38 protein-coding genes are annotated in these 46,859 nt (G+C 60.4%); 21 read left to right on the top strand and 17 right to left on the bottom strand.

Annotation, left to right across the window (positions count from 1 at the left end; all coding sequences use genetic code 11):
- Nucleotides 1-117: 117 nt before the first annotated feature.
- Nucleotides 118-1,635, bottom strand: coding sequence for an MDR family MFS transporter (locus PMI22_RS15770; RefSeq protein WP_007945667.1), 1,518 nt, complete (start codon nucleotides 1,633-1,635; stop codon nucleotides 118-120).
- A gap of 77 nt (nucleotides 1,636-1,712) precedes the next feature.
- Nucleotides 1,713-2,906: a 4-hydroxybenzoate 3-monooxygenase gene (gene pobA / locus PMI22_RS15775; RefSeq protein ID WP_007945666.1), complete on the bottom strand. Its 1,194-nt coding sequence runs from the start codon at nucleotides 2,904-2,906 to the stop codon at nucleotides 1,713-1,715.
- A 168-nt stretch (nucleotides 2,907-3,074) separates the two neighbouring features.
- Here pobA and PMI22_RS15780 point away from each other — a divergent pair, with 168 nt between their 5' ends.
- Nucleotides 3,075-3,971, top strand: coding sequence for a helix-turn-helix domain-containing protein (locus PMI22_RS15780; protein WP_007945665.1), 897 nt, complete (start codon nucleotides 3,075-3,077; stop codon nucleotides 3,969-3,971).
- A gap of 9 nt (nucleotides 3,972-3,980) precedes the next feature.
- Here the strand turns inward: PMI22_RS15780 and PMI22_RS31605 are convergent, their stop codons facing one another.
- Together PMI22_RS31605 and PMI22_RS15785 are read right to left on the bottom strand one after the other, a co-directional pair.
- On the bottom strand, nucleotides 3,981-4,157 hold the full coding sequence (locus tag PMI22_RS31605) for a hypothetical protein (RefSeq protein WP_007945664.1): 177 nt from the start codon (nucleotides 4,155-4,157) through the stop codon (nucleotides 3,981-3,983).
- Nucleotides 4,158-4,319: 162 nt separating this feature from the next.
- Nucleotides 4,320-5,201: a LysR substrate-binding domain-containing protein gene (locus PMI22_RS15785; RefSeq protein ID WP_007945663.1), complete on the bottom strand. Its 882-nt coding sequence runs from the start codon at nucleotides 5,199-5,201 to the stop codon at nucleotides 4,320-4,322.
- Nucleotides 5,202-5,362: 161 nt separating this feature from the next.
- Here PMI22_RS15785 and PMI22_RS15790 point away from each other — a divergent pair, with 161 nt between their 5' ends.
- The 6 genes from PMI22_RS15790 to PMI22_RS15815 all read left to right on the top strand — a co-directional run bounded on the left by PMI22_RS15790 (nucleotide 5,363) and on the right by PMI22_RS15815 (nucleotide 12,792).
- Nucleotides 5,363-7,000 carry a 5-guanidino-2-oxopentanoate decarboxylase gene (locus PMI22_RS15790; protein WP_007945662.1) on the top strand — a complete coding sequence of 546 codons (1,638 nt, stop codon included), beginning with the start codon at nucleotides 5,363-5,365 and terminating at the stop codon, nucleotides 6,998-7,000.
- Nucleotides 6,997-8,445 carry an aldehyde dehydrogenase family protein gene (locus tag PMI22_RS15795; protein WP_007945661.1) on the top strand — a complete coding sequence of 483 codons (1,449 nt, stop codon included), beginning with the start codon at nucleotides 6,997-6,999 and terminating at the stop codon, nucleotides 8,443-8,445. Before PMI22_RS15790 ends, PMI22_RS15795 begins: the two co-directional genes overlap by 4 nt.
- Nucleotides 8,446-8,662: 217 nt before the next feature.
- On the top strand, nucleotides 8,663-9,766 hold the full coding sequence (locus PMI22_RS15800) for an extracellular solute-binding protein (protein WP_007945660.1): 1,104 nt from the start codon (nucleotides 8,663-8,665) through the stop codon (nucleotides 9,764-9,766).
- A gap of 195 nt (nucleotides 9,767-9,961) precedes the next feature.
- Complete coding sequence (locus PMI22_RS15805) at nucleotides 9,962-10,873, top strand: ABC transporter permease (RefSeq protein ID WP_007945659.1); 912 nt, start codon at nucleotides 9,962-9,964, stop codon at nucleotides 10,871-10,873.
- Nucleotides 10,870-11,718, top strand: a complete 849-nt coding sequence (locus tag PMI22_RS15810) for an ABC transporter permease (RefSeq protein WP_007945658.1) — start codon at nucleotides 10,870-10,872, stop codon at nucleotides 11,716-11,718. Before PMI22_RS15805 ends, PMI22_RS15810 begins: the two co-directional genes overlap by 4 nt.
- Before the next feature lie 18 nt (nucleotides 11,719-11,736).
- The gene (locus PMI22_RS15815) at nucleotides 11,737-12,792 is read left to right on the top strand and encodes an ABC transporter ATP-binding protein (RefSeq protein WP_007945657.1); all 1,056 of its coding nucleotides are present in this window, start codon (nucleotides 11,737-11,739) and stop codon (nucleotides 12,790-12,792) included.
- 127 nt (nucleotides 12,793-12,919) lie between these two features.
- On the opposite strand, the gene PMI22_RS15820 is transcribed toward PMI22_RS15815, so the two are convergent.
- Nucleotides 12,920-13,849 carry an AraC family transcriptional regulator gene (locus tag PMI22_RS15820; RefSeq protein ID WP_007945654.1) on the bottom strand — a complete coding sequence of 310 codons (930 nt, stop codon included), beginning with the start codon at nucleotides 13,847-13,849 and terminating at the stop codon, nucleotides 12,920-12,922.
- A gap of 335 nt (nucleotides 13,850-14,184) precedes the next feature.
- On the opposite strand from PMI22_RS15820, the gene PMI22_RS15825 reads away from it, so the two are divergent.
- Both PMI22_RS15825 and PMI22_RS15830 read left to right on the top strand, forming a co-directional pair.
- Nucleotides 14,185-14,538, top strand: coding sequence for an antibiotic biosynthesis monooxygenase family protein (locus tag PMI22_RS15825; protein WP_007945653.1), 354 nt, complete (start codon nucleotides 14,185-14,187; stop codon nucleotides 14,536-14,538).
- A 41-nt stretch (nucleotides 14,539-14,579) separates the two neighbouring features.
- On the top strand, nucleotides 14,580-14,810 hold the full coding sequence (locus PMI22_RS15830) for a hypothetical protein (protein WP_007945652.1): 231 nt from the start codon (nucleotides 14,580-14,582) through the stop codon (nucleotides 14,808-14,810).
- Here the strand turns inward: PMI22_RS15830 and PMI22_RS15835 are convergent, their stop codons facing one another.
- From PMI22_RS15835 to olsB, 3 genes are all read right to left on the bottom strand, one after another.
- Nucleotides 14,811-15,440 (bottom strand): flavin reductase family protein, encoded by a 630-nt coding sequence (locus PMI22_RS15835; RefSeq protein WP_007945650.1) that lies wholly within the window; start codon nucleotides 15,438-15,440, stop codon nucleotides 14,811-14,813.
- Between the two features lie 118 nt (nucleotides 15,441-15,558).
- Nucleotides 15,559-16,350, bottom strand: coding sequence for a lysophospholipid acyltransferase family protein (locus PMI22_RS15840; protein WP_007945648.1), 792 nt, complete (start codon nucleotides 16,348-16,350; stop codon nucleotides 15,559-15,561).
- Nucleotides 16,350-17,105 carry an L-ornithine N(alpha)-acyltransferase gene (gene olsB / locus PMI22_RS15845; protein ID WP_007945647.1) on the bottom strand — a complete coding sequence of 252 codons (756 nt, stop codon included), beginning with the start codon at nucleotides 17,103-17,105 and terminating at the stop codon, nucleotides 16,350-16,352. The genes PMI22_RS15840 and olsB overlap by 1 nt, the downstream gene beginning before the upstream one ends.
- Nucleotides 17,106-17,259: 154 nt before the next feature.
- Between olsB and PMI22_RS15850 the strand changes: the two genes are divergently transcribed.
- From PMI22_RS15850 to PMI22_RS15870, 5 genes are all read left to right on the top strand, one after another.
- Nucleotides 17,260-18,138 (top strand): acyl-CoA dehydrogenase family protein, encoded by an 879-nt coding sequence (locus PMI22_RS15850; RefSeq protein WP_007945646.1) that lies wholly within the window; start codon nucleotides 17,260-17,262, stop codon nucleotides 18,136-18,138.
- A 171-nt stretch (nucleotides 18,139-18,309) separates the two neighbouring features.
- Nucleotides 18,310-19,404, top strand: coding sequence for a serine hydrolase domain-containing protein (locus PMI22_RS15855; protein WP_007945644.1), 1,095 nt, complete (start codon nucleotides 18,310-18,312; stop codon nucleotides 19,402-19,404).
- The gene (locus PMI22_RS15860) at nucleotides 19,401-19,730 is read left to right on the top strand and encodes a hypothetical protein (RefSeq protein ID WP_007945643.1); all 330 of its coding nucleotides are present in this window, start codon (nucleotides 19,401-19,403) and stop codon (nucleotides 19,728-19,730) included. Before PMI22_RS15855 ends, PMI22_RS15860 begins: the two co-directional genes overlap by 4 nt.
- Nucleotides 19,731-19,921: 191 nt before the next feature.
- Nucleotides 19,922-20,512, top strand: a complete 591-nt coding sequence (locus tag PMI22_RS15865; RefSeq protein ID WP_007945642.1) for a YceI family protein — start codon at nucleotides 19,922-19,924, stop codon at nucleotides 20,510-20,512.
- A gap of 1 nt (nucleotide 20,513) precedes the next feature.
- Nucleotides 20,514-21,671 (top strand): phospholipase D-like domain-containing protein, encoded by a 1,158-nt coding sequence (locus PMI22_RS15870; protein ID WP_007945641.1) that lies wholly within the window; start codon nucleotides 20,514-20,516, stop codon nucleotides 21,669-21,671.
- Nucleotides 21,672-21,798: 127 nt separating this feature from the next.
- On the opposite strand, the gene bglX is transcribed toward PMI22_RS15870, so the two are convergent.
- Entirely contained in the window at nucleotides 21,799-24,090 is a 2,292-nt protein-coding gene (bglX, locus tag PMI22_RS15875; RefSeq protein ID WP_007945640.1) for a beta-glucosidase BglX, read from the bottom strand.
- A 236-nt stretch (nucleotides 24,091-24,326) separates the two neighbouring features.
- On the opposite strand from bglX, the gene PMI22_RS15880 reads away from it, so the two are divergent.
- The 4 genes from PMI22_RS15880 (at nucleotide 24,327) to PMI22_RS15895 (ending at nucleotide 27,831) form a co-directional block, all read left to right on the top strand.
- Nucleotides 24,327-24,935, top strand: coding sequence for a LemA family protein (locus PMI22_RS15880; protein WP_007945639.1), 609 nt, complete (start codon nucleotides 24,327-24,329; stop codon nucleotides 24,933-24,935).
- 33 nt (nucleotides 24,936-24,968) lie between these two features.
- The gene (locus tag PMI22_RS15885) at nucleotides 24,969-25,724 is read left to right on the top strand and encodes a TPM domain-containing protein (RefSeq protein ID WP_007945638.1); all 756 of its coding nucleotides are present in this window, start codon (nucleotides 24,969-24,971) and stop codon (nucleotides 25,722-25,724) included.
- A 28-nt stretch (nucleotides 25,725-25,752) separates the two neighbouring features.
- Nucleotides 25,753-26,370: a TPM domain-containing protein gene (locus PMI22_RS15890; RefSeq protein WP_007945637.1), complete on the top strand. Its 618-nt coding sequence runs from the start codon at nucleotides 25,753-25,755 to the stop codon at nucleotides 26,368-26,370.
- Between the two features lie 246 nt (nucleotides 26,371-26,616).
- The gene (locus PMI22_RS15895) at nucleotides 26,617-27,831 is read left to right on the top strand and encodes a class I SAM-dependent methyltransferase (protein ID WP_007945636.1); all 1,215 of its coding nucleotides are present in this window, start codon (nucleotides 26,617-26,619) and stop codon (nucleotides 27,829-27,831) included.
- 58 nt (nucleotides 27,832-27,889) lie between these two features.
- On the opposite strand, the gene PMI22_RS15900 is transcribed toward PMI22_RS15895, so the two are convergent.
- Nucleotides 27,890-28,807 (bottom strand): DMT family transporter, encoded by a 918-nt coding sequence (locus PMI22_RS15900; protein ID WP_007945635.1) that lies wholly within the window; start codon nucleotides 28,805-28,807, stop codon nucleotides 27,890-27,892.
- Nucleotides 28,808-29,013: 206 nt separating this feature from the next.
- Between PMI22_RS15900 and PMI22_RS15905 the strand changes: the two genes are divergently transcribed.
- Nucleotides 29,014-29,595, top strand: a complete 582-nt coding sequence (locus PMI22_RS15905; protein WP_007945634.1) for a DJ-1/PfpI family protein — start codon at nucleotides 29,014-29,016, stop codon at nucleotides 29,593-29,595.
- Between the two features lie 14 nt (nucleotides 29,596-29,609).
- Nucleotides 29,610-29,915, top strand: a complete 306-nt coding sequence (locus tag PMI22_RS15910) for a ribbon-helix-helix domain-containing protein (RefSeq protein ID WP_007945633.1) — start codon at nucleotides 29,610-29,612, stop codon at nucleotides 29,913-29,915.
- A gap of 127 nt (nucleotides 29,916-30,042) precedes the next feature.
- Here the strand turns inward: PMI22_RS15910 and PMI22_RS15915 are convergent, their stop codons facing one another.
- The 6 genes from PMI22_RS15915 to PMI22_RS15940 all read right to left on the bottom strand — a co-directional run bounded on the left by PMI22_RS15915 (nucleotide 30,043) and on the right by PMI22_RS15940 (nucleotide 44,799).
- A complete protein-coding gene (locus PMI22_RS15915) occupies nucleotides 30,043-31,362 on the bottom strand; it encodes an MFS transporter (RefSeq protein WP_007945632.1) in 1,320 nt (439 codons plus the stop codon).
- Between the two features lie 280 nt (nucleotides 31,363-31,642).
- Entirely contained in the window at nucleotides 31,643-32,974 is a 1,332-nt protein-coding gene (locus PMI22_RS15920) for a sigma-54-dependent transcriptional regulator (protein WP_007945631.1), read from the bottom strand.
- Nucleotides 32,968-34,776, bottom strand: coding sequence for a sensor histidine kinase (locus PMI22_RS15925; RefSeq protein WP_007945630.1), 1,809 nt, complete (start codon nucleotides 34,774-34,776; stop codon nucleotides 32,968-32,970). Before PMI22_RS15925 ends, PMI22_RS15920 begins: the two co-directional genes overlap by 7 nt.
- Nucleotides 34,777-34,821: 45 nt before the next feature.
- The gene (locus tag PMI22_RS15930; protein WP_007945627.1) at nucleotides 34,822-37,560 is read right to left on the bottom strand and encodes an RHS repeat-associated core domain-containing protein; all 2,739 of its coding nucleotides are present in this window, start codon (nucleotides 37,558-37,560) and stop codon (nucleotides 34,822-34,824) included.
- Between the two features lie 25 nt (nucleotides 37,561-37,585).
- Complete coding sequence (locus PMI22_RS15935; RefSeq protein ID WP_007945626.1) at nucleotides 37,586-40,249, bottom strand: RHS repeat-associated core domain-containing protein; 2,664 nt, start codon at nucleotides 40,247-40,249, stop codon at nucleotides 37,586-37,588.
- A complete protein-coding gene (locus PMI22_RS15940) occupies nucleotides 40,246-44,799 on the bottom strand; it encodes a SpvB/TcaC N-terminal domain-containing protein (protein WP_007945625.1) in 4,554 nt (1,517 codons plus the stop codon). Before PMI22_RS15940 ends, PMI22_RS15935 begins: the two co-directional genes overlap by 4 nt.
- Here PMI22_RS15940 and PMI22_RS0129390 point away from each other — a divergent pair.
- Nucleotides 44,798-45,025, top strand: a complete 228-nt coding sequence (locus tag PMI22_RS0129390; protein ID WP_033049213.1) for a hypothetical protein — start codon at nucleotides 44,798-44,800, stop codon at nucleotides 45,023-45,025. The two genes, PMI22_RS15940 and PMI22_RS0129390, sit on opposite strands and share 2 nt — an antisense overlap.
- 12 nt (nucleotides 45,026-45,037) lie before the next feature.
- On the opposite strand, the gene PMI22_RS15945 is transcribed toward PMI22_RS0129390, so the two are convergent.
- A complete protein-coding gene (locus PMI22_RS15945) occupies nucleotides 45,038-46,561 on the bottom strand; it encodes a fumarate hydratase (protein WP_007945624.1) in 1,524 nt (507 codons plus the stop codon).
- Nucleotides 46,562-46,859 lie beyond the last annotated feature (298 nt).

Below are 46,859 nucleotides of genomic sequence, written 5' to 3'. Positions count from 1 at the left end.
GTTCCCACGCTCCGCGTGGGAATGCCTCAATGGACGCTCCGCGTCCGCTTCGGCAGGGACGCGGAGCGTCTCGGGCTGCATTCCCACGCAGAGCGTGGGAACGATCGGGCGGTGGAGCTACCGAACCTTATCCTCCCGCCCCCGCAACAACTTGTTCGGCATGGCAACCGCCGCCGCCAACCCCAGCAGCGACACCGCCGCGCTCACCATCAGCAAATGCCTGAACGTCAGCAACAACTCGGCGCGCAAAGCGTTTTGTGCATCCCCCGGTGCAGCGTTCAAGCCGTCGAGCAGGACATTGCCCGAACTGCCCTCGGCGATCAGCGACGAACCGGCCATGTGGGCAAAGTTCGAGTCCTGCAGCAACGCCAGCAACAGCGCCGACATCAACGCCACTCCCACCGCGCCGCCCAGCGAGCGAAACAGGTTGGTGGTGCTGGTCGCTACGCCGATATCACGCTGTTCCACCGCGTTCTGCGTGCCGACCAATGACGTCGGGAATTGCATGCCGCCAGCGATCCCGCACAACAACATGAACAGGCTACTGAGCCAAAAAGCCTGCGGCGGGCTGAACGCCATGCCCAGAATCGAGATCGGCATCAACGCCGCCCCGGTCAGGATCATCGGCTTGTAGCGACCGGTCACCGAAGTCCGACGGCCGGCAAAGTACGCACCGATCGGCAACCCCATGGCCAGTGGCAACAAGTGCAGCGCGGCGCTGTCGGCCCCGGCGCCGGTGACGCTCTGGAAGCGCAGCGGCATCAGCACGATCAGCGAGATCGCCTGGAAGCTGGTGAAGAAAATCGTGCACCAGCACAGGATCGCGTTGCGGTTGGCGAACAGATGCATCGGCAGCAACGGTTCCCGTGCCCGGCGTTCATGCCAGACGAACACCCCAAGCACCAGTACCGCACAGGCAAACAGTCCCAGCACCTCAGGGCCGCGCCACGAATGACCCTGGCCGACCTGAGTGATGCCCAGCAACAACGCGGTCAATCCGATGATCATCAGTAACGTGCCGAGGTAGTCGATGATCGGTTTGCGCTGCGGCACCGGCAGCCCGACCAGGGTGCGATTGGCCACTAGCCAGGCACCGACGCCCAGCGGCAGATTGATCAAAAACACCCAGCGCCAGGACAAGTACTCGGTCATGTAGCCGCCGAGCACCGGGCCGGCCACGCTGGCAACAGCGTACATGCTGCTGAAATAACCCTGATAACGCCCGCGTTCCCGGGGCGGGACGATGTCACCGATGATCGCCTGGCTGACCGAAATCATCCCGCCTGCACCGATGCCTTGAAGGATCCGCGCCAGGACCAATTGCTCCATGCTCTGGGCCATGCCGCAGAACAACGAGGCCAGGGTGAACAGCCCCATGCCGAACAGCATCAGCTTGCGCCGACCATACAAATCGCCGAGCTTGCCGTAGATCGGCACCGCCACCGTCATCGCCACCATGTACCCGGAAATCACCCAGGCCAGCAGGCTGACGTCCTTGAACTGAGCGGAAATCGCCGGCATCGAAACCGCGACGATGGTCTGGTCCAGCGCTCCAAGAAAGATCGCCAGCATCAGGGCGATCAGTACGCTGCGAATCGCTGGTTTGGGTAGGTCAGGCTGGTGGAGAGTGGTCACGGTAAAACCTGCGGGCAAAGATAGGCTCGCAGAAGCAAGGCGAGCAGGGATGCTCGCCAGTGTAAGTCGGTAGCTAGCTATTCGATAGCCTCATACGGAAGCCCGACGTAATTTTCTGCAATGGTTTTTCGACCGGCTTCAGAGCTGACAAAGTAGTCCAGCTCCGACTCGCTGATGCGCTGACTGAACGCGTCATGGTCATCGAAGCGGTGCAGCATCGAGGTCATCCACCAGGAAAACCGCTCGGCTTTCCACACGCGGCGCAGACAGATTTCGGAGTATTTCTCCAGCAAGTCCACGCGTCCTTCCCGGTAAACCTTCAACAGAATATTGAACAGTGTGCTGACATCACTGGCGGCCAGGTTCAGGCCTTTGGCGCCAGTGGGGGGGACGATGTGCGCCGCGTCGCCAACCAGGAACATCCGCCCGAATTGCATCGGTTCCACCACAAAGCTGCGCAACGGCGCGATGCTTTTTTCGATGGACGGGCCGGTCACCAGGTTATCGGCCATGGCTTGCGGCAGGCGCAATTTCAGTTCATCCCAGAAGCGCTCATCAGACCACTCCTGCACCTGATCCTCGGCGGGTACTTGAATGTAGTAACGGGTACGGGTTGCCGAGCGCATGCTGCACAGGGCAAAACCTCGCTCATGGCGGGCATACACCAGCTCTTCGTGCACCGGAGGCGTGTCGGCGAGAATGCCAAGCCAGCCAAACGGGTAGACCCGCTCGAAGACCTTCAGGCAGTCGTCCGGGATCGATTGGCGCGCCACCCCATGGAAGCCATCGCACCCGGCGATGTAGTCGCAATCGAGGCGGTACGTCTCGCCATCTTTCTCAAATGTGATGAAAGGTTCTGCGGTTTTCATCCCGTGCGGCATGACGTTGACGGCGCGGTAAATCGTCTGCGCTCCAGCCTCCCGACGAGCGGCCATCAGGTCGCGTGTGACCTCGGTCTGGCCATAGACCATCACGGTTTTGCCACCGGTCAATGCGTGCAGGTCAATGTGCACCTGGCGGCCATCGAGCGCCAGTTCGAAGCCGGTGTGCACCAGCCCTTCGGCATCCATGCGCCGCCCCACCCCGGCCTGACGCAACAGCTCTACCATGCCTTGCTCAAGGACGCCGGCACGGATGCGCCCGAGTACGTACTCCGGGGTCTGGCGTTCTAGAATGAGGGTGTCGATGCCGGCGTTGTGCAGCAATTGGCCGAGCAGTAAACCGGAGGGGCCGGCGCCAATGATGGCGATTTGGGTCTTCAGTGTTTTCATTGTTTTTTTAACTCGCAAGCTCCACGCGACAACGGCCGGTGAATTATTTTTATGGATCGAGTGCTTGCATTTTTCTCTTGCGAGTCTGTCAATTGAAGGGGAAAACTGAGCCGATACCTGTACATTCTGCCAATCAGTGCGATTATCGCCCGCAACCTCGAGGCCTTGATGAACAAGCCTGACCTGCCTTCGATTCCAGTGTTCAAGCTGTACGGTGAAAGCCTGGACTGGCCGACCCCGGACTTGCTGCACTGCGAAACCATTTCCAAACGCAGCCGCGAACACCAGTGGGAAATAAAACCCCACCGTCACGCCGATTTGTGCCAGTTACTCTTCGTCTTCAAAGGTCAGGCAGAGCTTGAAATCGAAGGTAAGCGCACGCAGCTGACTGAGCCGACGATTCTGATCCTGCCGCCGTTGTCGGTGCATGGTTATCGGTTTTCCGAGGACGTCGAAGGGTTTGTATTGACCCTGGCCGCGCCGCTGGTTGCCCATCTTCAGGCGCAACTGGGCAACTCGGTGAATGCGCTGGCCCAGGCCGAAAGCTACCCGGCGGGCAAGGACGGCGGCTACCTCAACAGCCTGTTTTCAGCGCTGCAAGACGAATACACCGGTCACCAGCCGGCGCGTGAAATGCTCATGCATTCCCTGGTCAGCGTGATCATGGTCTGGGTCAGCCGACAGGTGATCACGCGCCGTAATGCCAGCCAGCGACCGCAGCGCGCCCGGGAATACCTCAACGGCTTTATTCAACTGGTGGAAGAAACGTACCGCCAGCACGTCAAGGTCGAAGACCTGGCGCACCGGCTGGGGATTTCCGTGTCCCACCTCAACGGCACCTGCCGTGAACTGGCGGGACAACCGGCGTTACAGATCATGCACGAACGGCAATTGCTGGAGGCCAAGCGCTTGCTGACCTACACCAGCATGACCATTTACGAAATGTCCGACGTGTTGGGGTTTTCCGATCCGACCAACTTCACGCGCCTGTTCCGGCGTCGAGTGGGGATATCGCCCAAGGCGTTTCGCGACCGCTTGAAGGCCGATCAGGACAACGAGGCCTGATCCCCTTCGTTACTTCAGGGCATTGAGCGTTGCGTTGTGGGGGATGCAGCGCTCGAAGTTGCAGCTCGCAAATTCGCGGGGCAGAAGACGCGCCTGCTCGACCCTCCAGGCCGCGGTGCCATACAGCGCCAGCGTCACCGCGCAGGTGATGAAGATGGTGAGGTACCTTCTTGTTTTGATGTTCATGGCGTGGACCTCTGAACGAATACCCTTGGGTATTACCTTGAGCATAGGTCAGCGCCAGTGAGTTGCCACTAAAGCGGCATTGCATGTACCCCGATATTCAAAACGCTGATGAACCGCTGTGGGAGCGAGCTCCCACAGGGGAAACTTCAAGGTTTTCGGGATTCAGCGCGACTGCGCCTGCTCCACCAACCATCCCAACAATTCCTGCAACTTCGACGAAGGTGCGGGCTTTTGTGGCAATACCAGGTAATACGCCAACCCCGTCTTCACCTTCAGTTCAAACGGCATGACCAGCCGTCCGGCGCTCAAGTCATCGCCAATCAACGACCAGTCCCCAATCGCGACACCCGTCCCCTGAGACGCCATCGACATCGCCAGGTCCAGGGTTTCGAAGTGCTGACCTTTGGCGACGTTGCTCAAGCGAACATTGGCCGTGGCCAGCCAGGCTTTCCAGTCCCGTTCATCCCGGGTGGGATGCAGCAGCATGTGCCGCTCAAGGTCTTCAGGTGTCTGCAACGGCACCGGACCGTCGAGCAACGGTTTGGAACAGACCGGCGTCAACTGTTCATCAAACAGGCGTTGAGACACCAGCGCGCTGTCCGGCGGCGCGCCATACATCACTGCCGCATCGAACTGTTCGCGATGAAAATCCACGCCGTGCTTGACCGTCGTGGTCAGTTCCACCGGCACGTCCGGACGCTCTCTCTGCCATTGCAAAAGACGCGGCAACAGCCAGCGCATGACGCAGGTCGGCGCCTTGAGTTGCAGGGTTTCGCGCTTCTCGCCGATCTGCTCCACCGCCTCGTCGATCAAGCCGAAAATCTGCTGCACCCGTGGCAGCCATTCGCGTCCTTCAGCCGTCAGGGCGAGGCCGCGAGCCTGGCGGATAAACAGCTCATAACCCAGATGATCTTCCAGCCCGGCGATCTGTCGGCTGACCGCGCCTTGGGTGATGTGCAGCTGTTCGGCGGCCCGGGTGAAATTGCAGCACTGCGCGGTAATCAGAAAAGTGTGCAGCGCCGGCAGGGGAGGCAGTCGTTTCATTGGGATCCAAGGTATGACGTGAGGACATGGCTAGTATGACTTTTTATCCATTGTTGCGGCTACGTGTCGCCCGTTCCAATGAGGCCATCCCTGGACCTGCCCACCCATCATAAACACTGCGCAGGCCCGGCGTCTCAAACGAACAAGAAGGGCAAAATCAGATGGCGACGTGCGGCGAAGTATTGGTCAAGTTACTCGAAGATTACGGGGTCGAGCAGGTGTTCGGCATCCCTGGGGTTCACACCGTGGAGCTGTATCGCGGGCTGGCCCGTTCGAGCATCAACCACGTCACTCCGCGTCACGAACAGGGCGCCGGTTTCATGGCCGACGGTTATGCGCGCACCAGCGGCAAACCGGGTGTGTGCTTCATCATCACCGGCCCTGGCATGACCAACATCACCACGGCGATGGGCCAGGCTTACGCCGATTCGATCCCGATGCTGGTGATCTCCAGCGTGCAATCGCGCAGCCAGTTGGGCGGCGGTCGCGGCAAGTTGCATGAGCTGCCGAACCAGGGTGCATTGGTTGCCGGCGTGTCGGCGTTCTCCCATACCTTGATGTCGGCGTCCGAATTACCGGGTATTCTGGCCCGCGCTTTCGCACTGTTTCAGGCGGGCCGTCCGCGCCCCGTGCACATCGAAATTCCGTTGGACGTGCTGGTTGAAGAAGCCGATGACCTGCTCAGCAGCGTACCGGTGAACATCGACCGCGCTGGCGCATCGCCGAGCGCCGTTTCACGCATGACCGAATTGCTGGCCAATGCGAAGCGTCCATTGATTCTCGCCGGTGGCGGCGCCATCGATGCCGCCGCCGAGCTGACGAAACTGGCCGAGCTGCTGGACGCGCCGGTGGCGCTGACGATCAATGCCAAAGGCATGCTCGAATCCAGCCATCCGTTGCTGATCGGTTCCACCCAAAGCCTGGTCGCGACCCGTGCACTGGTGGCTGAGGCGGACGTGGTATTGGCGATCGGCACCGAGCTGGCCGAGACCGACTACGACGTCACCTTCGCCGGTGGTTTCGAAATTCCTGGCCAATTGCTGCGCGTGGACATCGACCCGGACCAGACCGTGCGCAACTATCCGCCGCACGTGGCGTTGGTGTCCGACTCGCGCAATGCCGCCCAGGCTTTGCTGAGTGCGCTGTCCCAGCAGTCGCTGGCCGAGCGTCGCAACGATTGGGGGCAGGCCCGTGCCGCCCGTTTGCGTGAAGAGCTCGCCCAGACCTGGGATGCCCCGACGCTGGCCCAGACCCTCTTCCTTGACACGGTATTGAACGTGTTGCCGGACGCTGTGTTCGTCGGCGATTCGACCCAGCCTGTCTACACCGGCAACCTGACGTTCAACCCCGAGCGCCCACGTCGCTGGTTCAACTCGTCCACCGGTTACGGCACCCTCGGTTACGCCTTGCCGGCCGCTATCGGCGCCTGGCTGGGCGGTCGCGTTGAAGGCGGTTCGCGTCCACCAGTGGTGTGCCTGATCGGTGACGGTGGCCTGCAATTCACCCTGCCGGAACTGGCCAGTGCCGTTGAAGCGCGCACCCCGGTGATCGTGCTGCTGTGGAATAACCAGGGCTACGAAGAGATCAAGAAGTACATGGTCAATCGCGCCATCGAGCCGGTTGGCGTGGACATCTACACCCCGGACTTCATCGGTGTGGCCAAGGCACTGGGTTGCGCCGCGGAAGCGATCAGCGGCGTCGAGCAACTGCGCACTGCGCTGCGTGCCGCGGCCGATCGTCAAGGCCCGACCCTGATTGAAATCGATCAGACCCAGTGGATGAAGGCGGTGTCGAAATGACGTTCCCTACGACGCTGGACGGTCTGTTCATCGACGGGCAATGGTCGGCCGGCAACGAACACCTGCGCGTGATCAACCCGGCGACCGAGGCCTTGTTGACCACCGTCAATGGCGGCGATGCACAGGCCGTCGATCACGCGGTGAGTGCGGCGACCAAGGCCTTCGCCGAGTGGTCGAAAACAACCGGCGCCGAGCGTGGCGCGATCCTGCGAAAAATCGCGGCGGGCGTGCAGGCAGGTCGTGAGCAACTGATGCATTTGCAGTCGAGCAACAACGGCAAGCCGCTGTTCGAAGCGGCCATCGACGTCGACGACGTGATCGCTACCTTCGAGTATTACGCCGCTCTGGCCGAAGGCCTCGACGCTAAACAAGACAGCGCTGTTGAATTACCAAGCGACGATTTCAGCGCGCGCCTGCGCCGTGAGCCGGCCGGTGTGGTCGGCCTGATCGTGCCGTGGAATTTCCCGATGGTCACCACCGCCTGGAAACTCGCCCCGGCCCTGGCCGCCGGTTGCTGCGTGGTGCTCAAACCTTCGGAAGTGACGCCACTGCCAGAGATGGAATTGGCGGCGATCATCGCTGAGGCCGGTTTGCCAGCCGGCGTGTTCAACCTGGTGTGCGGCACTGGCCTGGCGGTCGGCGCGCCATTGTCGGCGGATCCGCGCATCGCCAAGATTTCCTTCACCGGCAGTAACGCGGTGGGTGTGCAGGTCATGCAGCGGGCGGCGGAAACCGTTAAAGGCGTGAGCCTGGAACTGGGCGGTAAATCCTCGCTGCTGGTGCTCGCTGATGCCGACCTCGACCTCGCCGTGGAAGTGGCCTGTGGCGGTGGATTCTTCAACGCCGGGCAAATGTGTTCCGCCACCAGTCGCGTGCTGGTCGCCGATGAACTGGCTGAAGAATTCCTGTTGCGGCTGAAGGCGCGCACCGAAGCCATTCGCGTGGCCGACCCGTTCGACCCGGCCGTGGAAATGGGCGCTCTGGTCAATCAGGCGCAATACCAGCGTGTGCTTGGCCACATCGATCGTGGTTTGAGTGCGGGCGCCAAGCTGATATGCGGTGGCAATCGTCCGGCTGACCTGCCGCGCGGCTATTTTTTGCAGCCGACAATCTTCACCGACGTGCCCCTCGACAGTGCGCTGTGGGGTGAAGAGATTTTCGGCCCGGTGATCTGCGTACGCCGTTTTGCCTCTGAAGCCGAGGCGATTGCCTTGGCCAACGACAGCCAGTTCGGTCTGGTGGCCAGCATTGTCACGCGCAATGCCGAGGCGGCTGATCGGGTCGCCAACGCCTTGCAGGCCGGGCTGGTGTGGATCAACGCGCCGCAAGTGATCTTCCCGCAGACCGCCTGGGGTGGTTACAAACAGAGCAGCATCGGCCGCGAGTTGGGGCCATGGGGTTTGCAGGCGTTCCAGGAAATCAAACACGTGATTCGCGCTATCTGACAGCACGGAAAAGGTGAGTGCATGCCTCTTGTTGAGGCATGCGCTGGCGTCATGGCTTCAATGAGTTTTTATCGATAGTCAGGTGTTTTACACGACCTCAGGATGAACTCGCTGGCTCAGCCAAGCCCCCGAAAATACGAGGGATAGCGCTGGTCCGGTCGCGCGGATGCAACAGTTTCGACCTGCCTTATACCTACAAAAACAAAGGGAGTCCGTAATGGGCGAACATGATCTGAACAGACGTCAATTCATCAAGACCGTGGGCGTAGCTTCGGTTGCAGCAGCGGCCATGAGCATGCCGTTCATCAAGGCCAATGCCAGCGACACACGTTTTGCAGGCAAAACCCTGCGTTTACTGACCTGGTCCGATGACACTGGCCTGGCAGCCCTGCGCAACATCGCAGCGACCTTCGAAGACAAGTACGGTTGCAAGGTCATCGCTGACCGCACCGGCAGCACCTCGGAAATGGTCGCCAAACTCAAGGCCGGCGGTGATCGTCCACAGTACGACATCATCACCCTGGCCGGCGTCGGCGCCGAAGGTCTGGCCGCCGCCAACCTGCTGGAAAAACCCGACCTCAACCGTATTCCCAACCTGGTCGACGTACCGGAAAAATACCGCACCGGCGCCAACGGCCACGGTATCGGTTACCTGCTGTGGTGCAACAGCCTGGTCTACAGCACTCGCACCCAGAAAGAAGCACCAACCAGCTACGCCGCCCTGTGGGATGCCGAGCAGTCGCCGAACATTTTCCTGCCGCCGCCAAACTGGACCGAGGCCATGGACCTGATCATCATCGCCGCCAAACTGGCCGGTGGTGACGAGCACAACATTGAGCCGGGCTTCAAGAAACTCGCCGAGCTGAAAGATCGTGTGGTGACCCTGGGTGAAAACCCGAACCAGATTGCCGAGCTGTTCCGCACCGGCTCCCTGGACATGGGCGGCTTGTACGCGCCGGCGTTCTTCCCGAAACAGATTCGTGATCCGGCCTACGGCCTCGGCGCTTCCTTCGGCATGAAGGAAGGTTTCTACACCGACCTGATGCTCTCGGTAATGCCGAAGAACCGTCCGGGCGACACCGACATGGCGTACGCCTTCATCAACCACTCTCTGGACCCGGTGGTGCAGGGCAAGATGGCTGAAGACATCTACAACGGCCCGGTCAACGCCAAGGCGATCATCTCCGCCGAAGCGCGCAAGAGCCCGTACATCCTCACGCCAGAGCAGATTGCCGAGAAGGCGATCATGCACGACAACGCCTTCCTGGCCACCGTGCATGACCAATGGATTCGTCGCTACACGGAAATCTTTTCTTCCTGATCGAGTGACAACCACAGGGTCTTCAGCCACTGAAGATCCCCTGTGGGAGCGAGCCTGCTCGCGATTGCGGACTGACATTCACCGATGATGTTGGCTGACACACCGCTATCGCGAGCAGGCTCGCTCCCACAAGGGGTCGATGTGGTTTCAAGGACTGTGTTTGTCAGCTGCTTTCCATTGACGAGACCCTTTGCTATGGAACACCAACCTCTGACTCATCCGGTAAGTGCCGCCGCCCCCGTGCGCGCGCAACGGGGTGTTTCGCCGACGACCCGCGCCTGGATTTTCCTGACGCCGTCGATGCTGTTTCTGGGTGTACTGATCGCCGCCAGCCTGCTGGTCCTGCGCATGAGCGTGGGCACCAAAGGCGCGGAATGGACCGGGTTCAGCCTGGCCAGTTACGCCCAATTGCTGGAACCGTATTACCTCAAATCCTTGCTGCTGACCCTGCGCCTGGCGCTGATCAGCGCGGTGATCGCCGTGGTGCTGGCGATCCCGGTGGCCTACACCATGTCGCGCCTGACCTCACCGTTCGTGCGCCGGGTTTTCCTCGCAGCGGTGCTGTTGCCATTGCTGGTCAACCTGCTGCTGCAAAGCTACGGCTGGCTGGTGATTCTCGGACCTGGCGGCATGCTCAATCAGGCATTGATAGGCCTCGGTCTGATCAAGCGCCCGATCATGTTGCTGTACAACCAGAACGGCGTATTGATGGGCCTGGTGCAAACCGCGTTCCCGTTGGCCGTGTTGCCGATTGCCAGCGCCATGCGCGGTGTCGCCCGTACCTACGAAGAAGCCGCCGCGACCCTGGGCGCCAGTCGCTTTCAGGTGTTCCGTCAGGTGGTGCTGCCGATGAGCATGCCGGGGATTATCACCGGCGCAACATTGGTATTTGCCTACAACGCCAGCAGTTTCGTGGTGCCTTTGCTGCTCGGTGGCCGACGCGTGCCGATGCTGGCGGTGATGGTCCATGACCAGATCGCCCCGCTGATGAACTGGCCCGCCGCGTCCGCGGCCGGTGTGGTGCTGATTGTCACTACGCTGGCGATCATGACCTTGTCCGAATACATCACTGGCCGCCGTCGGCGCATGCTGGAGGCTTCGCAATGAGCACCCTGACCAAGAAGCGTTATGGCCTGCTGCCGGGCGAAACCGGCAAGTTTGCCGGCATCCTTTCCGGCTTCATCCTGTTGTTGGCGGTGTTGCCGATCCTGACCATGATCGTGATGTCGTTCAGCGGTGCGTCGAACCTCGACTTCCCGCCGAGCAGTTACAGCCTGCAATGGTACAAGGCCGCCTGGCACACCTTCGTGTCGCCAGACGCCAGCGACGTGCTGAGCCTGGGCAAAGCCATGACCACCAGTTTGATGGTGGCGTGCCTGACCATGGTCTTCGCCACGATCATCGCGGTGCCGGCGTCTTATGCGCTGACTCGTTGCGAGTTCCGTGGCAAAGCCGTGGCGCTGCAACTGATGTCGCTGCCGCTGGTGTTTCCGATGGTGGTGTTGGGGCTGGCGTTGCTGCTGGTGTTCGACAGCCTGCCGTTCCAGATCACCACCTCGCGGTTGGTGATTGCCCACGTGATCCTGGCCTTGCCGTTCGTGGTGAAAAACTGCACCGCGGCGATGCTGTCCATCGGCAGCGAAGTCGAGGAGGCCGCGCAAATGCTCGGTGCTTCGCCGACCCGGGCGATTGTCGATGTGGTGGTGCCGCTGATGAAGTCGGGGATTCTGGCGGGCATGCTGCTGGCGTTCATCGTCTCGTTCAATGAATTCACCGTGACCTATTTCCTCTACACCATCGACGTCATGACCGTGCCGATCTGGATGTACAGCCGCACCGTGTCTTCGCTCGACCCTACCGTTTTCTCGTTTGCCGTGCTGATCGTGCTGATCGACTTCGTCCTGATCTGGGCGTTGGAGAAGCTGGTCGGTGAAGGTGGCGTTTCGTTCTGATTTCTTGAGGTGATTCATATGTCTGGTCTGATTCTGGAAAACGTCGAGAAACATTACGGCTCGGCCTGCGCGGTAAAGGATGTAAACCTGCATTTGCCGGAAGGCAAACTGGTGTGTTTCCTCGGCCCGTCGGGCTGCGGCAAAACCACCTTGCTGCGGATGATCGCAGGTCTCGAAACACTGACCGGTGGCGAGATTCGCCTGGACGGTGAAGACATCGGCCACACCCCGGCGCATCAGCGTAATTTCGGCATGGTGTTTCAATCGCTGGCACTGTTCCCGCACATGACGGTGGGGGAGAACATCGCCTATCCGCTGAAACTGCGTGGCGTCAGCAAGGCTGATCAACAGGCGCGGGTGGTAGAGTTGCTGGAGCTGATTCAGCTGCAGGAAATGATTGATCGCCCGGTGGCAAAACTCTCTGGCGGTCAACGTCAGCGTGTAGCGATTGCCCGGGCGATTGCTTCGCGGCCGAAAATTCTCCTGCTGGATGAGCCGCTGTCGGCGCTGGACGCCAAGCTGCGCGAGTCGATGCAAGTGGAAATCCGCCAGCTGCAACAACGCCTGAACATCACCACGATCATGGTGACCCACGACCAGCGTGAGGCCATGACCATGGCCGATATCGTCGTGGTGTTGGGCGAACACCGCGTGCAACAAGTCGGCACACCGATTGAAATCTACCGGCACCCGGCCAACGAATTCGTCGCGGACTTCATCGGCTCGGGCAACATCTTCCCGGCTACGGCGTTGGGCAATGGCAAAGTCGGTTTGCCCGGTGGCGATGCACTGCAAGTGCCAATTTGCAGCAGCATCGTGGTTGGCGAAAAAGTGAAGATGCTGATTCGTCCGGAAGACCTGCAACTGTCGCACCCACAGGCGACGGCGGGGAATCGCTTGCTGGGCAAGGTGACGTTCGTGCGTGATATCGGCGCGACGATTGAAACCACCGTGGAGTGTTCCGGGGTGACGTTTACCGCACTGAGCACGCCGTGTCAGGGCTTTGGGTTGAACATCGGCAACCCGGTGTCAGTGACGTTGCCGGCTGAGGCTTGCCGCGTACTCGGTGCCTGACTGACTGGCCCCATCGCGAGCAGGCTCGCTCGATCTCCTGTGAACACAGAACTTGTGTACACCAAAGATCCAAAGTGGGAGCGAGCCTGCTCGCGATGAGGCCGGCAAAACCAGCACAAAAATAGGATCAGACCGACAACCGCAACCGCGCCAAATCCCGCAACGGCGGAGCCCCGAACAACCTGCTGTACTCCCGGCTGAATTGCGAAGGGCTTTCATACCCCACCCGATACCCCGCCGCCGAAGCCTCCAATCCTTCGGCCAGCATCAACCGCCGCGCTTCCTGCAACCGCAGTTGCTTCTGATACTGCAACGGACTCATCGCCGTCATCGCCTTGAACCGGTGATGCAAGGTCGACACGCTCAGGTTCACTTCCTTCGCCAAATCATCGATACGCAACGGCTGCTCGTAGTTGCCGTTGAGCCACTTGATCGCCTGACTGATGCGATGGCTCTGGCTGTTGGCAATCGCAATTTCATACAGACGATGCCCCTGTGGGCTGCGCAATAACCGATAAAGAATCTCCCGACGAATCAGCGGCGCGAGCATGGCGATGTCTTTCGGGGTGTCCAGCAACCGCGCCAGACGCAACACCGCATCGAGCATCGCCGTGTCAATCCGTTCGACGTACAGGCCACGACCGGTGGGGCGGGTGGGTACGCCCAAGGGGCCGGCGTCGGCAATCAGTGCGCTGATTTCCGCCGGGTCGATGTCCAGGCGCACCGCAAGGATCGGCGCTTCGGGCGAGACATCCACCACCCGCCCGCTCAGCGGCATCGAGACCGACACCACCAGGTAATTCAGCGGATCGTAGTTGAAATGCTCATCGGCCAGCCGGACCTCTTTGCGCCCCTGCGCCATGATGCACAGCGCCGGTTGGGCGAGCACCGGGGCAAATTCATGGGACTGGCTATGGCGTGACATGAAGAGCGAACCGACGGCCGTCGCATAATTGCCATCCTCCTGCGTATTGCGGCGGATGATCGCGGCCAGTTCTGCGCGCTGTTTCTCCATGTCGGCGTCCAGCGGGGCTTGAAAATGATCGAGCGACGACATGCAAGGCATCCTCGGTGGGGCGTGGGTAATGAGCCGAGCTTATGTTTGTGCAAGATGATGCGGTAGACACATCCTGCCTGAACCTTGCCTGATTCTGCACGGAGTGAATTAACGGTGCCTCTACGCCGGGGCCGTTCAACGATAACTTGCTTGAATGCCCAGTTTCATTGGCTTGAATGCATTGGCCGGCGGTTACCGGGTTTTTGAGAAGCCGCGCAGGATTGTGCAACACACGGGCAGGAATCGACTAACCGCGCTGGAGCCTGTGCACTTAACCTTGGATCCTGTCGCAGCCCGTCCCACGGCTGCCACTCGAGTACCTGGGAGGGTTGAACATGACTACGCAGATCCCCGTCAGCCATATGGCTTTTGTCCGTGCCCACGCCGGGCGTTCGATGGAACTCGGTGTGCGCCTGAGTGCCCTGATCGAGCCGTCGCGCAATGCACCGGGATGCCTGAGCTTTGCCCTGCAACAGTCGCAATGCGACCCCGAGTTGTGGTTGGTGTCCGGTTTCTGGGTGAACCAGCAGGCCATGACTGCGTACTTCAGCACCCCGGCAATGGAAGTGTTTGCCGAGTTGGTGCAAGACCTGGTGGTCAACAGCCTGGATTTTCATACCTTCAAGGAGGTATCGGCTGCCCAGGCGTTGGGTCAGACCCAGTCGTGGCTACACAAAATGGCGGGTTGAGGGTTTAATGAGGCCATTCTCAACCAACCAGGATTCGCGACATGGCACGTAAAGCCTTTGAACAGTTCGAAGCCGTTTCCGCAGTAGTACCGGGTGAAGGCGGTTACCACGCTGCCATTGCCGTCAAAGCCCTGGGTGGCGCGGGCGCACCGCGATTCCACAAAGTCCTTGAAGACCGTACTTTCAAGACGGCACATGAAGCCGATGAAGCCGCCGCCAAAGAGCTGACCCGCCTCAAGGACGTCAAGGAAAATACCGATCTGCTTTGGTAATTACCTGACCGCGCCGGGGCGATACATCTTGAACAACGCCTCCGGCCCCAGCTGAAAATAGTCCGCTGGCCCACCGCCGCGCAGAATCGGCTCTGCCGCGGCGGTGTCGTACACCCCATCCTTCAACAACCATTTGGCAATATGCACGGCGACCACTTCGCCGAGAATCAGCCAGCTCGGCACCACATTTCCGTCCGCGCGCTGCAATTGAATAATCTGCGTGACCCTGCACTCAAAGGACACCGGGCTTTCGACGACCCGTGGCACCTGGATGATTTTCGAAGGGGCGGGCGTCAGTCCCGACAACTCGAACTCGTTGACCTCAGGCCCGACCATCGCACAGCTCTGGTTCATCTGCTCGGCCAGTGGGCGAGTGGCGAGGTTCCAGGCAAATTCGCCGGTTTGCTCGATGTTGTTCAGGCTGTCTTTGCGCCCGACGCTTGCAAAACCAATGATCGGCGGAATGTAATTGAACGCGTTGAAGAAGCTGTACGGCGCCAGGTTCAGGCGGCCATTGGCATCCTGAGAGGAAATCCAGCCAATGGGACGCGGGCCGACGATGGCATTGAACGGGTCATGCGGCAGGCCGTGGCCGTTGGCGGGTTCGTAGAAGTGGATGTCGTCAGGCATGAGGTGCAATCCAGGAGCTTTCGTAAGACGCCCATGGTGCAAGGACGAGCCAATAATTTCCAGCGATGAGATCCAAATGTGGGAGCGGCGGTGCGGCGATCCCACAGGGGATTTTTGTTTATGCAGCGATTGCGGGACGCATCGGGGTTTTCCGGGTCTGCGCAATCGCCCCAAACAACGCTGTCTGCACCGCTTGCTGTGCTTCGAATGCCAGCGCCGCACGCTCGCGGCCTTCGCAAGCAATCGGCTTGAGCAGATGAATCTCCACATTCCCCCGATCATTGGCAAACAAGCGCATCAAGTGCGACAGCAGATCATCGTCACCAATAAACGGTGCCAGCGAATCAGGTTCGCCATCGCGCAGGTAACGAATCGCCACCGGTTGCAACTGCACCTCTGAATCGATCGCAGCCGACAGTAAGCGCCCATGAAACGTGCGCAACGAACGACCGTCGGTGGTGGTGCCTTCCGGGAACATCAGCAGCGGATGGGCCTGTTCCAGGTGGCGGGTCATTTGTTTGCGGATCAACTGACTGTCGCCCGACCCACGACGGATAAACAGACTGCCGGCCTTGGCCGCCAACCAGCCCGCCACCGGCCAGGTGCGCACTTCGGCCTTGGACAGAAACGACAGCGGCGTGAGCATGCCCAGCAGCGGGATGTCGGTCCACGACACATGATTGCTGACCCAGAGCATCGGTTGCTTGGGCAACTCGCCATGCACGCAGACGTGGAAAGGCAGGGCATTGCTCAACCGCGCCATGAAAAATCGCGACCAGCGCTGGCGGCGGACCATCGAGTGGGCAATGCCCATCCGCTCGAACAGCCCGAACACGCTGGCCATGCTCAAACCCAGTGAGACTACCACCAGCACCCGCGCAATCCGCGCGTACACCCGAAAGCGGCTCATCACATGGCCGCCTTGAAGTGCTTGGCGTAGCGCGGGCAGAGTTCGTCGCGCTTGAGCAGAATAAACACGTCGGCCACCTGGAAGTCTTCGTCCCAGCACGGCTCGCCGCAGATCTTCGCGCCGAGGCGCATGTAGGCCTTGAGCAGCGGCGGCATTTCGGCGATGACGTTGGAGGGGATCGCCAGCGTCGGCAACGGTTTTTTTGGCTCGGCGCGCAGGTGTTCGGTGCACAGGTAGCGTTCGCGCAGGCGCTGCATGATCGCGTGGGCCTGAATGCCGCCGTCCTGCATCGGAATGCTCGCGCACCCCATCAAATAGCTGTAGCCGCCCTGGTTCAACACGTCGGCCAGTTCACTCCAAAGCACGGCGATGGTACCGCCGTTACGGTAGGCCGGGTCGACACAGGTACGGCCAATTTCCAGAATCGGGCCTTTGAGTTGCACTAGGCCGTGCAGGCTGAATTCTTCTTCACTGTAGAACTTGCCCAGGCTGCTGGCCGCCGCATGGTCGAGCAAACGGGTGGTCGCCACCAGACGGCCGGTGTTCAAGTCACGCACACCGATATGGGCGCAGTGAACATCATAATCATCCATGTCCAGACCCCGTTCGGCGCCTTTGAGCCTGGCGTTGAACTCGCCGCTGAACACGTTGAAGCGCAAGGCCTGGGCTTCCTGCAAGGCAGTGCTGCCGATCAGTCGTTCGGCTTGCAGGCGGCGGTCGTTGCCGGTGTCGCTGATGCGGGCGATCTGAGTCATTGCAAATCTCCTTGCGGGCTGCTCACCTGACGTGGGTTACAGCGGATCGACTTTCTTTATGCAGCCGTTTTGTGCAAGGTCAGGCTATGTAGCCCCGGTGTCATCGCCATTAAGCTTTGGTGATGCTTATATGACAGCCTTTGAGGAGCCTCTTATGCCCTGGCAAACCCTGTTGAAGCGCCGCGAACGCCTGCCCGCCAACCCGGACCTGGCAGAAGGATTCGCGAACTTGCTGGATCAATTGGGCCCGGTGACACCGTTCGAGTTGGCGGTGGCGGGCGCACGCCTGATGGCCACGCCGGGGCTGGCGTTTCTGGTGGGGTATCAGGCGGCGTTGCGCATGCTCTGGCCGAGTGCACCGCTGAGCCTCGGCGCGTTGTGCGCGACCGAGCAGCGCAGCCTGCGACCGGCGGACATGCAAACCCGCCTCACCGATTTGCACCTGAGCGGGCGCAAGGATTTCGTCACCGCCGGCGATGCCGCCGAGTGGCTGTTGATCGCCGCCCGCAGTGAAGCGCCCGGCGAAGAGGCGCGCCTGAGTCTGGCGGTGGTCTACCCCGATGAACCGGGCGTGCGCCTGGAAAAACTCCCGGACATCGCGTTGATACCGGACATCAGCCACGGCCGATTGTTTCTCGACAATGCCCTGTGCGAGTTGTTGGCGGGGGACGGTTGGGATGCCTACGTCAAACCGTTCCGCACCCTTGAAGATGTTTACGTATTGAGCGCCATGACGGCGTGGCTGTATGGCATTGGCCAGGACAGTGACTGGCCGCAAGCCTTGCAACTGCGGTTGCTGGCGCTGCTGGCCGGGTGCGCGGAAGTCAGCCGCCAGGCACCGAACAACCCGGCCGGGCATGTGTTGCTGGGTGGGTTGTTTGCCCAGTTCGAGGGGCTCAAGGCCGAGATTGATCAGGCGCTGGCCGATGGGCCGCCGGATTGGGCGGCGATGTGGCAGCGCGATCGCATGGTGATGGATCTGGCGTCGGGGGCCAGGGGTAAGCGGTTGGTCAAAGCGTTGGCAGCGATCTGACTGGCCCCTTCGCGAGCAGGCTCGCTCCCACATGTTGAAATGCATTCCCCTGTGGGAGCGAGCCGGCTCCGGGCGGCGTTCCGACGATGGCGGCCTCAAGGGCAACACAAACTCCAAAACTGTCATCAACCTCAACTAGGCTCAGCGAGTTAATCCTCCCGAGCCCACGCCATGTTCAAAGGCTTGTCCCTGATCGTCATGCTACTGCTCGGCCTCACGGCCCACGCCGAAAACTGGCCAGCCGAACAATGGTCCATCGGCCCGCCAAGCTCCGGGCCTGCGCTTCAAACCCTGGAAACCTACGCCTTCCCACCTCGCGACGACAGCACCCGAAAAGGCATCCGCACCGACGCCTTGCTGGTGATTCGCGACGGCCAGTTGATCTACGAACGCTACGCCGGACCGACCACCGCCGACACGCCACACCTGACGTGGTCCATCAGCAAAAGCCTCATGGCCACGGTGATGGGGGTGGCCTATGGCGAAGGCCTGTTCAAACGCCAGGATTCGGTGCAGACATTTTATCCACCGATGCAAAAACACCCCGGTGTCACCCTGGCCGACCTGTTGCACTGGGCCTCGGGCCTGGACTGGCAGGAAGACTACGAATATGCCCCGTTAAAGTCCTCGGTGGTGGCCATGCTCTACACCCGTGGACATCAGGACATGGCCGCTTTTACCGCCGATCATGCTGAGTACGCCAAACCCGGTCAGGCCTTTCGGTACTCCAGCGGTGACAGCAATGTGCTGTCCGCCGCGCTGAAAAACATCGTCGGTCCGGCACGTTATCCGGACTATCCATGGACCGCGTTGTTTGAGCCATTGGGCATCCGTCATGCCGTTTGGGAAAGCGATGCCACGGGCACCTTCGTCGCTTCCTCTTACGCCTGCCTCACGGCTCGGGATCTGGCGCGAGTCGGTTTGTTGATGGCCCGCGAGGGGCGCTGGCAGGATCGCCAATTGCTGCCCAAGGACTGGGTCGCCTTCAATCGCGAACCGTTTGCCCACTATCAAGCCCACCAGGACGAAGCCGTGCCCGGCGGCCACTGGTGGCTCAACCGCCCGGTGGAAGGGGCGGCACAACCCTGGCCCGATGCCCCCGCCGATACTTTCGCGGCGCTGGGCCATTGGGGGCAGGCGATGTATGTGATCCCCAGTGAACACCTGGTGATCGTGCGCTATGGCGATGATCGCGACGGCAGCTACCAGCACAACGATTTGCTCAAACTCGTGCTCAAGGCTTTTGCGCAACAGGTGCAGCCATGAAACGCCGCGGTTTCATTCGTCGCCGACCGTTCAGCACGTTGCTGTTGATCCTGCTCATCGCCTTGCTTGGCTGGGGCTGGCTGGAGCGGGTGGCGCTGCGGGCCTTCCCCGACATCATCAGCGCCTACACCGCCAAGGAGTATTGCTCGTGCCGGTATGTGATGAACAATGATGCCGGGTATTGCCACAGCTATGTAACGCAGTGGCTCCCCACCAGCCGCTTTGTCGATGACGCCACCCACAAACGCGTGACCGTCAGTGGCATGGGCCGCAGCAACAGCGCGGCGTGGCTCGGCGAACGCCAAGGATGCCGTCTGATTCCGTAGCAGCTGGCGAAGCCTGCGTTCGGCGGCGAAGCCGTCGTGAAATCAGGCGCCGCGGTGTTTCAGATTGTCCCGGTAGGCAGGATTTGACGACGGCTTCGCCGCCGAACGCAGGCTTTGCCAGCTGCTACAGGTTTGCATCTTGCTCACGGACGGTTAAGGTTCAGCACCGGATCATCTGTCCACGAGTCTCTATGTTCAACCGCTCCCTCTGCAAAACGCTCACATTCCTGCTGTTGGCCGGCGTCACGCTGTCGGCCCATGCCGATTGGTATCTGGACGGTGAGTCCTCGCGGCTGTCGTTCATCAGCACCAAAAACGCCAACATTTCCGAAGTGCAGCGCTTTCTGGTGCTGCACGGCAAAGTCGACGCCAATGGCCTGGCCGAGGTGGAAGTCGAGCTGGAGTCGGTCAACAGCGGCATCCCGTTGCGCGATGAACGCATGCGCAAGGAGCTGTTCGAGATCCAGACCTTCCCCGAAGCATTGATCACCGCGCAGATTGACCTGCGTCCCATCAACGACCTCGCGCCTGGCGCGCAGTTGGAGTTGCGCTTGCCGCTGACCGTCAACCTGCATGGAAAGCAACGCGCCTACAACGCCGAATTGCTGGCGACGCGTCTCGACGATCGACGTTTTCAGGTGGTAACGCTCCAACCGCTGGTCATTAATGCCGAGGACTTCGATTTGGCGCCCGGACTGGAAGCGTTGCGCAAGATCGCCGGTTTGTCGGTCATCAGTCTGTCGGTACCGGTCAGTGCGGTACTGATTTTCACGGCGCGCTGACATGGCCGGTGCAATTTTTCCCTGGCGTGAAGGCAACCACTTTGAGCTGCTGATCGACGGTCCGCAGTTCTTCCCGCGCATGCTGGTCGCGATTGCTCGTGCCGAAGAACAGGTCGAGCTGGAGCTGTATCTGGTGGAGGCGGGCGCCTGCGCCGAGGCCATGGTGCAAGCATTGGTTTCGGCGGCCGAGCGCGGTGTGCGCGTGCGCTGCCTGTTCGATGATTATGGAAGCCTGGCATTTACCCTGACCTTGCGTCAGCGCCTGATGGCGGCCGGGGTCGAGCTGCGTTTCTACAATCGCCTGAACTGGCGGCGTTGGATCGGCAACTTCTACCGCGATCACCGCAAGTTGTTGTTGGTGGATCAAAGCCTGGCGGTGGTCGGCGGCACGGGCGTTACCGATGAGTTCTGGACGCCGGGTGAGGACACCAGCGAATGGCACGAGGTGATGGTGGAAATCACCGGGCCCTTGGTCATTGACTGGCAGTTGCTGTTCGACCGCCAATGGATCGCCAACCGTCATCGGCGAGCCTGGAAACCGGCCGCGCATTTCGGCTTGCCGCGCCTGCCACGGGTTCCGTCCATGGGGGAGGGCATGGGCCGGGTGGCCTATGCCGACGCCCGCCAGCACCGGGACATTCTGCAATCGCTGGTTCGCGCATTGAACAGCGGCCAGCAACGGATCTGGCTGGCGACCCCGTATTTCCTGCCGACCTGGAAAGTCCGCCGCTCACTGCGCCGTGCCGCCGCTCGTGGTGTGGATGTGCGCCTGTTGCTGACCGGGCCGCGTACCGATCACCCGTCGGTGCGCTATGCCGGGCATCGCTACTACCCGCGACTGCTCAAGGCTGGCGTGAGGATTTTTGAATACCAGCCGTGTTTCCTGCACCTGAAAATGGTCTTGATCGATGACTGGGTGAGCATCGGCTCGTGCAATTTCGATCACTGGAACTTGCGCTTTAACCTGGAAGCCAACCTTGAAGCGCTGGACCCAGGGCTGACGCGGGCCGTGGCCGGGAGTTTCGAGCGGGACTTTGCGCAGAGCCAGGAGGTCAGTCTGGAGGCATGGCAACGCCGACCGCTGTGGCGGCGGGTCAAGCAACGGGTCTGGGGATGGGTGGATCGGCTGGTGGTGAACCTGCTGGATGGCCGCCGATAGCCGTTAGATTGTTCCCACGCTCTGCGTGGGAATGCCTCTGGGGACGCTCCGCGTCCAGTGACGCGGAGCGTCACGGGCTGCATTCCCACGCGGAGCGTGGGAACGATCAGTTGCGGTGTTTCGGGGGTTAGAGCAATTCAAAGCTCTGCTGTGTCACGTCCTGTGAGTCCAGGCCGATCTGCACGTTGAACTTGCCCGGCTCGGCAGCGTACTTGAGCTGGGTGTTGTAGAACTTCAGATCGTCTTCGGTGATGGTGAAGTGCACGACTTTCTGTTCGCCGGCCTTGAGCATGACTTTCTGGAAGTTCTTCAGTTCCTTGAGCGGTCGGATCATCGAGCCGGTCACGTCCTGGATGTACAACTGCACCACGGTTTCGCCGTCACGCTTGCCGGTGTTTGTCACCGTGATGCTGGCGTCGAGCTTGCCGGTCTTGTTCAGTGTGGTCGACGACAGGGCCATGCCGCTCAGGCTGAAGTCGGTGTAGCTCAGACCGAAGCCGAACGGGAACAGGGGGCCGGTGGTGTCATCGAGATACTGCGAGGTGTAGTTGCCCGGTTTGCCCGGCGTGAACGGCCGGCCAATGCTCAGGTGGTTGTAGTAGGTCGGAATCTGACCCACCGAGCGCGGGATGGTGATCGGCAGTTTGCCCGACGGGTTGTAGTCGCCGAACAGCACGTCGGCGATGGCGTTGCCGCCTTCGGTGCCGGTGAACCAGGTTTCCAGAATCGCGTCAGCCTGTTCATTCTCTTCGAGAATCGACAGCGGACGGCCGTTCATCAACACCAGCACCAGCGGTTTGCCGGTGGCTTTCAAGGCGCGGATCAGTTCACGCTGGTTTTGCGGAATGTTGATGTCCGTGCGGCTCGATGATTCGTGGGACATGCCACGGGACTCGCCCACCGCTGCCACCACGATGTCAGCGTCTTTGGCGGCTTTCACCGCTTCGTCGATCAACACGTTGGCCGGACGCGGATCATCCACCACTTCCAGGGCGTCGAAGTTGAGGAAGTTCAGGTAATCCGTAATCTTCTTGTCGCTGGTGATGTTGGCGCCACGGGCGTATATCAGCGTCGATTGCGCGCCCAGTGCGTTGGTCATGCCGTCGAACAGGGTCACCGATTGCGCAGGGCGACCATTAGCCGCCCAGCTGCCCATCATGTCGATAGGCGCTTTGACCAGCGGGCCGACCAAGGCGATTTTTGCGCTTTTCTTCAGCGGCAGGGTTTCGTTCTGGTTCTTCAGCAACACCATGCTGCGGCGTGCGACATCGCGGGCCTCGGCGCGGTGCAGACGGCTGTCGGCGTTGGTGTCGGCCGGATCATCTTCAGCCTTGCCGATGCGCAGGTACGGGTCCTTGAACAGGCCCATGTCGTACTTGGCGGCGAGCACTTCACGCACGGCATTGTCGATGTCGCTTTGCTCGATCTCGCCCGCCTTCAACAGGCCCGGCAGCTCTTTGCCGTACAGGGTGTCGTTCATGCTCATGTCGATGCCGGCCTTGATCGCCAGCTTCGCGGCTTCGCGACCGTCACGGGCAACGCCGTGCTTGATCAGCTCGAAAATTGCGCCGTGGTCACTGACCGCCAGGCCTTTGAAGCCCCATTCCTTGCGCAACAGGTCGTTCATCAGCCAGGTGTTGGCGGTGGCCGGCACGCCGTTGATCGAGTTCAAGGCAACCATCACCCCGCCGGCACCGGCGTCAATCGCCGCGCGGTAAGGGGGCAGGTAGTCCTGGTACATCTTGACCGGGCTCATGTCGACCACGTTGTAGTCGCGACCGCCCTCGACCGCGCCGTACAAGGCAAAGTGTTTGACGCTGGCCATGATGCTGTCGGCCGCGTTGGCACCGGTGCCCTGGAAGGCTTTGACCATGACGCCGGCAATGCGCGAAACGAGGTAGGTGTCTTCACCGAAGCCTTCGGACGTACGGCCCCAACGCGGGTCGCGGGAGATGTCGACCATCGGCGCGAAGGTGAGGTCGACGCCGTCCGATGCAGCTTCCTTGGCGGCGATGCGCCCGGACAGGCCAATGGCGTCCATGTCCCAGCTCGAGGCGAGGGCCAGCGGGATCGGGAAAATGGTGCGGTGGCCGTGGATCACGTCGTAGGCGAAGAACATCGGGATCTTCAACCGGCTGCGCATGGCCGCGTCCTGCATCGGACGGTTTTCCGGGCGGGTGATCGAGTTGAACGTGCCGCCGATGTTGCCGGCCGCGATTTCCTTGCGGATCAGTTCGCGTGGCATTTCCGGGCCGATGCTGATCAGGCGCAACTGGCCGATCTTTTCATCGAGGGTCATCTGCTTCATCAGGTTGCTGATGAAGGCGTCCTTGTTCTCTAGAGGTGCGGGCGTCGTGGCGGCCAATACGTTATGACTGGCCAGGCTGACGAACAGGCCCAGCAAACACAGCTTCTTCATGAATGGTTTTCTCAAAAGCCTAAACGGCCGTGAATACGCGCCGATCAGCCAAAAGTTAGGGAGCGACTATTGTTGTTCAGGTAAATGCATGCACACTTGCGCAGTGTTTTGCGCTAGGGGCATCTTTTAGCCCATTGGCTCGATGCAATCCAGTGGCGGCGGCAGATTATGCCCCAAGTACCCGGTCAGAAGGGTACAGGTTGTTTTTCAACGGAATGTGCCAGGGAGTGACCCAGATGAATGCAAGACACCACTATCGCTCAAGCCTGCAGGTTGCAGCCTTGATGTGGCTGACCACATTGCTCGCGGGCTGTGGCATCAACACGATTCCGACCCTCGATGAGCAGGCCAAAGCCGCGTGGGGCCAGGTACAGAACCAGTATCAGCGCCGCGCCGACTTGATCCCCAATCTGGTAGAAACCGTCAAAGGCTACGCCAAACATGAAGAAGAAACCCTGACCGCAGTGATCGAAGCGCGGGCCAAGGCAACGTCTATTCAAGTGGACGCCAAGACGCTGGATAACCCGGAAAAACTCAAACAGTTCCAACAGGCCCAGGATCAACTGACCGGAGCCTTGAGCCGTTTGATGGTGGTGTCCGAGCGTTATCCGGACCTCAAGGCCAACCAGAACTTCCTCGCCTTGCAGTCCCAACTTGAAGGCACCGAGAACCGCATCGCCGTGGCGCGGCGTGATTTCATTCTCGCGGTGCAGAAATACAACACTGAAATCCGCACATTTCCCGGTCGCCTGTGGCACACCGTGATGTACAGCGATTTGCCGATCCGCGAAACCTTCGAGGCGACCACGCCGGATGCCGATAAGGCGCCCGAAGTGAAATTTTGATCGGCTGAAGCATCACCACGGATGAGGTCGCCAATGCGCGTGTTGAAAGTGGGGCTGATGCTGGTGCTCTGGGTGTTCGCCCTGACGGCGCAGGCCGAGTTGACGTTTCCATCACTGACCGGACGGGTGGTCGATAACGCCCAGATGATCGAACCGTCGGTGCGCGAGCAACTGACCCAGCAACTAAAGGCCCATGAAACCGCCACCGGCGAGCAGTTGGTGGTGGTCACGCTGCCGGACTTGCAGGGCACCGACATTGCGGATTTTGGCTACCAACTGGGGCGCGCCTGGGGCATCGGCCAGAAAGACAAAAACAACGGCGCGCTGCTGATCGTCGCGCGCGACGAGCGTAAATTGCGTATTGAGGTCGGGTATGGTCTCGAAGACCGCCTGACCGACGCGCAAAGTTCGGTGATCATCAATCAGGTGATCACCCCCGCGTTCAAGGCCGGCAACTTCAGCAAAGGCATCAGCGACGGGGTCGCGGCGATGCTGGTGGTGTTGGGTGGCAGTTCGCTGGATGAACCGTCGACGGTCTATGAACCGCGTGGTGATGAGGACAGCGACTTCATGGCGCGCCATCCCGGCGTTTTTGTGTTTTTGGTGATGCTGTTCATCCTGACGTTTTTTGTCTTGCAGATGCTCGGCATTCTGCCGTCCGGCCGAGGTGGGTCGGGCGGTTCGGGCGGTGGTTTTGGCGGCGGTGGTTTTGGTGGCGGCGGTGGAGGTGGGGGCTTTAGCGGCGGCGGGGGCAGTTTCGGGGGCGGCGGTTCGTCGGGCGGCTGGTGATAACAATAATGAGCAGGCACTTTTAAACATGGCGTTACTGACTGAACACGAACAACGCAAAGTCGCCGAGGCGATTGCCCGGGTCGAGCGTGATACCGACGCCGAACTGGTGACTGTGCTTGCCGCTCGCGCCGACGACTATGCCTATATCCCGCTGCTGTGGGCCAGCCTGCTGGCGCTGATGGTGCCGGGGATCGTGCATTACCTGACCGGCTGGTTGACCCTGCACAGTTTGCTGCTGGTGCAATGGATCACCTTTATCGTGCTGTGCCTGGTGTTCCGCCTTCCGAAAGTCACCACGCACCTGGTTCCGCGCTCGGTACGGCACTGGCGCGCCTCGAACCTGGCGCGTCGGCAATTCCTGGAGCAGAACCTGCACCACACGACCGGCAGCACCGGGATGCTGATTTTTGTCTGCGAAGCGGAGCGCTATGTGGAGATCCTGGTGGATGAAGGGATTTCCAGGCGGCTGGACAACAAGAACTGGGAGGGGATTGTCGCGGCGTTTACCCGGCAGGTGAAACAGGGGCAGACGTTGCAAGGGTTCGTGACCTGCATCGAGGCGTGTGGTGAGTTGCTCAAAGTGCATGTGCCGGTGACGCAAGTGCGTAATGAACTGCCGAACCGGTTGGTAGTGTTGGGCTAGCCGCAACCCAATCCCCGTAGCAGCTGGCGAAGCCTGCGTCCGGCTGCGCAGCAGTCGTAAAATCAGCACACGCGGTGCATCAGGAACACCGTGCTCAGCGGTTTTACGACTGCTACGCAGCCGGACGCAGGCTTCGCCAGCTGCTACAGATCATGCCGTTCGGTAAATAACTGCGTGTCCCGAACGGCCATCCCCCCTAAAATACCCGCCATTCCCCGATTCGCTCCGCCCGAGGCCGTTTTGCCCATGTCCGTCACCGTCAACCCCGCCAGCCTCGCGCCGGATCACCACGCCCAGTTCATCGACCTGCTGCAAACCAGCCTCGACGCCAACGCCTTCATCAAGCTGGTGCTGGCCAAGTACGTCGGCACTGAAACGGATTTGCAGCGCCTGATTGTCAAGCAGCTGACGGTCAAGGATCAGCCTTGCCTGTCCTTCGTCTACCGCTATAAAACCCGCGACATCACCAAGAACCTGCCGCTTGCCGAAGGCGTGGCGACCATCGCCGCGCTGCTGCCGGCGTCGTTCAAAAATGCGCATTTGCTGTCATTGACTGACGAAGCCCAGCTCGAATACAGCAAAAAGGGCAAGTCTTCGCTGTTCAAGAGCAAACCTCAGCAATTGCGTGAAGTGCCGTCCGCCGAACATAACCGCGAGAAGAACCGCTTCCTCGACCTGAGCCGGCCGTTCCTCGCGGACCTTGGCGTGACCAACAGCAAGCATGAGCTGATCCCGGCGATGTCGCGCAAGTGGAAGCAGATCAACAAGTTCATTGAAGTCTTCAGCCATGCGCTGACCACTTCGCCGTTGGCGCTGGACAAGCCGGTACAGGTCGCGGATTTCGGTTCGGGCAAGGGTTACCTGACGTTCGCCATCCATGACTACCTGCGCAACACCTTGAACGCCGAAGGCATGGTGACGGGCGTCGAGCTGCGCGAGGAGATGGTCAACCTGTGTAACGCCGCCGCCGCGAAGCTTGAGCATCCGGGGCTGGTGTTCAAGTGCGGTGACGTGCGCAGCGTGGCGCCGAGCGAACTGGACGTGATGATCGCGCTGCATGCCTGCGACATCGCCACCGACTACGCGATTCACACCGGCATCCGCTCCGGGGCGTCGATCATCATGTGCTCGCCGTGCTGCCACAAACAGATCCGCCTGCAAATCCAGAGCCCGGCGCTGCTCAAGCCGATGCTGCAATACGGCTTGCACTTGGGTCAGCAAGCAGAAATGGTCACTGACAGTTTGCGCGCGCTGTTCCTCGAAGCCTGCGGTTATGAAACCAAGGTGTTCGAGTTCATCTCACTGGACCACACCAACAAGAACAAGATGATCCTGGCGGTCAAACGCGCCGAGCCGGTGAACCCGGCCCAGCTGTTGGTGAAGATTCAGGAACTGAAGGATTTTTACCACATCAGCGAGCACTGTCTCGAAACCCTGCTGCGGGCCGACGGCTACCTCTAAACACTGTGATCTCCTGTGGGAGCGAGCCTGCTCGCGAAGGCGGACTGACATTCAACATCTATGTTGGCTGTGACGGCCCCTTCGCGAGCAGGCTCGCTCCCACATGGGGTTTGATGGCGGTCTTGCGGCCCAACATGACGGTCACGATTACTCCGGCAGCAAACAGCCAGGTGATCGGCTCGATGTGTTCGCCGAAGAACAACGCCGAGAAGGCGATGGTGAAGAAGATTTGCAGCAGCTGAATCTGGCTGACCCGGGCAATTCCGCCCATCGCCAGCCCGGCATACCAGGCAAAGAAGCCGATGAACTGCGAGAACAGTGAGACATAGCCAAACGCCCACCAGGTCTTGGCCGAAATCTCGCCCTGATGTTGCAGCGCCAGGTACATCACCGGCCCGATCAACAGCGGCGTCGACAACACCAGCGCCCAGCAGATCACCTGCCAGCCGCCCATCTCCTTGGCCAGCCGCCCGCCCTCGGCGTAACCCAGACCACCCACCGCAATTGCCCCGAGCATCAGCAAATCACCGGCCTGAATGCTGCCGGCACCGCTGATCAGCGCGTAACCCAGCACCAACACACTGCCCAGCGCGGCGCAGGCCCAGAACGCTTTTGACGGTCGTTCGTGGGACAACCACGCGGCGTACAGCGCCACACACAGCGGTTGCAGGCCATTGACCAAGGCACCGTGGGACGCTGGCAAGGTTTGCATGGCCCAGGCCGACAACACCGGAAAACCGAGAATGACGCCGGCGATCACCAGCGTCAGGCCTTTGACCTGTTTCCAGGTCGGCCATTTCTCCCGTCGCCACAGCAACAGCATCGCCGCCGGCACCGCCGCAAACAGCGCCCGACCGAGGCCATTGAGCAGTGGATGCAGTTCCTGCACGACGATCCGTGTGAAGGGCAGGGTGAGGCTGAAGATCACAACACCGAGCAGGCCGAGGGCCATGCCGGTGTTTTCGCGCGAGGACATGTTGGTAACCAGAGTTCAGAGTGGGGAAATTGTCTTCATCTAGCCACAAACCGCGTTGGCTGCGCTGTTACAGCTAGGCGCAGAGTTATCCGTACAGTTTGAGGGCCCCATCGCGGTCCATCAGGTAGTAGCAGGTTATTACCCGACCTCGCGGATAAGGACTACCTTGAATATTCCTGCGAATATCCCCCAGAGGAGTCCTCCCCATGGCTGCCAAGAAAATCCTGATGCTGGTCGGCGATTACGTCGAAGACTACGAAGTGATGGTGCCGTTTCAGGCATTACTGATGGTCGGTCACACCGTCCATGCCGTTTGCCCGGACAAAACCTCCGGCCAGACCGTGCGCACGGCCATCCACGATTTCGAAGGTGACCAGACCTACAGCGAAAAGCCCGGCCACTTGTTTGCCCTGAACTTCGACTTCGCCAAAGTCGCGGAAACCGACTACGACGCACTGCTGATCCCGGGCGGCCGTGCGCCGGAATACCTGCGCCTGAATGAAAAAGTCCTGGACCTGGTGCGCGCGTTCGACAAGGCTGGCAAGCCGATTGCTGCCGTGTGTCATGGCGCGCAATTGCTGGCGGCGGCCGGCGTTCTCGAAGGGCGCGAGTGCAGCGCGTATCCGGCCTGTGCTCCGGAAGTGCGTCTGGCGGGTGGTACGTTCATCGACATTCCTGTGACGCAGGGCCATGTTCAAGGCAATCTGGCCACAGCCCCGGCCTGGCCGGCGCACCCGAGCTGGCTTGCCGGTTTCCTCGGGTTGCTGGGCACCCAAATCACGTTGTAACGAGGGACTTGTCCATGTGCGAGCTCTACGTCAAGGCCGATCCGATCCTTTACGAATCGCGCTCCCGCTCGCTGCGTATCTGCGGGGTGGTCACCACCCTGCGGCTGGAGAATCAGTTCTGGGACATCCTCAGCGAAATCGCCGAAGTCGACGGTATGACCACCAATCAGCTGATCGCCAAGCTGTATGAGGAGGTGATGGACTATCGCGGGGAAGTGGTGAACTTTGCGTCGTTTTTGCGGGTGAGTTGTATGCGGTATTTGAGTCAGCGGCGGGTGGTTGCGCCGGATTTGTCGGTGGTCCGGGCGGTGGCGAAGTAGCGAATACCGCGTTGACTCAATCGCTAACAGGCTCGCTCCCACAAAGGGCCGGTGTACACCGATCCAATGTGGGAGCGAGACCGGCTTGCCGGCGATGGGGCCCGTCAAGCCACTGACAATCCAGCTGTCAGTCCGTCTCGATCCGCGAATGCTTGCGGGTATCTTTCATGGTCACATACACCAGCAACGACACGGCAATACACGCCGTCACATACCAGTAGTACCCGGTTTCCATGCCAATGCTCTTGAACCACAGCGCGATGTATTCAGCGGTGCCGCCGAAGATCGACACGGTCAGGGCGTATGGCAAACCGACCCCCAGTGCACGAATTTCGGTGGGGAACAGTTCGGCTTTCACCACGGCGTTGATCGAGGTGTAGCCGCTGACGATGATCAGCGCCGCCATGATCAGGAAGAACGCGCCCCACCAGGTTTGAACGGTGTGCAGCGTGGTCAGGATCGGCACGGTGAACAACGTCCCCAGAATGCCGAAGGCAATCAGGATCGGCCGACGACCGACTTTATCTGACAGCCCGCCGATGATCGGTTGCAGGCACATGAACAGGAACAGCGTGGCCGCCGAAATCGTGGTGGAGTCGGAAATGCTCATGCCGACCGTGTTCACCAGGTATTTCTGCATGTAGGTGGTGTAGGTGTAGAACGCCAGGGTGCCACCCATGGTCAGGCCGACCACGGTCATCAGTTCCTTGGGATGACGCATCAAGGTGCGCATCGCGCTTTCCTTGGCTTTCTCTTTCTTGGTGAACGACTCGGTTTCTTCCATGCCGCGACGCAGGTACAGCGCGACTACCGCGCACAACGCGCCGATGGCGAACGGGATGCGCCAGCCCCAGGCGTACAGTTCTTCGGTGGTCAGCACCTGTTGCAATACGATCAGTACCGCCAGCGCTATGAGTTGACCGGAGATCAGCGTCACGTACTGGAAACTGGAGTAGAAGCCGCGACGATCCTTGGTCGCCATCTCGCTGAGATAAGTCGCCGAGGTGCCGTACTCGCCACCGACCGACAGGCCTTGCAGCAAACGGGCGAAAATCAGCAGGATCGGTGCGCCGATGCCAATGGTTTCATAGCCCGGGCTCAGGGCGATCAGCAGCGAGCCGAAACACATCAGGTACACCGAAGCCATCAGTGCTTTCTTGCGACCGGCCTTGTCGGCGTAGAGGCCCATCAGCCAGCCACCGATCGGGCGCATCAGGAAGCCCACGGCGAAGATCGCTGCGGTGTTCAGCAGCTGGGCGGTGGTGTCGCCCTTGGGGAAAAAGGCTTTGGCGAAGTACAGGGAGAAGGCGGCGTAAACGTACCAGTCATACCACTCGACCATGTTGCCGACCGAACCGCTGAAGATCGACTTGATGCGGCTGGCGGTGGTTCTTGCTTTGGCGGGCGCGGCAACCGACCCAAGGGGCAGGGCGTTTGAGTTATCCATTGAAGGATCCTTCATTTTAATTGTTTTTGTGGAGCGCGTTTAAACGCGGCCTGTGGGGGCTATAGCAGGAGGTGTGCCAAGAGGCAGAGGGGCGGTTTAGAGGGGGTTTGAGGCTGGGATGAGCGGAAATCCGCTTATGGAGTTCGGGCTGGCAAGCGGAATTCCGCCGGAGCCGATCATTCCCACGCTCCGCGTGGGAATGCCTCTACGGACGCTCTGCGTCCGGCTTTGGGGACGCAGAGCGTCCCAGGCTGCGTTCCCACGCGGAGCGTGGGAACGATCATTCGCCGAGGAACATCTCGCGCGTCAGTCCATGCCGCTGCATCTTTTCATTGAAGGTGCGGCGTGGCAGTTGCAGTTCCTCAAGTACCGCTTTCACATCGCCTTTGTACCGGGTCAATGCCGCACGCAAACAATGCGCTTCAAACGCTTCCTGCTGCGCCGCCAGCGATTGCCCCGGATCAATCCCCTCCGGTTGCGGTTCGCCCAGCCCCAGCACTTGCCGCTCGGCGACGTTCGCCAGCTCGCGCACATTGCCCGGCCAGTCGTGGCTCAGCAGATGACTCAGCTGTGGACCGGTGAGCGGTGGAAACGTCCGCCCCAAACGCTCGGCGGCATTTTGGGCAAACGATTCGAACAGCAACGGAATGTCTTCGCGCCGATCGCGCAACGGTGGCAAGCGCAACTCGGCGACGTTCAGTCGATAGGCCAAATCCTCGCGAAAACGCCCGGCTCGCGCCTCATCGAGCAGATCCGGTTTGGTCGCGGCGATGATCCGCAAGTCCACGCGAATGCTCTGGTTCGATCCCAGGCGTTCAAGCTTCTGCTCCTGCAACACCCGCAGCAATTTCACTTGCTGGGCCAGCGGCATGCTCTCGATTTCATCGAGAAACAGCGTGCCGCCATCGGCGTATTCCAGCTTGCCGATGCGTTTGCCTTGGGCACCGGTGAACGCGCCGCTCTCGTGGCCGAACAACTCGGCCTCGAACAACTGCTCGGGAATTGCCGCGCAGTTGAGCGCCACAAACGGCTTGTCGGCACGCGGCCCGAAGTCATGCAGGCAACGCGCAACCAGCTCCTTGCCGCTGCCGGTTTCACCCCGGATCAACACGTTGACCGGCAGCGCTGCCAGGTCCAGCACCTGTCGACGCAATGTCTGTAAACCACGGGACACGCCGAGCAAGGTGGCATCGAGTCTGGCGCGGTTGTCGGCCAGTTCGTGCAGGGCACGGTTTTCCAGCACCAGCCGACGCTTGTCCAACGCCCTGCGCAAACTGCTCAGCAGGGTTTCCGGGCTGAAGGGTTTTTCCAGAAAGTCATACGCGCCATCGCGCATCGCTTCGACCGCCATCGGCACATCGCCGTGACCAGTCAGCAAAATCACCGGCAAGTCGGCATCGCGACGCTGCACTTCAGCCAGCAATTCCAGCCCGGTCATGCCAGGCATGCGCACGTCGCTGAGGATCACGCCGGGAAAGTGCGCGGGCAATTGCGCCAGGCACTCATCGGCGCGGCTGAACAACTGCACTTCAAAACCCGACAGGCTCAGCCATTGTTCGACGGCGCTGCGAATGCTGCTTTCGTCGTCGACCACCATCACTGAATTCAGCATGAAACAGGCGCCTCCGGGTCGATGGGCAAGGTCAGGGTAAACACGGCGCCGGTTTCGCCATTGTCGGCACTCAGGCGGCCACCCGATTCGTGAACGATGGCAAACGATACCGCCAGACCAAGGCCCAGGCCATCACCCACCGGCTTGGTGGTGAAGAACGGGTCGAATACATTCGGCAAGTGTTCTTTGGCGATGCCGCCGCCGTTGTCGCTGACGCCCAGGCGCCACAATTGCTCGTCGGCTTCGAGGCGGATTTCCAGACGTTTGCAGGGCGTGTCGTGCATGGCATCAAGGGCATTGCGCAGCAGATTGATCAGCACCTGTTCCAGACGAATCGCATCGCCGCGCACCCACGCCGGACGCGTCAGGTGCAATACGGTGCTGACCTGTTCGTCACGCACTCGGGCGTCGAGCAAGTGCAGCGACTGGTCGACCACCGCCGCCAGATCCAGCCGTTCGCGCAGACCGCTGGGGCTTTTGCGGGCGAAGGTTTTCAGGTGACCGGTGAGGGCCGCCATGCGCGTCAGCATCTCATCCACTGGCCTGAGCGCCTTGTAGGCGTCGTCGACCCGACCGTGATCGAGCAGCAGCCTCAGAGTAGCAAGCTGCATGCGCTGGGCGGTCAGTGGCTGGTTGATTTCATGGGCGAGGGCGGCCGACATTTGCCCCAGGGCCGCGAGTTTGGCCGATTGCACCAGACCGTCTTGAGCGGTGCGCAAATCGCGGGTGCGCTCCTCTACCAGTCGTTCAAGTTCTTCGCGGGTGCGCTGACGCATTTTGGCCAGGCGCCAGCGTTGATTGAGGAACAGCAAAAGAAACACCAGCGCCAGCCACAATCCGGCAGCAGCGAGCGCGGCATTGCGGCTGTCTTCAAAGGCGGCCTGGGGGCGGCGCAGCAGGTGCAGGGTCCAGCCTTCAGTGGTCAGCGGCAGCGATTCCCACAGATAATCAGCCGTGCCGTCGGGGCCCGCGACGCGCCTCAGATCACTGTTGTCGTTGAAGTGCTGCAGCGATTGATAATCCAGGGGCGTCAGCGCTTGTTTGTCATATTGGCGAGTGGCCTTGAGGGCGGCGTGATCGCTGTCGCTCAACGGTTGCAACAATCGATAGCGCCAGCCCGGCTGGTTGGCGATGAAGATGATCCCGCGTGCATCGCTGACCAGCAGGGTGTCGCTGCCTTGGCGCCATTCGCGTTCCAGTTCCGGAAACTCCAGCTTGACCACCATCGCGCCGAGAAACTCGCCGTTGTCGCCGGTGACCGCGCTGGACAGGAAATACCCCGGAATCCCGCTGGTCACGCCCACCGCATAAAAACGCCCGGTGCCTTGGGTGCGCGTCTCACTGAAGTACGGGCGAAAGCCGTAGTTGTGGCCGACATAGCTGCTGGGTAACCGCCAGTTGCTGGCAGCCACGGCGAGGCCGGTGCGGTCGAGCAGTTCGAGGGTCGAGGATTGCGCCGCGCCGTTGATTTTTTCCAGTTTGCGATTCAGCGCGTCCTGCTGTTCCGGCGATACCGTGCCGTTGAGGGCAGCGCGCAACTCCGGGTCCAGCGCCAGCACGGCAGGCAGGGCGCGGTAGCGGTCGATCAGGGTATGCAGGGAATTGGCGTACAGCGCCAGTTGCTGATTGGCGCGCGCGGCGTCTTCGACCAATGCCTGGCGCTCGGCGTGACGCATGGCGAAACCCGCCGCCAGCACGGCGCCGGCGATGATCAGCAAGGTGTACAGCGTCAGGCGTAACGCGCGTGAACGAGCAAACATGGTGTCTGAAACAATCAGCAGTAGGGGCGCGCACCATAACATGGAGTTGCGCCGAAAATTCAGGGCCCGGCGTTGCGGCGCAGGGCCTCAGGCGGCTCTTTTTTCGATGAGGTACCGAGAGACTCTTCCGGCCAGGTTTCTGGCCTGCTTGATCCCGCTTCGGGCGACTTTGAAGTCTTGATCAAGGCTCGACCTGTCGAGGGCACCCGAGTTGACCGGCATATTGAGGGCGCCGATCAGCCGGTCATCGCTGACCGACGCGCCTGCCAGTGTTTCAAGGGCTTGGTTGACCTGCATTTCTACGTCATTGAGATAGGTGTCCAGCGCATCGAGATTGGACGTTATCCTGTCGAGATCGCCTTGACCAAGAGAATCATTGAGCGCTTCGGTCAATTGGGACGCCTGACGCGCGATGGCCAGGGTTTGTTTGAGGTAAGGCACCTTGAGGTGTTTGCCAATGACGCGGGCGGTGGTTTCGATGGCGGTTTTTGTCAGGCCTGCCGAATTTTCCGGGCTGAAGCTTTGTGCCACCGCTTTAACGCTGAATGGCTCGGCGCGGGATTTGCTTTTCAGGTTTTTCACCGATATCGCTGACGGATCCGGGGTGATGGTGTAACCCAGTCCTGTTTCCTCGCCGAGTTTGTCCATGAGTTTGGCGGCCGCTTCAGCGGCAAAAATTCCTCCGACAGCCGCTGTTACGGGGACCACAACAGGTGCCGCCGGCCCCGTCAGGCTGCCGACGCCTGTACCCACTGCGGCGCCAGCCGCCCCCGCATGAAACGTGACGGCGAACGAAGCCACGCTAAAGAGCAATTTCTTGCCCGCCGTTTTGTAAATGTCACGGGTTCGAGTGAGGTTGTAGAGTTGATAATTGAGCTTCTTCAGTTCGCTGTTGACGGTCGATAGCGTGTTTGACGCGTCGATGATCTGTTGTTTTGCAGCGTCCTCCTTTTTCGTGCCGCTGCTGTCGACATAGCGCATCGGGTTGTTCGTCACAAACGCATAGAGATTCAACCCGTCCACATCCCATTCCGGATCGGCACTCACCCAACGTTGCAACCACGGCGCGTAGTAACGAGCTCCGTAGTAATAAAGCCCGCATTCATCCATTTCCTTGCCCGAATAACGGATGGTTTTGTAGTTGACCTCCAATGCAGATACCGCCGTCAACCAGGCCGTACCGCCATACGGGTAATAGCCTTCGTGGCTGATCAGTCGGGCGTTTTGATCCAGTTCCATGAGGCTGGAACCCAGGTGGTCGTCGAGGCTGTAGCGCAGTTGATCCTGGTCGACACCGTCGGGTTTCTTGCTGACCCAATGCAGGCAACGCACGCTGCCCCGACCGCCCGGCAAGGTGATGACGTGCAGCTCTTCGCCGTTGTCGCGGGTGCGGATTTCCAGCCCCGGCAGGTAAATGACCTGCTGGAAGTGGGTGGTCGATGACGTGTGGGTTTCGTGGCGCTTGAACACGCGCGCGCCCTGGCTGTAGCGAAAGAGTTCTTCATCGTTGGGCCCGTCGTAACGTTCAACCAGCGTCGCTGCGGCCAATTGATCGCGGTTGTTCCAGTGCAGGGGCCTTCCAGGGGACGAGGCCCGGAGGTTGCCATGGTGGTCCAACAAGGTGTCGAAATCAGGGACGGGATCTCCTTCTTTCCAGCGCACGCCACGGTTGCTGTTGGGGGCGATGAACATCCGGTGGGTGTAGCCGCCCAACGCACGCTCATGGACCAACTTGATCAGGTTACCGCCACGATCGTACGTGTAGTTCTGTGTGTAGTTGAGGTGGTTGTCGGGATCGCTCGGCAAAGGCTGACCCGGCAGATCAGAATGGGGTGCGGCGTCATGGCCGGTGGCGCTGGCCAGTTGATACAGCGAGTCATAGGTAAAAGCTCGATGACCATCGATGAGCTGGTTTTTGAAGTACACCGGTTTAAACGCGAGATCGTCGATGCGTAACAGGTTGCCGACCCGGTCATAACCGTACTGAAAGTGTTGGAGCAGGTTCTGGCCGGGCACACCGGCGGTCAGGGTATCGAGACGATCATCGGCCTCATCGTACGTCCAGGTGCTGACCACATTGTTGCCGGCCTGTTGCTCGATGATCTGACTGGCGGCGTTATATCGGGCGTTGGCCAGAACGGGCTGCCAGGTTCCTGTGGATTTGAGTTTCAGGTGAACTTGTTTCAATTGCCCCGTGAGGTCGTAATGCATCTGTTGCTGATGATCACCGGCATCGGTCTGGGTCAGCACCAAACCGAGCGGACTGAAAGTCTGATGACGGGTAAAAGTGCCGATATCGCTGAGCGTTCGGCTGTCGCGCAATGTCTGGTCGTGCAGGCTGATACTGTTGAACTCCAGCACGCCTGAGGGATCGACTTGCCTGATCAGTCGGCCGCGCAGGTTGTGCTCGGCGTCGGCCGAGGCATCGGCATAGGTGAAGGTTTCGACGGTCCCTTGAACGCTCTCTTCTGCGCCCACAATGCGCAACTGGTTGTCATAGGTGGTGCACCAGTGGCTGCCTCGCTCATCCCAGCGCTGAAGAATCTCTCCGTCCACCCCGGCCAGGCTCAGGCGCCAGCCTACATCGACGCTGACGACCTTGACCGGCTCGCCGGGGAGGCGGTAAACGGTGGTCAGGTTGGGCACCTTTTCGAACAGTCGCGGGTCCCACTGCGCTACCAAATGACCGAGTCCGTCAAAGTGCTGGCGGGTAATCAGCGCCTCCAGCAGGCCGTTCTGGCGCAGGTAGGCCACTTGGCGAACGGGCAACCCGCGCGGCTCATGGGCAATGACTACGGGGGTACGATAGTCCGGGTTCGTGTTCATTTTTCAGGCTCGCCGTTGCGCCGGTTCATGCGGCTGACTCGGAGACGGTTCTATGCAACTGCTGTCTCGGTTTTCTGGGTTTTGGAACGGGTCTCTCCATCGTATTGACGACCTGGCTCAGTTCCGCCAGCCGCTGATTGGCACCGTCAGCTTCGCTGGATTGCTCAACGACGGCCTTCGCCATTTCCAGCGTTTGACTGATTGCCTCAAATGGCTCCATGCCGGAGTTGAGCAGCTTCATGGCCTGGCGTTGAGCTTCGGAGCTGAGTTCACCCAGTTGTTTGTAGAACATGTCTTGAATTGGCTGCGGGTAGCTCGTGATGCTGTCCGCTAGCTGTTTGATTTTGTCGATGGCCTCCCGGCCGCTACTGACAATACTTTGTGCTCCCTCAATGACTTTGTTCGAGGTATCGACAGCCGTGCCCAAGCCATTTTTGATTTCTTGGGTATGTAGCGTTTGCGCCAGCTGCAATCCTTTCTTGAAAAAGTAATACCGCAGTAACGGCATGGCGATGGCGCCGGCCACCATGCCGACCGCTGCGCCAATGCCGGTGCCGATACCGGGTACAACGCTGCCGAGTGCCGAGGCCACGGTGGTACCGGCAATCGCGCCTTTCAAGATTGATTTGACGCCATGTTTGGACCGAAGGAATTTACCCAGCGTCATGCTCTGACGAACCTCGGCAATGTCGGCGCCTTCGGGAATAAGGCCGTCGAATTCAGTGGCGAGGATGTGTATCTGATCGGCGGCGTTCTTGGCTTTACCGAGTACACCTACGAAATCCCGCCCCAGTTCAAATACGGCTTTGAATGTGCCTGATCTGTCGACGTACAGAAGCGGGTTGTTGCCGACCATCGCATACAGATTCAACCCATCCACATCCCCCGCCGGGTCGGCACTGACCCAGCGCTGCAACCACGGTGCGTAATACCGGGCGCCGTAGTAATACAGCCCACTGTCATCCATTTCCTTGCCCGAGTAACGGATGGTCTTGTAGTCGACGTCGACTTGATTTCCAGCCGCCAGCCAGGCCGTGATGCCGAACGGGTAATAACCTTCGTGGCTGATCACTTGCCCTTGTCGGTCGAGTTCCATGGCACAGGAGCCCAAATGGTCTTCCAGGCTGTAGCGCAACTGATCGGCCTCGATCCCGCCGGGTTTGCCGCTGACCCAGTGCAGGCAACGCACGCTGCCGTGCCCGCCGGGCAGGGTGATCACATGCAGCTCTTCGCCATTGTCGCGGGTGCGGATTTCCAGCCCCGGCAGGTAGACCACCTGGTGAAAATGGGTGAGCGAGGAGGTGTGGGTTTCATGCCGCTTGAACACGCGCACGCCCTGGCTGTAGCGGTAGAGTTCCTGGTCGTCGGGGTCATTGTCGCGTTTGACCCGCGTGACGGATGCCAGCTCATCGAGGCTGTTCCACTGCAAGGTGTTGCCCGGTTGTAATTGCTGAAGATTGCCGTGATGGTCGAACAGTTCGGTAAAGACCGGTGCAGGATCACTCTCTTTCCAGCGCACGCCACGGTTGCTGCCAGGGTCGATGAACATCTCGCGGGTATGCGCGGCGCCATCACGGACATGACGCAAGGTGATCAGGTTGCCGCCGTGATCGTACTCATAGTCTTGCCGGTAGTTGAGCCGATTGCTCGGGTGGCCGGGCAGCGGCCGACCCGGAATATCCGACGGTGGGGCATCGTCGTAACCACTGGCACGGGTCAGCCGGTACAGCGAGTCATAGGTGAAGTCGCGGTGGCCGTCGACCCGCTGATTGGCGAAGTGGATCGGCTGGAACAGGCGGTCTTCGATACGGGTGATGTTGCCGACGCGGTCGTAGAAATAGTCGAGGTGTTGCAGCGCCGGCTCGGCGTTTTTTTGGCTGCGTTGGCTGGTCAGGCGCCCATCGGCCGGGTCGTAGGTCCAGGTGCTGAGCACATTGTTGCCGGCGCTTTGTTCAATGATCAGGCCGGCGGCGTCGTACTGCGCCTCTTTCAAAATCGCCTGCCAGGTCGGGCTGCCTTTTAGCCGCAGCTCAACCTGTTGGAGCTGGCCGCCGACGTCGTACTGCAACTGTTGCTGATGATCTCCGGCGTCGGTCTGGCTCAGTACCACGCCGAGCGAACTGAACGTGCGGCTGCTGCGGTAGGGCGTACCTTCGATCAGGATTCGCGTTTCACTCAGCGGCTGTCCCAGCAGGCTATAGCTGTCGACACTCAAGGTGCCGGAGCGGTCGAGCTGTTCGGTCAGCTGGCAACGCAGGTTGAAATCAGGATCAGCCGAGGCATCGGCATAAGCAAAGGTTTCGACGTTGGGCTGGGCGTTCTCTTCAATCGCGACCGGACGCAACAAGGGGTCGTAGCGGGTGCGCCAATGACTGCCGCGCTGGTCCCAACGTTGAAGCGTTTCACCGCCCACGCCGACCAGGCTCAAGCGCCAGCCGGCATCGACGCTATCGACCTTGAGCGGTTCGCCAGAGAGGCGGTAGACGGTGGACAGGTTGGGGTCGACACCGAACAACCGCGGGTCCCATTGCGCGACCCGTCGCCCGGCGGCGTCATGCCGCTGTCGGGTAATCAGGGTGTCCAGTGGCCCGCCGACGAGGTTGCGCAAGTACGCGACCTGACGGATCGGTAAACCCCGACTATCAATGACTGTCAGGTTCGGGGTGTGCCAATGAACCGAGAGAGTCACTGTTTGCCTGCCTTCAGCCCGGTATCAGGCTGCGCAACGTAGGTGTCGTTGAAATCCAGACTGGTTTTGTACCAAGGGTGGATGATTTCAAGTGCGACATCCTTTTTGGCGTTGATGACTTTGTTCAGGCGCCCCAGCACGTCGTAAAACTTCTGATCGTGATGGCCGAACTCACGCAAGTATTGGTCATTGATGTAGCAGTGCACATTGGCGAAGTACGGGCGAAACACGCGAACCGGCAATCCCTTGTTGTTGTATTCCACCCGTTCGCTGACGCGCCAGCGCGGGTTGGCGGGGGCGACCTTGGGCTTGCCGTCTTCAATCACCAGCTCACCGTTTTCCACCACGAAAGCCGGGCCGGGTTCGACCAGTTGTTTGATCTGCAATGGTCGGCCGAAACCATCCACGAAGGCTTTGACGATCTGGATTTGCTGAAGCACATCGTCAAAGTAGCGGTCGGCGGTGAGGACGACACTGTGCACGGGTTCGCGGGGAGCACTGTGGATCAAGGCAAGCAGTGCTTGTTCAGCCACGGTCAGGAACATGAGCCGAGACAGGCGACGCCGGGCGCTGGCGCGAATATGCAGGCTGGGTAGCACATCACCTTGCTCGATCCAGGCGGTCAGCCAGTCGGGTGTCTGCCTGACGGAGTCGGGGAGTTCGCCCATCCAGCTGAACAGGTCCTTTCGCAATACGCTCGCCGCGTTTTGCAGGGCGCCTTTCGGGTCTTCGATGGCAGGGCCCGGGCGAGGGTCGAGGGGGCGCACGTGCTCAGCGATAGGCCGAAAACCTGCGGGCTTGCCGTCTTCGGTGCCATGGAAACTGATGGCGAGCGGTTGGCCGGACGGTTCGTAAAGGGCTTCCTCGACATTTTCATTGGCATCGATACTGCGCATGAGTTGCAGCGCGTGATAGTCATATTCAAAACGTGCTTCACAACCGTCTGGCTGCCTGACGCTTTCCAGGAACAGGCGGTAGGCGTCGTAACGGGCTGTCGTGATGCCGTGACTCGGCGTTTCGTTGTACTCAAGCACCTTATAAAAGTTCTCGGGAACGTCGTACCTGGCGAAACCGTACCGGGATGACCACAAATTGCGTGCCTTGTCTTCCTCTTCGTCGGCGACTGGGTCCACACCCAGAATCAGGGGCATGTGCGAGTACCCGATCTTTTCCAGTTCGTCCCGGATAACCAGTGACGGCACGGTGTCGTAGGCGTCCAGCGCGGTCTTGTCCAGTTGGGCAATTTCCAGCGGCGCCCGCAGTGCCTCGAATTCCGCCTTGCCATCGGCCAGTGGGGTCTGATCGTCTGTCTTGAGGTAGCGATAGACGGATTGGGTGGTCAACAGTCGCTGAGCGACCCATTGGGGTGACGCGTACAGTTTGAGCAGCCCCTCAAAGGATATGCCTTCGGGGTTCAGCCCTTCGGGTGCAGACCCCTTGGGCAATATCAATGCATTGCCGCGTTGCTGCCAGGGCAGACCCAGTCGCCAGCCTTGCAAGTCCTGCTTCAAGTGAATGAACCGGGCGCGGGTTTCGTTCAGGTAATAAGACTGTTGTGCCGGGTCATGGGCATCAAGCCACCATTTCTTTTCATCGGCGTCGTCAAAGGGCGGTTCATCGCTCTCGGTTCGGCGTCGTGCATAGCTGACCGTGATGGCATGCACAGGCAGGCCGAACTCGTCATGGGCCAAGGTGATTTCATGTCGGCACAGTGGGTCGTTGACGAAGCGTTCGTACTGGTAGCTGATCCTCTCCAGTGGCAAGAGCAGCATGATCGGGTAAGCGTCATGCTCTCCCTTTTTGCGCAGTTCGCGGACCTTGTAACGACTTTCCTCCACCGTGAAAGGCACCTCCGTGGCCGGATCGTCGTCGGCGGCGCAGGTTTCCACCCGCAGCACCGAACCTGCCAGGGCGTGTGCTATTGCTTGAGCGGTGGCCTCGTCGGCGGGCGGGACGGGATCATCAAAATCATCGTTGGGGTGATACTGGCAAAACAACGCGGGTTTTAAGGCAAGGGCCTCGGGATCACGGTTGAAGTAGCCATCGCGTGGCAGGTCGACCAGCCGTCCGGTATGAAACCAGGTGCGGATCAGTGAGGAGGCGGTAAAGCCGTTGTCGCCTTCGCGTGTGCCTGTTTCGCTGTCGGTCTGGCACAGCAGGCCGAAGCCGCGGAACTCCCGGTTCCGGCCATCGTAGTAACCCTGTTGGTACTGGAAAAACTGGTTCAGGCAGTTGCCGGTAATTTCGTCGAGCTGGCGTTGTTGCTTGACCACGGTCACCGGGAACGGCAAGCAGGAAATCGGCAAACGTTTAAGCGTGAGTATCCGGCCCTTTTCATCGAGCCATTCCTGTGCGGAACTGCGATAAACCACTCCTGTGCTGCAACCCATGTTGTTATTACTGGCGACCAGCATGTAAGGCTTGGCGCTGACGAAATCGTAGCGCCAGTGCCGTGGCGACATGTGCGGCACCGTCAGGATCAGGCTCGCGCAACCCAGGCCTTGCAGGTCGGCGAGGGTGACCTGGCACAGGTTGTCGTAACGGATGTTGTCGGGCCAAGGGACGGTGACGGGGATTTGCTCCAGACCATTGCCGCCGTGATTCAAATAGATCTCGAAACAGTCGGACTTCAGGTAAATCAGCGCCGGTGCACCGGAGCCATCCAGATCGGCGATCCGCACGCGCGCCGAGTCGAACGTCGCGTAATCGAAGGGCAGGGCGCTCATGACAAAGCCCTTGCCGAACCGACCATGCCCCAGGTTCGGCCAGCATTTTATTTCGTCGTGCCGGATGCGACACAGCTCGCTCATGTCGCTGCCCAGCAGGTTGCCCAGCATCACCAGCTCGCTGCGCGAATGGCTGAATAGCGGCAGGCTATCGCTGTCCGGTTTACGCGGGACGTCCAGGCCTTGGCCGAAACCGTCCTCACGACGGTTCGGGTACAGGCGCACGCTCCGCGGGCCGATCAGCGCCATCGAGCTAAGACCATTGCCCATAAAGTCGCCGGACTGTGAAAACGTGTGGAAAAACTCCACCGGGAACGCCGTAAAGGGAATGAACCCTGACCAACTGCGATCCGGATTGAGGGTGTGGAAACCGCATGTGCCGGGTGAGGCGAGGATCCAGTCCAGGCGGCCGTCACCGGTCAGACCGGTCAGCGCCTGATAGGCGGGTTGATTGCGATCAGCCACCGGGATCTGCTGCAGCTGCGTCCATGGGCCGTAATGGATGTCATCGCCCCCCGTCATTGCGCGCAAGGGCTCGCGGTAGTACCAGCTCTGGTCGTAACGACAGAGAAAACCGGGCACGCCTTCACCGAACAGATCGACACATTGATGATGCGCACTGTCCTCGATGCCTGGCATGTTTTCGAACGGCAAGAACGGGCTCGACTGGGTATTGAGTTCGAAACCTGAATAGTCGAACTCCACCGGCGGCATGTTTTCCACGGCACCGCTGGCGTCGTACGCCTGATAGTGCGCCGCCACCAGTAGGGTGTAATCCAGCGAAGTTGTTTGGTACTGCAGCAGCAATCGCCGCACGAGCACCGGTTTTGCGCCCAGCTCCTGCGGGAAGTGATGAAACATCAGAACCTGATGACACAGGCGTCGGGTGCTCAGTTCGAAACCGTAGGTGTAGCTGTGGATGGGATCGCTGCGCAGCTGCCACTCGCCGAAACCCTCGCCGGGCGCATCGAATGGCGGCCCGTAGAGCGGTTTCTGTTGCAGGTCGAGCGTGCGCTCGCCGTAATCGAACACCAGATGGAAATGCCAGTCCAGGTTCGCCGGGTTTTCCACCGTCCAGGCGTACAAGTCATTGCTGGCCAAGGCATTGCCGTAACACACCCGGTGCAGGTAGCGCTGGGCACGATAGTCGTGCGAATCATCGGGACTATGGGGCTGATCATCGGGCTTGTAGTCGAAACAGATATGTTCGCCATGGGGGTTCATGCTTTCGAGCAGTAACCACACACCGATACGCGGTGAAGCGTCAGGGTTGGCCGGGTCAACAGGTTCGGCGCGACGCGAAGCGTCGGTCTTGCCATAGACATGCAGGCTGCCATTTGCTCCGTGTACCAGCCAGAAGGGTGATTTTCCCTGCGGTTGCCAAAGCTCGATCAAATCGAATGAACGCTCGACCCTCGGCCAGTAGCGCACTACGCGGTGCTCACCCACATCGAGCTCGCGATAACGCGTTTCGAGTCTGGATTTTGGCCGGCCCTCATCATCCAGCTCGGGCATCAGCTCCTCGCCGCCGGGGCCGACCATGATGTCGACGTCGAGGTAATCGGGCACCCCCTTACTAGTCCGGCGAGTGATTGCATTGATGCCCAGATGCCAGCCAATGCCAAACGGCCCGTTACCGCCCTGGCTGTCATAGCTCAGCACCATCGCGGGATCGAACCCGCGCCCTGCTGAAAGGGGCAGCTGCAATTCGAATGAGGCTCTGCCCGTCACGCCGACGGATCCCCAGCTTTTGCCGATGGTGGCGATCGACGCACTTTTGGCGATGGAGGGTTCAGTGATACTCAGAGACGCTCGGTCTTCCATGGGGCTGATCCTGTTTTTGGCCTGGCGCTCGCCCGTGGCTACGGTGTCGCTTGATGGATCAGACGCTAACAAGATGGGAGCCGTGCGTAACCTGTCAGATCTGACAGGTCAGCGAGGAATTTTTAGATCGAATGGTTTTATTGGTTTTGGTTTTAATGCTGTCGGCGTTAATTGTGAGCAAAAAAACGGCCGGGTCGTCTTTTCAGACAACCCGGCCGCTGTTTAGTCCGCTAAGTGCTTACTGCACTTCTACGGCCAGGCTGTCACTGATCTTCTTCTGCCAGATGGCCGGACCGGTGATGTGAACCGACTCGCCCTTGCTGTCGACTGCCACAGTCACTGGCATGTCTTTGACGTCGAACTCGTAGATCGCTTCCATGCCCAGTTCGGCAAAAGCCACCACGCGGGACTTCTTGATGGCTTGCGCCACCAGGTAAGCCGCGCCGCCGACTGCCATCAGGTAAACGGCCTTGTGGTCCTTGATCGCTTCGATTGCGGTCGGGCCGCGCTCGGATTTGCCGATCATGCCCAGCAGGCCGGTTTGCTCGAGGATCTGACGGGTGAACTTGTCCATCCGCGTTGCGGTGGTCGGACCGGCAGGGCCCACTACTTCTTCGCGCACCGGATCAACCGGGCCGACGTAGTAGATGAAGCGACCCTTGAGGTCCACTGGCAGGGTTTCACCCTTGTTCAGCATCTCGACCATGCGCTTGTGCGCGGCATCGCGGCCGGTGAGCATCTTGCCGTTGAGCAGGACGGTTTCGCCCGGCTTCCAGCTCTGCACTTCTTCCGGGGTCAGGGTGTCGAGGTTGACACGACGGGCCGACGGGCCGGCTTCCCAGACGATTTCCGGGTAAGCGTCCAGCGGTGGCGCTTCCAGGGATGCCGGGCCGGAACCGTCAAGCACGAAGTGGGCGTGACGGGTGGCGGCGCAGTTCGGGATCATGCACACCGGCAACGAAGCGGCGTGGGTCGGGTAATCCATGATCTTCACGTCGAGCACGGTGGTCAGGCCACCCAGGCCCTGGGCGCCGATGCCCAGTTGGTTGACCTTCTCGAACAGCTCCAGACGCATTTCTTCAATGCGGTTCTGTGGGCCGCGAGCCTTGAGCTCGTGAATGTCGATGGATTCCATCAACACTTCCTTGGCCATGACCGCGGCTTTCTCGGCGGTGCCGCCGATGCCGATGCCGAGCATGCCCGGTGGGCACCAGCCGGCGCCCATGGTTGGAACGGTCTTGAGCACCCAGTCGACGATCGAGTCGGACGGGTTGAGCATCGCCATTTTCGACTTGTTCTCGGAACCGCCGCCCTTGGCTGCCACGTCCACTTCCACGGTGTTACCCGGAACGATGGAGTAGTGGATAACGGCCGGGGTGTTGTCCTTGGTGTTTTTACGAGCGCCCGCCGGGTCGGCGAGGATCGAGGCACGCAGGACGTTTTCCGGCAGGTTGTAAGCCCGGCGCACGCCTTCGTTGATCATGTCGTCCAGGCCCATGGTGGCGCCATCCCAGCGCACGTCCATGCCCACACGGACAAACACGGTGACGATACCGGTGTCCTGGCAGATCGGGCGGTGGCCGGTGGCACACATGCGCGAGTTGATCAGGATTTGCGCAATCGAATCGCGCGCGGCCGGCGACTCTTCACGCAGGTACGCTTCGTGCATCGCCTGAATGAAGTCAACGGGGTGGTAATAAGAAATGAACTGCAGGGCGTCGGCAACGCTCTGAATCAGGTCGTCTTGCTTGATCACGGTCATGAGTCGCGCTCCTCTAAAAGACGGGAACATTCAATAAGGTGCTTGCAGCTTGGGTGCATCGGTCGGTTGCAAGCACCTTTCAAGGCACGCCGGGGCTGCTGGCGCGACGCTAAAAAGGCGCGGCAGTATAGCGCGCCTCGGTGGCGGGCACACCCGCCGGTAGTCAATCGTTGGTCGCATAACCCCGCGACCCTTGTAGCAGCTGGCGAAGCCTGCGTTCGGCGGCGAAGCCGTCGTCAATTCAGGCACCTCGGTGTCAGGCAGGCCGTGGACGCAGGTTTGCGACGGCTTCGCCGCC

The organism is Pseudomonas sp. GM21, from assembly GCF_000282215.1.
Lineage (GTDB): Bacteria > Pseudomonadota > Gammaproteobacteria > Pseudomonadales > Pseudomonadaceae > Aquipseudomonas.
This window is presented reverse-complemented; position numbering and strand designations above follow the sequence as displayed.

What these genes read in the sequence shown, in the direction of transcription:
- pobA (WP_007945666.1), bottom strand. Translation starts at nt 2,906, where the DNA reads ATGAAAACACTGAAGACCCAAATCGCCATCATTGGCGCCGGCCCCTCC.
- PMI22_RS15780 (WP_007945665.1), top strand. Translation starts at nt 3,075, where the DNA reads ATGAACAAGCCTGACCTGCCTTCGATTCCAGTGTTCAAGCTGTACGGT.
- PMI22_RS31605 (WP_007945664.1), bottom strand. Translation starts at nt 4,157, where the DNA reads ATGAACATCAAAACAAGAAGGTACCTCACCATCTTCATCACCTGCGCG.
- PMI22_RS15785 (WP_007945663.1), bottom strand. Translation starts at nt 5,201, where the DNA reads ATGAAACGACTGCCTCCCCTGCCGGCGCTGCACACTTTTCTGATTACC.
- PMI22_RS15790 (WP_007945662.1), top strand. Translation starts at nt 5,363, where the DNA reads ATGGCGACGTGCGGCGAAGTATTGGTCAAGTTACTCGAAGATTACGGG.
- PMI22_RS15795 (WP_007945661.1), top strand. Translation starts at nt 6,997, where the DNA reads ATGACGTTCCCTACGACGCTGGACGGTCTGTTCATCGACGGGCAATGG.
- PMI22_RS15800 (WP_007945660.1), top strand. Translation starts at nt 8,663, where the DNA reads ATGGGCGAACATGATCTGAACAGACGTCAATTCATCAAGACCGTGGGC.
- PMI22_RS15805 (WP_007945659.1), top strand. Translation starts at nt 9,962, where the DNA reads ATGGAACACCAACCTCTGACTCATCCGGTAAGTGCCGCCGCCCCCGTG.
- PMI22_RS15810 (WP_007945658.1), top strand. Translation starts at nt 10,870, where the DNA reads ATGAGCACCCTGACCAAGAAGCGTTATGGCCTGCTGCCGGGCGAAACC.
- PMI22_RS15815 (WP_007945657.1), top strand. Translation starts at nt 11,737, where the DNA reads ATGTCTGGTCTGATTCTGGAAAACGTCGAGAAACATTACGGCTCGGCC.
- PMI22_RS15820 (WP_007945654.1), bottom strand. Translation starts at nt 13,849, where the DNA reads ATGTCGTCGCTCGATCATTTTCAAGCCCCGCTGGACGCCGACATGGAG.
- PMI22_RS15825 (WP_007945653.1), top strand. Translation starts at nt 14,185, where the DNA reads ATGACTACGCAGATCCCCGTCAGCCATATGGCTTTTGTCCGTGCCCAC.
- PMI22_RS15830 (WP_007945652.1), top strand. Translation starts at nt 14,580, where the DNA reads ATGGCACGTAAAGCCTTTGAACAGTTCGAAGCCGTTTCCGCAGTAGTA.
- PMI22_RS15835 (WP_007945650.1), bottom strand. Translation starts at nt 15,440, where the DNA reads ATGCCTGACGACATCCACTTCTACGAACCCGCCAACGGCCACGGCCTG.
- PMI22_RS15840 (WP_007945648.1), bottom strand. Translation starts at nt 16,350, where the DNA reads ATGAGCCGCTTTCGGGTGTACGCGCGGATTGCGCGGGTGCTGGTGGTA.
- olsB (WP_007945647.1), bottom strand. Translation starts at nt 17,105, where the DNA reads ATGACTCAGATCGCCCGCATCAGCGACACCGGCAACGACCGCCGCCTG.
- PMI22_RS15850 (WP_007945646.1), top strand. Translation starts at nt 17,260, where the DNA reads ATGCCCTGGCAAACCCTGTTGAAGCGCCGCGAACGCCTGCCCGCCAAC.
- PMI22_RS15855 (WP_007945644.1), top strand. Translation starts at nt 18,310, where the DNA reads ATGTTCAAAGGCTTGTCCCTGATCGTCATGCTACTGCTCGGCCTCACG.
- PMI22_RS15860 (WP_007945643.1), top strand. Translation starts at nt 19,401, where the DNA reads ATGAAACGCCGCGGTTTCATTCGTCGCCGACCGTTCAGCACGTTGCTG.
- PMI22_RS15865 (WP_007945642.1), top strand. Translation starts at nt 19,922, where the DNA reads ATGTTCAACCGCTCCCTCTGCAAAACGCTCACATTCCTGCTGTTGGCC.
- PMI22_RS15870 (WP_007945641.1), top strand. Translation starts at nt 20,514, where the DNA reads ATGGCCGGTGCAATTTTTCCCTGGCGTGAAGGCAACCACTTTGAGCTG.
- bglX (WP_007945640.1), bottom strand. Translation starts at nt 24,090, where the DNA reads ATGAAGAAGCTGTGTTTGCTGGGCCTGTTCGTCAGCCTGGCCAGTCAT.
- PMI22_RS15880 (WP_007945639.1), top strand. Translation starts at nt 24,327, where the DNA reads ATGAATGCAAGACACCACTATCGCTCAAGCCTGCAGGTTGCAGCCTTG.
- PMI22_RS15885 (WP_007945638.1), top strand. Translation starts at nt 24,969, where the DNA reads ATGCGCGTGTTGAAAGTGGGGCTGATGCTGGTGCTCTGGGTGTTCGCC.
- PMI22_RS15890 (WP_007945637.1), top strand. Translation starts at nt 25,753, where the DNA reads ATGGCGTTACTGACTGAACACGAACAACGCAAAGTCGCCGAGGCGATT.
- PMI22_RS15895 (WP_007945636.1), top strand. Translation starts at nt 26,617, where the DNA reads ATGTCCGTCACCGTCAACCCCGCCAGCCTCGCGCCGGATCACCACGCC.
- PMI22_RS15900 (WP_007945635.1), bottom strand. Translation starts at nt 28,807, where the DNA reads ATGTCCTCGCGCGAAAACACCGGCATGGCCCTCGGCCTGCTCGGTGTT.
- PMI22_RS15905 (WP_007945634.1), top strand. Translation starts at nt 29,014, where the DNA reads ATGGCTGCCAAGAAAATCCTGATGCTGGTCGGCGATTACGTCGAAGAC.
- PMI22_RS15910 (WP_007945633.1), top strand. Translation starts at nt 29,610, where the DNA reads ATGTGCGAGCTCTACGTCAAGGCCGATCCGATCCTTTACGAATCGCGC.
- PMI22_RS15915 (WP_007945632.1), bottom strand. Translation starts at nt 31,362, where the DNA reads ATGGATAACTCAAACGCCCTGCCCCTTGGGTCGGTTGCCGCGCCCGCC.
- PMI22_RS15920 (WP_007945631.1), bottom strand. Translation starts at nt 32,974, where the DNA reads ATGCTGAATTCAGTGATGGTGGTCGACGACGAAAGCAGCATTCGCAGC.
- PMI22_RS15925 (WP_007945630.1), bottom strand. Translation starts at nt 34,776, where the DNA reads ATGTTATGGTGCGCGCCCCTACTGCTGATTGTTTCAGACACCATGTTT.
- PMI22_RS15930 (WP_007945627.1), bottom strand. Translation starts at nt 37,560, where the DNA reads ATGAACACGAACCCGGACTATCGTACCCCCGTAGTCATTGCCCATGAG.
- PMI22_RS0129390 (WP_033049213.1), top strand. Translation starts at nt 44,798, where the DNA reads ATGGGGCTGATCCTGTTTTTGGCCTGGCGCTCGCCCGTGGCTACGGTG.
- PMI22_RS15940 (WP_007945625.1), bottom strand. Translation starts at nt 44,799, where the DNA reads ATGGAAGACCGAGCGTCTCTGAGTATCACTGAACCCTCCATCGCCAAA.
- PMI22_RS15945 (WP_007945624.1), bottom strand. Translation starts at nt 46,561, where the DNA reads ATGACCGTGATCAAGCAAGACGACCTGATTCAGAGCGTTGCCGACGCC.